Below are 54,251 nucleotides of genomic sequence, written 5' to 3' on the forward strand. Positions count from 1 at the left end.
CGTTCCGTGACTACGTCAACTACATGGCCACCTTCCGTCATTCACCGCACTACTCGCGTATGCGTAATTACTGGCAGGAGCGGCTTGAAACATTGCCGTCACCGCCTGCGCTGCCAATCAACCACGCCGCAGACGAATCGACAGCGGCGAGGTTTACCCGTTATACCCAAGTGATTGATCAGGAGCGGTGGACGCGTTTGAAAATGCGCTCGCTCGAATGCGGCGCCACGCCTTCATCGATGCTGCTGACAGTCTTTGGTCGGGTCCTGCGTCTGGCCAGTGCCAATGCATCCTTTGTCATCAACGTCACCCACTTCAACCGGCCGCCGATTCATCCTGACATCAACGATATCGTTGGCGACTTTGCATCGACCTTTCTGCTCGAATACCGATGCAACGACAGCGAGCCGTTGAACAAGGCGATTGGGGCATTGTGCCGGCAGATCTTGTCGGACCTGGACAATAGCCAGTACAGCGGCGTGCAAGTCCTGCAGGATTTGTCCAGGCATCGCGGCAGAGTCGCGCTCGCTCCCGTTGTGTTCACCAGTGCACTGGTGCTTCCCGTCAACAGCGGCGCCTCTTTGGCGCTCGATGATGTCCAGGGCGAGGTAGTGCATGCCCTCACACAGACGCCTCAGGTCTGGCTTGACCACCAGGTCTACCAGGAGCATGGAAACCTGCTCCTCGCCTGGGATATCCGCGACGATGTGTTTGATGCGCAACTGATACAAGCGCTTTTCGCACTCTACGTGGCTGCACTTGAGCGGTTGGGCGATGATCCGAATGCTTGGGGCGCGCCACAGTTGGAGGCGCCGGCGCAACTGTTGAGCGCTTGCAGTGATCATTTGGCGCGGGTACGGGCGGTACAGGACCCTGTTGATGCCGTTGTGGCGCATCTCGATGCGCACCCTCATGTCATCGAGGCGTGGAAGCAGACCGCCGACCGCGGCATTGCGCCTGCGGCGGCTGTGCGTCTGGCAGTGCCTGTGCTGGAGCGATGGGCTAGAAGTTCAGCAGATGCACTCGCAAGTTCGCTTTCCTGGTTTGATCGCCTTGAGCATATGCGCCAGCGGATGGTGGGTGCCAAGGATGTGAACGGTGACTGGTTGGTCCCTGATCCGGACGCGTCTTCACGATCGGCAATACTCGCCCGTCGTAGCTATCGAGCTTTTTGGGGCGCGGCATTAGAGCCGGTTTTCCTTGAGCATTGGTTCGAAGCGGCGCACATGCCGTGCGGCACGCCCCTGCATACGCGGCCAATCGATCTGGCTGATGTACTGGCATGGATCGGCAGTCTGGCGGCGCTGGACGTACCTTCGATGCCATTGCCCAAGTTTCCCTATCCCTCAGCCGGCAGTTGCTACGCCGTGCATGCCTACCTGGGTGTGCCTGACGGTTACGGACTGTCGGCAGGTTGGTACAGGCTCGACCCGGTGGCGCGTAGCTTGAAAGACTGCGGAAAGGATGTGATTGGCCGTTCAATACCCAATGACGGCGTCTATCTAGTGTTGGCAGCAGACATCGAGCGTATCGCGACGCACTACGCAGACAAGGCGATGGCGTTCGCCGAGCTCGAGGCGGGCACGATGAGCGCCGTTATCGATCAAGCCGCTCGTGAGCGTGGTTTGTGCATGCGCGAAGGCGCGCTTGATGTATTACCTGCTGTCCCGGGCATGACCCCATTGGCAGCGTTCGAACTGTGCGCTGGCCGTGATTCGCAGCCGCGCCCACAGCTGCCATCTCTTGCGGTTCGCGCTTGTGTGTACCGTCGTCAGGGAGCGGACTTGCAAGTCTTTGCCTATGAGGCCGGCAGCCGGTTTACCGAGCAGCAGTTGTGTGGTCCGCACCCTTTACTTGACGGGTTTGTGCACAGCGGCACAGAGCTGCTGATCGAATTGTATGTGGATTGCCCTTCGGACGACGCAGCAGTAAAACGCGCTGCTCGACTGGCGATCGGTGCGTTCAGCCAGCGTCTTATGACCCATGCGCCGCAGCGTAACCTGGGCATGTGCATGCTGGGCTTCAACCCGAACGGCCTGGCCGCTCTGCAGGGTTCCAGGGTTCGCTGCGCGGTGCTTGCCGGGCCGCTCGACGTGCGTCAGCAGAGCATCATGCAGGGCGATCTGCGTGGCGAGCGCGAGCTTGCGTCGATGTTGCTGAGTGAGTACGCGGCTGCCCGGGTCGGCTGCGCGCCTGTGTCTGTCGTCATCGACACGGCGGAGCCGCGCGCAGTCGAAGCCTTGAATGATGGTTTGAGCGTGCCGGAACCGGACGAGCCGGCGGATCTGGTCGAAGCCGCCGTTCGCGCGATCTGGTGTGATGTATTACGCGTTTCACAGGTCTCGGGCGAATCGAATTTCTTCCGCATTGGCGGCACGTCGATCGATGCCCTTGGCATTCTGGGGCGCCTGTATGACCTCTACTTCATCGAGCTACGATTGCACGATGTACTTGCCGAGCCAACCGTGAACGGGATGACTCGGCTGGTGCGCAGCAATAGCCGTTGGGTGGGAACGATTAAGGAAGTTCACGCAATGCTTATGGCTTCGACAGATTCCACTGTGCCGTTTGTATGAGGGGCAGGAGGGCAGGAGCGTCATCGACGCGTGCCTGCCATAGCAGTTAAACAACACCATGAATATCTACAGGAAGGAGATTTCGATGTTCGACAATGATGAGCAGGTTAACTTTTGTGTCGTACTGAACGACGAGGAGCAGTATTCAATCTGGCCACAGGAGCGCGATTTGCCGAACGGCTGGCGTGCAGAGGGAAAGACGGGCACGCGACAGGAGTGTCTCGATTACATCGGTGAGGTCTGGACCGACATGCGTCCGCAAAGCCTGCGTCGCTGGATGCAAGAGAATGCGAGCTGAGCATGGCCTTTGCGATACCAGGCACGTCGGATGACATCGCTGGTCGGGTCGATCTGGAAACCTGCCATCCGTTTTTTGGTTCAGTGCTCGATGCTGACCAGTTTGTGCAGGCGGCTGTGCTGCCGAACCTACCCGCAGAGCGTGAGCGGTTGCGCGTCATCGACTTCGGCGGTGGACAAGGGTTGCTGCTCGATCGGTGTATAAATGCGTTGGCAAGGCGTGGCATTGAATGCGATGCCTTGGTTGTCGATGCGAACCCTGGCTTTGTGGCCCGTGCGCTTGCTCGCGGGGTCGATGCGGTAGTGGGTGAAATTGCCGGCTACTCAGGTAAGCCTGCAGATATTGTCCTGATGCGGCTGGTGTTGCATTACAACAGTGCGCCCGTGCAGCAAGCGATGCTGGCTAATGCCCGCCGACATTTGGCTGCGGACGGCGTGTTCGCGTTGCAATATGAGACGGGCGACACAATGGCGTGCTCGCTTCGCAACCGGATTGCCGGACTGTGTGCCGATGCGACGGGCAGCGAGGCGCGCTTCTGGGTAGAACCTGACAGGTTGGTGAGCTGGTTGCATGAAGCCGGTTTCACCGGCGTGTCTGTGGTTAATGAGCCTGGCTATGAAAGCGACGTTGTCGCGTTGCTGCGCAATGCCTGGCAAAGACAAAGCGATACGCTCAGCGCAGCCGGCCTGTCTGAGGCTTCATTCTACCGGGCCTGTACGGATATCGTCTTCGACAGCCGTGAAGGGCCTGATTCAGGCGGGGTCCATAGCAAGGACGGACGTCTTGCGCTGGGTACGCGTTATCCGCTCTTGTGTGCCACGGCAGATTCGCCTCACACGTTGCCGCTGTCTGGAGGGTCACTGAATGTCGGCTGCTGACTGTATACGGTCTCTTGCGCGTGGTGGTGATGAGCGGGTGCGCCTGGTGTGCTTTCCTCACGCTGGGGCGGGCGCATCGATCTACCACGCCTGGAGCAATCACTTGCCCTCATGGGTGGGTATCTACGGGGTCCAATTGCCCGGGCGCGAGCAGCGCATAAACCAGGCGCCTGTCACCGCCTGGCAACCCTTGGTCGACGAGATCATAGCGGTGCTGGCCGGTTGGGATGATACGCCGTTCATTTTTTATGGGCATAGCTTGGGTGGGTTATTGGCCTACGAAGTTGCCAGCGGACTGCAGCGAGCGGGTTTGCCTGGGCCAAGAATCCTGTTCGCCGGCGGCGCCTACGCGCCATCGGCTGTATGCAAGGAGAAGACGCGCTTTAATGACGAGGCCGGCCTGATGGACGCGGTCCGCCGTTTGGGTGGAGTGAATGATGCTGTCATGCAGGACCAGGACTTCATTCAACACTTCATGCCGGTGATCGCCGCGGACTTCACGTTGTTCAATCGTTATACCCCTGCCGTGGTGCAAGTGCCGTTGGATTGTCCCGTCGTTGCACTGTTCGGCAGCTTCGATGAAGACCATGACCGGGAAGGAGCGATGCGTTGGCGAGAGCACACGCGTGGGCGTTTGTATGTGCATGAAGTGGCCGGAGGTCACTTCTTTCACCGTGAAAGTGCGGCCCAGACACTGGACGTCGTAAAAAGGTTCGCCACCGCTGGAGGCTGGTGAACACAGCAAACGGAAGTGGCCCGCAGGGTGCGCATCGAGAGGCAGCATTGGAGCAAGGGATGAATATAGACGGTACACAAGAACGCTTGCGTGCTCGCGCTAACGAACTGATCGGGCAGATGGCTGCCTGTGCCGATTGGACAGCGGCACGACGACTGGCCCAGGTAATGGCGGAGTTAGGCTACTTTCCCAGCGCGTTGCAACGCCCCAACCGTTATATCAAGAGCATTGCCGGCCCAGCACTCTATCGTGCCGAAGATTTCGAGCTGGCTCGCCACCTTGAAACCCATGGTCAGGTCATCGTCGACGAAGTGCTTGCGGCTGTGAAGATCGGCTACCAGGATTTTTCAGACGTTGAAGAACCACTGGTGGAAACCGGCGGACAGTGGCAGGAGTTGGTCTTCTTTGAGGCGGGTGTACGCTCGGAGCGTGCCGCACGTCATCTGCCCGCGACCTTTGCTGTCCTCAATGCACTGGCCCCAGAAATACTGGGCGCTGGCGTGGTCATGTTGTCCCGGATAGTCCCGGGCACTCACATTGTTGCGCACTGTGGTGAAACCAACGGTCGATTGCGCCTGCACATGGGCATCAAGACGCCATCCGATGCGGTCATGCGGGTGGGCTCGGAATCAGTGCGCTGGCAGGCAGGTAAATGCATTGTGTTCGACGATTCGTTCGAGCACGAAGTGTGGAACCTCAGTGATGAGGACAGGATTGTGCTGATTGTCGACTTTCTTCATCCGCAGGCCCCACCTTCATCGGTCACGGGCGCCGGCGCCGGGATTCAGGGGAGGGTGGCTGAATTGCTCCGCGAGGCTCACCTGTCGGGAATTCATCTTGAAGAACAAAGTGGTGAGCCGCGGCTGCTTCCAGACGCGTTCCTGGGCGCCAAGCTGCGTCGCTATATGAATGAGCTAGGGGCGCAGAAGGTCGAGCTAGACGCTTCGGAGCGCCTTCTTATCACCAAGGATGCGCGAGGTCGGCAAGATGTCGGTTGCTGATTCAAATGCCAGGTTGAGCGCTTGCCAATCCATGCTGCCGTTGGGTGTCTTGCTTGAGAGACTTGACGATACAGCCTCGACGCTGCTGGTGCGGGCCACTTTGCCGAACATGCTTCTACGCGATGTATTAGGTAACGGGAGTGCCGAGCTGAGTGAGTGGGCCAGGTATGAAGGGGCGGTGCTCTTTCGTGGCTTTGCGGTTGAGGGGGCCGAACAGTTCGCCGATGCGATGACCGCTTTCACCGGTGTGTCCCTGGAATATGAAGAGCGCAGCACGCCACGCACACAAGTGGGGGAACACGTGTATACCGCGACGGAGTATCCCGCCCGTGAACCGATTTTCCTGCACAACGAAAACGCCTACGCCTCTTGCTGGCCTCAATTCCTTGCATTTCACTGCGAGCGCCCCGCACCTCAAGGGGGAGCAATGATTCTCGCCGACACCCGCCGCGTGTACGCGGGCATACCGCAGGAACTGAGCGCAGACTGCGACCGCCGAGGCTTGCTGTACAAGCGTCGTTTCATCGACGGCATCGGTTATTCCTGGCAGCAGGCGTTTGGCGTTCGCGACGAAGAACAGTTGGCCAGCGTGCTCCAGGAGCGCGGTTATCAGTGGTACCACGAGGGCGACCAGCTTGTCGTGCAGCGTACATCGAGCTGGTCCACAACTCATCCGCAGACCAACCAGTCAGTGTGGTTCAACCATGGTGTGTTTTTCAACGCGATGTCGCTGCCGCAGGCGACGCGCAGCGCTTTCGCCCATCTGTTCGGCCAGGATATCTATCCGTTTCAGACCCTCTATGGCGATGGTTGCGCGATAGAACCCGCCACTTATTCACTGCTCAAAGGCGCTTATGAACAGGCGCTTTATCGAGTTCTGCTGCAGCCAGGCGATGTATTGCTCATCGACAACCTGGTGACTGCGCATGGCCGTGATGCCTACACGGGACTGCGCAAACACTATGTAAAAATGCTTGCTTAAACCCGGTCTCGCAGCGGCGAGGAGGCGAGCCGGCCCCGCCCAAACCAACTTACGAACGGAACGAAGAAAATGATTATGGATCATCACCAAGCACCTACTCTCTCGGCCCTCTCTATGTTCGATGAGCAAGTAAGGCGTGTACCCGATGCGGTCGCGTTGCGCGAGGATGCGCGCGTTATTTCCTACCGTGAGCTGGATGAGCGTGTGTGCATCGCCAGTGGCGGGCTGATAGCAAAAGGCGTAAGCCCCGGCAGTCATGTTGTGCTTTTTATGCCGCGCAGCATCGACTTTGTGGTGGCAACCCTGGCGGTCCTGAGGGTGGGAGCGGCCTATGTGCCAGTCGACCCTGCGTCGCCTCTTGTGCGTCTGCAGCGCATGCTTGCCCGCTGTGCGCCGGCGCTGGTCATCACCTCCGGGCGGACCACGTTACCGGGGATCGACTGGCCTGCTCTGTCACTGCAGGAGTTATGTGAAGACGGACAGGGGGCGCCGGCACCGGCCAATGGTTATGGCTCCGGCGATGAGATCGCCTACGTGCTGCATACCTCCGGTACCACTGGGGAGCCTAATGGTGTGCAGATCACTGGTCGCGGCCTGGCCAACTATCTGTCCTGGGCCGCCAAGACTTATGCAACCGACGGCACCTATCAGGCGTTCTGGCATACGGCGGCGACTTTCGATTTGTCGATCACCAGCTTCCTTGTGCCGCTCGCATCTGGCGGCTGTGTCGATATCCTGCCAAACGAGTCGGCGTTGGAGTCGCTGTTAAATCGCCTGGCGGATAGCCGTGAACCCTTTGTTGTAAAGGTAACGCCGACGCACGTACGTGCCATCGTTGACTGGTTCGATGCACAGGGCCGCTTGAGCACGGTCGCGCACGTGTTTGTGATCGGCGGAGAAGAGTTGTTCGTACGCGATTGCGTCGCCCTTGAGCGGTTGTTCCCTAATGGCCGTCTCTACAACGAATACGGCCCGACGGAGGCAACAGTCGGATGCTGTGTTCAACAATGGACCGGTGCAGCCTCGGCTAATGGCGAAACCATGGCGATCGGTACGCCGATCGATGGGATGACCCTCTATGTGGTTGACGAACAGGGCGAGTTGGCAGCTGTCGGGGCCCGCGGAGAGATTCTGATCGCCGGTACAGGTGTCATGGCCGGCTACCTGGGCAACCCGCAGCTATCCGCGCAAAAACTCAAGTCCGTCCATTGGGCCGACGGCCTGTGCTACAAGACGGGCGATCTTGGCGCACAGCGTGAGGACGGTACGTTCGTATACTTCGGGCGTACTGACATGCAGGTCAAACTCAACGGCTATCGGATTGAACTGGCCGAGATCGAGACCCTGGCTCTGGAGGTCGGCCAAGTCCGTCATGCAGCGGCAGTGGTAACGCACGCTGGCTCCAGTTCGACCCTGACGCTCTTTGTCGAGACCCAGGCCGCGGACGTCGAGGTGGCGGTTGCTCGGCACTTGGCCAACGTGCTGCCTGAGTACATGCGACCTTCGCGCATAGTTGCCTTGCCCGCTTTGCCCGTGACGGCCCACGACAAGATCGACCGTCGTGCGCTGGCCGAGCTTGAGGTGGTGCAGGCGCCGGCAGCAGCCGATGGCCATATCGATAGTGTCGAAGAAACGCTTATCGCCGTCTGGCAGCGTGTGCTGCAACACGAAGGCATCGCTCTGGATGACAATTATTTCGCGTTGGGTGGCGATTCGCTGCGCAGTATCGAAGTGACCTCGATGGCTTACCAGCGTGGTGTGCGCTTCTCTATCGCGACATTGCACCTGAACCCGACGGTCCGTGCACTGGCCAAGGCCGTGCGCGAGGCGGCGACGCCGATCGACGTGCCGATGTCCGAACCGTTCTACCTGGTGTCGGAAAAGGACAGGGCGGTGGTGCCGGACGATGTGGAGGATGCCTATCCGCTCAATCTCCTGCAGGAAGGCATGATCTACCACCGCGAGTTCGCCGCAAAGTCAGCGGTTTACCATGCTATCTGCTCGTATCACGTAGAAATGCCCGTGGATGTCGCGGCAATGCGCACCGCTGTCGAGGAATTGGTTGCGCGTCATCCGCTGCTGCGCACCTCGTTCGACCTGACTCACTTCAGCCGGCCCCTCCAACTGGTCCACAAAGCCAGCGAGCCGGAGTTTGGGTACCTGGATCTCAGGGACGTTGATCCGCAGACACACCAGGATTATGTGGATGCTTGGCTTGAAGATGAAAAAAAGCGCGGCTTCGAAATCGAACAGTACCCGCTAATCCGTTTCATGTTGCACCATTTCTCGGAGGGCAGTTGCCAGCTCAGCTACAGTTTCCACCACGAAATCATCGACGGCTGGAGTGATGCCTTGATGGTGACCGAGCTGGTCAATCGCTATATGGCTCGGGTCAACGGGGAGGCATTTGAACTGCCTGAGCTTCGTTCTACGTTCCGCGATTCGATCTTGCTCGAACAGCAAGCAGTCAGCGATGACAGCTACCGGGAATTCTGGAACGAGAGGATGCGTGACGTCTCGGTCATGCGTCTGCCAAGCTTCGTGGCGCCACGTGCGGACCTGGGCCAGCGCGAGATTATCAAGTTCGAGGTGCCCATCAGCGTCGAGTTGTCCAATGACCTCAAGCGCCTGGCCAATCAACTGGCCGTGCCGCTCAAGTCCGTACTGCTGGCCGCGCACATGAAAGTAATGAGCCTGCTCGGCGGGGTAGACGATGTAATGTCTTATACCGTATCCAATGGGCGGCCCGAGAACCGCGACAGTCATGCGGTGATCGGCCTTTTCGTCAACAGCCTGGCGTTCCGCATGAGCCTGCCCGGAGGCAGTTGGAGCGATTTGATCCTCGATACCCTGAACAGTGAGCATGAGGTATTGGCTCATCGGCGTTACCCTATGGCGGAGGTCAAGCGCCAGCACGGCAGCGAGCCGCTGTCGGAGACGCTGTTCTTCTTCAACCATTACCACGTTACCGATGCGTTGGAGCAGTGGCCGAACCTCAAGATGCTGGGCCTCAAGGTCTATGCGGAGTCAACATTCCCCTTCTGTGTCAATGCGTTTCTGACGCCTTTCGACAAGGACCTGCGCGTACGCCTCGAGTACGATAAGTTGCGTTATGACAAAGCGGTGATGGACGTCGCTGGCGACTTCTATCTGGCCGTGTTGTCGGCGATGGTGGCTGATCCAACGGCCAACTACCATGCGCAGTCCTTCCTGCCTCAGCAACAGCTGGATTGCGTACTGGCCTCGAACAACGCTGCACCGGCGCTCAAACAGCCGGCATTTGAATCCGTCGTGAAGCGGATCAGGGAGCATGCGCGACGTTCGCCCGAGCAAGTGGCAATCGTCAGTGGACAGTCGAACATCAGCTTTGCTGAGTTGGATGCCATGGCCACGCGCTTCGCCGCCCGGCTTGTACTTGAAGAGCAAGTGCGCCCAGGAGACATGGTTGGGTTGCTGATGTCCCGAGGCATTCCTGCAATCGTTGCCATGCTGGCGATCCTCAAGGCTGGCGCCGCCTATGTGCCGCTTAACACCGAGCAACCGGTAGCGCGCCTGTCGGCTGCTATTGCACAAACCGGTGGGACAGTGGTCTGTGACGACGCGGTCCATACGCAGATTGTGCCGGGCATTGAAGGCGATATTCGCTTTGTGCGCTATTCGGATGCGGCGGTCGCCGGCGGCGACGCAGTGGTGGACGTAGCTGTATCAGGCCATAGCGCCGCCTACGTGATCTTCACGTCCGGTTCCACCGGTACACCTAAAGCGACGGTGGTGTCTCACGCTAACCTCGACAGCTCTACACGCGAGCGAGTGGCCTATTACGGGCTGGGGCACGATGACCGTTGTGCGCTGCTGTCTTCCCCGGCGTTCGACAGTGCGGTTGGCGTCATCTTCGGCGCGCTGGTGGGCGGGTCGACACTGGTCATCCCGGATGAGGATACCCTGCTTGACCTGGTGGAGTTGGTCCGGTTCCTGCGCACGACAAACGTAACCATGACGCTGTGCACGCCTTCGTTGCTTGACACGCTGTTGGCCGCGGACGATTTCGTCACGCTGAAGCTGCGCCAGATCATCTCGGCCGGTGAAGCCCTGTCGTGCGACACCTATGCGCGTGCCGCAGCCATTGCGGGGGTTACCGTGTTCAATGAGTACGGACCTACCGAGGCGACTGTCTGGGCGAGCGTGTGGCGTGGCCAGTCCTATCGCGACATGTCGACGATGCCCATCGGTCGCGCTATTGCCGGAGCGCAGCTCTACGTGCTCGATGAGCGCATGCATCCGCTGGCGGTAGGGGTTCCGGGTGAGCTATACATCGGCGGCGCCGGTGTCGCCCAAGGCTATCTGGGCGCACCGGCACAGACAGCAGCGGTGTACCTGCCTGACCCGTTCAGCCAAGTGCCAGGGGCCAGGATGTACCGTACCGGCGACCTGGTTCGCATCGATCTTGAAGGCAACGTGGAATTTCTGACGCGGCGTGACCGGTTGGTGAAGGTCCAGGGTTTCCGGGTTGAGCCCGGGGAAATCGAGCACGTGCTAGCCACTCACCCTCAACTGCACCGGGCTGTCGTGGTGGTCAAACCGGTGAATGGCATCAAGCAGCTGGTCGCGTATGTGGTTCGCCGCAATAGCGCAGAGGAACTGTCGGTCGATCAACTCAAGGCGTTCTGCAAGCAGAACCTGCCCAAGTACATGCTGCCCGCACAGTTCGTATTCGTTGACGCGGTACCGGTCTCGAGCACTGGCAAGGTCGATCTGGCTTCGCTTGAACACTCGGCGATGGAGGCTGCAGCCGGTGCTGTATCTGCCGCGCCGCAATCGCCCCTGCAGGCGATGCTGGCGGATATCTGGCAAGCCGCGCTCAATGTCGAACGCGTCGGTATTTACGACGACTTCATGGCATTGGGGGGCGAGTCGCTGGCGGCCCTGCGTGTTGCCGCAAAGGTACGCAGCACGCTCGACGTCGACATTCCGGTTCGTACGCTGCTCGCTTCAATGGACACCATTGCAGGCCTCGCCCTGGCACTGGAGTCGCATGCAGCTTCGCGCGCCGACGACAAGCCTAAGGAAGAACTTGAAAGTGGCGTACTGTAACGCCACTGAGGTTGCCGGAGATCTGGTTGCTGCGGGGCTTGAGCTGTGGAGTGAGGGAGGGCGGTTGCGTTATGCCGGCCCTGTCGGGGCGTTGAGTGATGAACTCAAGGCCCGCGCAGCTCAGGTCCGCGGTGCCCTTGTCGAACGTCTTGCTCAGGGGGACCGGCTCGCGCCGCCCTCCCGTGCGCAGCAGCGCATCTATGCTGCGCACGCTATGGGTGGGGAGGGCGACAACTATCTGGTGCCGCTCGCCTGGCGCATGGACGGTGCGCTGGAGGCGGGCCGGGTGCTTGAATGCGTGAGCACTCTGGTCAAGCGCCACGAAGTTCTGAGGCAGGGCTTCGTGCGTTTCGGCAAGTATCTGGTGAGTGTGGTTTCGGCGCAGGCAGAGGTGGACTTTGCCGCGCTGTCCGTCATCTGCCTGCCGGGTCAAGACCTGTCCGTCGCGATCCGCAGCTGGATTGAGGAGGAGTCGGCCAGGCCGTTGGATGTGGCACGCTCTGCGATGTTCCGCGTCCGCTTGGTGACGGCACGCGATGGCAGCTGCTACCTGTTGTGGGTCCTTCATCACCTGATCTGTGATGAGTGGTCCAGCGCTCAACTGCTGCAGGAATTCGTTGTGCTTTATAGCGCAGGTGCCGAGGCGTTGCCGGCGCCGGTTGCTTATCGGGATTACGTCCAGTGGGAACACCTGCAAACGCGCGAGCGGTCACCGCTGCTGGATAAATGCGTAGAGCGGCTCGAGCTGGCCACAGGCGAGACGAGTACGCCGTCGCGTCCGCATTCGCAAGCCGGCGACAACCGTACGGCACTTGCGAGGCTGGACCTGACGCCTGCCGCGAGTACGGCTGTCGCCAATGCGGCGCGTGCAATGAAGGTTTCCGAGTTCGTTTTCCTGTTGTCCGCTTTCGTGATGCTACAAGCGCGTTACTCCCGTTCGCGCAACACCGGGCTTGTGACGCCAGTGACTGCACGCTTGGACGAGCGCTTCATGAATGTCGTGGGACCTGTCCAGCAGTTGGCGATCATATCCAGCACGGTCGGGCCTGATCGCACATTCTCCAGCCTGTGTGCAAGCATTACCCGCCAGGTTAATGACGCGTTCTCCCCTGAATACCCACCGATGGAGCATATCTTGGCCGAACACTCGGCGCGCAAGGGCGGCGTGCGTACTGAGTTGCCGGGGACATTGTTTGTAATGGCCGGCCCGGCCATGAATCTGTCGTTGGGAAACGTGCAAGGCGTCTCCATGAGCCTGCGCAATCGAGAGGCCAAGACTAATTTGCTGGTCTGTGCGGCGCGCAGTGAGGGCGTCTTGCAACTGGCTTTTGAATATCGGCCCGCTTCATTGGAAGCAGCAATTGCGCGGCAGATGCTGGATGAGTATGCCTCCTTGCTCCCGCTATGTGCGCAAGACACTTCGATTTGCGAGCGATTAGTCGAAGCGGCCACAGTTCGCCGCCAGGCGCAAATGCCTGTGGCCTTGGCAGCACGCGAGGGCAATGTGCTGCAGTGGTTTGACGAGACCGTGTTGCGCAACCCCGATGCTGCTGCCGTAACCGGTGCCCAGTACTTCAGTTACAGGCAGTTGGCGGGGTTGGTCAACCACATCAGCGTTGGCCTGCCTGCGAGTGTCGTAAACCGTGGAGCCTGTGTGGCGGTATGGGGCCGTCTTTCGGCGCGGATGATTGCCACCCTGCTTGGGGTGATGCGTGCGGGCGCGTGTGTGGTGCCGTTTGACGCGGACATGCCTGAGCAGCGTGTCGTGATGATCTGTCAGCGCGATGGCATCGATCTGCTCATCGTGTGTGATCCGGCACTCGCAAGGCCGGGAATTGAATGTGCCGTTGGCGTGCCGGTCATGCTGCCTGATGAGCTGGCGTGGGACGGCGTCGATCCTGCACCACTCGAGCACTGCCCGACGCTGCATGTCGATTCGCTCGCCTATGTCATGTATACGTCTGGCTCCAGCGGTGAGCCTAAGGGCGTGAGCGTGTCTCATCGCGCTTTTTCCCGGTTTGTCGAATGGGCGAGCGCAGCCTTCGCGTTCAATGAGCTCGCGGCGTTCAACGTCCTCACACATGCATCGTTCGATGTCTCGCTATTCGAAGTGTTTGCTCCACTGGTGACGGGTTGCCCGTTGCATATCGACGCGGGGCAGACCTACCTGGAGCGGTTGCGTGCATCGGCAACGGGCGCAATAGCCGCCGTGCCGTCGGTACTGAGATCGGCCCTTGCCGCGGGTATTTCCTTGAAGGCTGCGACGCATCTGTTTGTCGCCGGTGAGGCCTTCTCGCCGGCGTTGGCCACACTACTGGCAGCCCAAGTGCCGCATGCTCAAGTCTGGAACCTGTACGGGCCTACGGAGGCGGTGGTCTACACAAGTATCCACAAGATTGCGGCGGGCGGGCCTGTACCCATCGGCGTGCCTCGCGATGGCCTGGCCTGTTACGTGTTGCGTGATGACTGGACGCTGTTGCCCAATGGCGCACTGGGCGAGTTGGCCATCGGCGGGCACATCGCTCGGGAATACCTGGGCATGCCGGCCCTGACGGCGGCGCGTTTTGTACCTGATCCTTTCACTGCGCACGCAGCAGGCCGGATGTACCTGACCGGCGACCTGGTATTCGTCGATGGACACGGGATATTGCACTACGTCGGGCGTCGGGACCGTCAGCTCAAAAATATGGGCGTAAGGTTGGAACCGGAGGAAGTCGAACGGGTGCTGCTCGACCATCCTCTCGTTACCGCAGCATGCGTCTGCATGGGGCAAGACGATGCTCAACTGGTTGCTTTCGTCGAAGCGGACATCGCGTCAGTGCAGGAGCATGACCTGCGCCGGCACTGCTATGAGCGCTTGCCGCGTGCGATGACGCCGCAGCGTTTCGTGTTGAGCCCCGCCCTCCAAAGAACGCCTGCCGGAAAACTCGATGTGACGGCATTGCGTGCCAGGCTTGCGCATCTCGCCGCCCAACCATTGACCGGACTGCAGCCTGCAGGCGCGACTCAAACCCTGTTGATGGGGTTATGGGCAGAGGTCCTGGGACATACCCGTTTCGATATCCGCACCAACTTTTTTGAAGCCGGTGGTAATTCGTTGCTGCTGCTGGCGCTTTTTGATCGGCTGCCGGGTAACAGTGCCGAGCCGCTGAGTGTGGTCGACCTGTTCAACTACACGACCGTGGAGCAACTCGCGGGTCGACTCGATCAGTCTTCTCGTTCCATCCGGCACGATATGCCTTCCTCCAGCGTGAAAAATTACAAGACGGCCCTGCGTCGCCACAAGGTTAAGTATGGAAACGATAAATCAGTTTGAAGATGAGCAGTGGCTGGGCAAGGCCGCAATAGTTGGCCTGTCGTGCCGCTTTCCCGGTGCCGAGGATGTGCACCGCTACTGGTCGAACCTGCTGGATGGCGTTGAGTCGGTAGAGCGCTTCGAGGCAACTGAGCGTGCCCGCAGCCGTTTCGCTCCAGGTGACATGGACCGCGACGCGTTCGTTGGGGCCGAGGCCGTCATGCCGGGCGTGGATGAATTTGACCATGAGCTGTTCGGTTACACCCCGGGGGAAGCCCGCAGGCTCGATCCGCAGCTGCGCATTGCGCTGCAATGCGCTCACGAAGCACTCGAGGATGCGGGGTGTGGCGGCATGGCGCCCCATGAGGGCAAGGTAGGCGTGTTCTTTTCCGCGAGTATGAGCACCTACCTGCTGGAGCACGTGCTCGAAGAAAACATGGACGGCCTGGGGGCTTTGTTGGGTAATGACAAGGACCATATCGCCACAACCATCGCGTTTCGCCTGGGGCTGACCGGGGCAGCCGTCAGTGTCGGCAGCGGCTGCTCCAGCTCGGCCGCGGCGCTCCATTTCGCATGCCTTGCGCTGGCTACCTACCAGTGCGATGTAGCGCTTGTCGGCGGTTCATCCATTATCTTTCCACAACGCCAGGGACACGTTTACCGAGAGGGCGGTGTGTATTCCCAGGACGGTCACTGCCGGCCGTTTTCGGCTGATGCCACGGGAACCATCGGTGGAAGCGGGGTGGGTGTGGTTGTGCTCAGGCGCCTTGACGAAGCCGTGCGCGATAACCATTCCATCTATTGCGCTATCGCCGGCAGTGCATGTGGCAACGATGGCCGGCGGAAGGTTGGCTATGCAGCGCCTTCCGTTGAAGGCCAGGTCGAAACGATCCGTCTGGCGCTGGCCACGGCCCAGGCCGATCCGAAAGACTTTGCTTACATAGAGGCCCATGCCACCGGCACCGCGCTGGGAGATCCCATTGAGCTTGATGCGCTGCATCGGGCCTTCGGACCGTCAGGCGGTGATGGCGCATACTGTGCGCTGGGCTCCGTCAAGGCCAATATCGGTCACCTTGACAGTGCCAGCGGCGTCGCCAGTGTGATCAAGGCTGCCTTATGCGTGTCAGAGCGTAAGCGACCGCCGCAGATAGGCTTCACTCAGGGCCATCCACTGGTGCCTTGGCAGACCTCGCCCTTTCGCGTCGAGTCGCAAGGCGGATCATTGTTTGAGGGGGCCGGCACCGGCTATGTCGGCGTCAACTCGCTCGGCATGGGTGGCACGAATGTATTCGTCGTGCTTGAACCCGCGCCGCAGCGTATGCGGCTGCAGAGCCAGGGGAACCAGCCCGTACCTATCCTGCTCAGTGCGCATCGCACGGATGTGCTGGAGGATGTGATCAGTGCCCTGCATGCGTACGTCCTCGCCGAAAGTCCTGACCTGACGGACCTGGCCTACACGCTGTGTGTTGGCAGAAAACCTTATGCCTGCCGCGTGGCGTTCCTCTGTCGAGACCTCGACGAGCTGCTGGCACAACTCGAGCAAGGCCTTGCAGCGAGCCTTGCGATCGATGAGGCGGACTCCATGATCAGCGCCTGGCTCGCCAATGAACCGGTGGACCTGCGTGACCGGTTCCCAGTAACAGCACTTCGTTTGCATTTGCCGGCTTACCCTTATCGCCGCACGCTGTGTCGAATGGAGGCGCGGGCAGCGCTTAGCGTACCGGTGTGGCGCAGGGCATTGATGGCAGTCCCTGAGGCGCCTTCACGGGAGCAGGACCGGACCGTGCACGCGGCGTTGGAAGACTACTGTATTGCCCTGGTGCGAGATTTTCTCGCCGACCGCGCCATTGACTTGAGTGCTCGTCAACCGTTAGAGCGTGTCCAAGTGCTTGAGCAGTTCGGGCTGGCGCCCGCATACGCACGTTTTGGCGAATACCTCATCGACGTGCTGCTATCGCGCAGTTTGTTCACGCCCGAACAAACGGCTCTGAGGCCAACAGGCCTGACGGACTTGCCACATTCTTCGCAACTGGCTGCCAGCATCTGTGAGCGCTGGCCTGTCTACACGCCATTGGTGAAGTTGCTCGCCGAATTGGCGCGTCAGCGCGAATCGATTGTCTGCCAGGGACGCCCCGTTCTGGAAGTATTGGCCAACCAAGGCCATGACGCGATCGCAGCCGCTATTGCCTGTGATGCGCAGCGCAGTGCGGTGCTCGCTGATCAGTTCAACCAGATCGACAGTTTTCTGCGCCAGTTCGCAGCCCAGCTGGATCGGCCGTTGCGCGTACTTGAGATCGGTTGCGGACATATTGCCCTGACTGAGCACCTGCTCGTCGCCACAGGCAGCGAACACATCATGGAGTATTGGGTAACCGATGCCGATGAGCGGCTTGTCGCCAAGGCGCGCGAGCGGCTGGAAGGCACCGTTACGTCGACCTCCAGCCATCTGCATTTCGCGCGCTTCGATATTGATCGCCGCCCGGCCACCCAAGGATTGCCCATCGGCCATTTCGATGCGCTGATCGGGTTTAACGTTCTCCATGTAGCCGCAGATTTGCACGTTGCCTTGGATAACCTTGGCGACGTCATTAACGAACAGGGCGTAATGTGCCAGATCGACACGGTTGATCCGCGGCTGTCGACTCAGTTGATCTGGGGCATGCTTCCAGAATGGTGGCGCTACGAAGATCAGCGGGTGCACGGCCCGTTATTGTCGATCGAAGCTTACCGGCATCTGCTGGCGTCGGCATGCAGTGAACATGCCCTGGTCGGGCGACTCGACGAGAAGGCCGAATCGCTGCTCTGGTTTGCCACGCCGAAGTCGCGGAGCACGGAGCACACTTATGTGCCAGCTTGGCGCCGCGTCACAGGCCTGTGCCCTCAGCCTTGGCGCGCGGGTGAGGTGGTGCTTGCATTTGTCGATGATGCGATGCTTCGTGCGGGAATCGACAGCCTGGCCGGCGAGAATGCTGTAACGGTCATGGGCATCGTACGTGCAGGCCTTGACCCGGTGTATCCTGATGATCGGGCCGCTGTGCCGGGCGCCGAAGCGGATGTGCGGGCCGCGATCCAGGCGTGCCTGCACCGCCACGGCAAGATCGACCGGGTGGTATATGCCTGGGATGCGCCGGTGCTGGGTTGCGAGCAGGGCGATGCACTAGTCACTTCGCTGGGTACACTACACTGGGCAGCCAAGGCCCTTGATCAACTCCAAGGCGAGGCCGCTGTCGAGTGGTTGCTCATCTCCCGCGGCCTTTACAGAGTCGCCGGTGACGAGCGCGTGCAGGCACAGGCAAGCCTGGCCCAAGACATGATGCGAATGATTGAGCTGGAGTATCCGCAGTTTCATCTGCGCCATGTCGAGCTTCCGCTGCAGGGCAGATTGCCGCAGCAGTTTGTCGCCGCCTGTACGGCCGCGCATGATGGCGATACGCTAGCCATTCGTGGTCGTCATCTCTGGCAGCCCTACCATGAACGCGTTGACCTTCCTGGCACCGAGCCCGACCTGAATGGAGCCGTGGTCGTCCTTGTGGGCGGCCTGGGCGGCCTCGGCCTGTCAATCGCCCAGGCATTGGTCAGTCGCTTCGAGCTGCATCTGGTCATCGTCCATCGCGCCAACTGGCTCGACCTTCCCGCTACCGAGGACAACGAAAAGCAGGCGCTTATTCGCCAACAGCTCGCCACGATCCAAGGCCGGGCGATGTCCCTGCAACTCGAACACGCCGATGCCAATGAGCGCGACGCAGTGTTCGCTGCTGCCCGGAGCATTGGTGAACGCCATGGCAACGTTGACGGTGTGCTCTACCTGGCAGGGGAGGTCGATCGTCAGGGCGTATTGAGGAATCGTTCGTTCGCGGCGCTCGAGCAATCGGTACGCACCAAGACCCACGGTGTGTCTCACGTGACCGAGGCTTTTGCCGGCCTCGCCCCGCGCTTTCATGTCAACTTCTCGTCCATCGGTACAGTCCTGCACAAAGCAAAATTCGGCGAAGCCGGCTACGTAATCGGTAACGGTTACTTGAATGCTCATGCGCGTGAAGGCGGCGATGCTGCATGCCGGTTTATGTGTATCAACTGGACCGATTGGCAGGCTGACGGCATGTGGGCCTACGCACAACTCGAATTCCAGGCACGCTACGCGTTGAACACCGACAGGCGCGACAGCGAGTCCGATACCTGGGGCGATTCCCATTGGCTGCAAAGCCTGTCGGCACGCCAAGGTGTCGATCTGTTGCTCAGGGCCCTGGCATCGGAGCACGATGAAATTGTCGTGTGTGCCCAGGATCTGCAAACACTCATGGATTACCAGAAACGCGCGACGCATGCCGATTACGGGCGCTATCTGGACACATTGCAATTAAGCGCTGCCGTGCAGTCGCCGCGTCAAACGCAGGTGCCGTCTTTCGCGGTACAAGGCACCCCCCGTGTTCTGGCGCAGATCTGGGAAGAGCTGCTAGGCGTTTGTGTTCAAAGCATGGAGGACAACTTTTACACAGCGGGCGGGGATTCGCTCCTGGCACTGCGTCTGGCCGCGCTTGTGAAGCAGGCCTACGGGGTCGACCTATCACTTTCGACGCTGCTCGATACCCTGACTTTTGGTGGGTTCGTGGCGTACATCGATAGGAAACTTGCCGAGAAACCCTCGGCCTCGGAGGTCAGCATTGGGCTCTGAATCCCCGGCGTTCTCACTGCTCGTCGAGTTGTATCGGCAGGGCGGACGCATCCTGCCCCAGCAGGACGGGCTGCAGGTCAAGGGCCGCGGAGAGCGCCTGGGCAGTGATTTGCTCGAAGGACTGGTTCGACATAAAAGTGACCTGCGTCAGTTGCTCGGCGTACGGATGGACGGAGCCACCGGTTCTATCGCCGTCCCGCTTTCCAGCGCCCAGGAGGAAATCTGGGCCGTGGAGCGGGCTCGGCCCGATACCACGCGGTTCGGACTCACCAGCTGTGTGCTGATCAAGGGCCGCCTGGACCACGCCATCGTCACAGAAGTGCTCAATGCACTGGTCGAGCGCCATGTCGCCTTGCGCACGGGATTCATCGAGGAGGGCTACCCATCGGTCCGGCAGGTGGTTCATTCCGTGCGGCATTTCGAAGCAGTGGTAGAGCGGGGACCTGCGCACTTGGTGGATGACCCATCGGTCTTGCTGCGGCGTGTCGCGGCCAATCAGGCGAGGCGCACCTTCGACCTGGCTGCGGGGCCATTGCTTGACGTGGAGCTATTGATGCTGGGCAAAGAGCATGTGTTGTTGACGCTGCGAAGACACCACATCGCCAGTGACGGGACCTCTTTCGCAATCATTGTTGATGAGTTTTGCCGCGACTACCTTGCCCTGCATACTGGCAAGCGTCTGGTACAGGAAACCGGCACCCTGGGCTATCCGGCGTTCGCGGCTTATGAACAAGCGGCCATCGCCCGTGATGGGCGTGGGTCATTGCGCAAGTGGTGGCGAGATGAACTCAGTCGCGCGGCACGATTTGCGGCTGCGGCTGATCGTCCTGGCCAGGCGCTGGAACCTGTCACCTTGGCAGAACACCCCATGCGCTCGTTCGACTTTGTGCTGCAAGCGTCACTTCTGGTCGAGTTGCGGGCACTGTCACAGCGCTGTGGCGAATCGTTATATTCGACGATGTTTGCGCTATTTCGCTTGCTGTTGGAAGCCAATAATGCGCCAGGTGCCGAATGCATCGGCGTGGATGCTTCGATGCGCGATGAGGCAGAGTTCGAACGCACCGTCGGGCTGTTTGTCAACCGCGTACCCATCGTTCAGGGAGTCGAGCCCCAGTCATCGTTCGAGTCGATGGTTGCGCAAGTCGGAAGAACCCTGCGTGGTGCTTTGGCGCACAAATGGCTGGCGCATCATGAGATCGAGGCGCAGGGTACTGCGGCAGGGGTGTCGTGTTTCGGTTACCTGTTCGGCTTCCATAACAATGCCCATGCCACCTTTTCTCTGCCGGGGTGTTCGGTCGTGGCGAACCATGTTCACAATGAACAGGAGCACGATGTTCCTTTTGTCTGCTACCTGAGCGAAATACATTCGAGCCTGCGAATGAGTGTGGCCTATCGCGCCTTGCCTCATACCGAGGCGCTGGCCAGTGACTTCCAATCGTCATACTTGCAGCTTGCAGGGCTCGCTGTCGTCTCGTCCAATACCTCCTGCAGCCAGTTTATTGCCGCAGTCCAGGCTCGTCAGCAGCAGGACAATGACGGGCGTCGGAGTGCTTTTGCCAGGTTGAAACGGCATCGTCCATCGCATGTAAACGGGGAAAACGACAATGCATGAATGGAAGAAGCGTTTCTCGCGGACTGCCGGGGCCGCTACGGCCGCGACGGCGGACACCTGGAAGGATCTTGTGCTGCACGTTGGTGACGAGAGACCGTTCATGTCGACGTTCACTCCGGTTAAGTCAGGGACCCGGTTGGCAGAGGTTTTCCGACGTCATTGTGCACACATCAATGCCCTGCTCGATGAGCGTGGTGCCCTGTTGTTTCGCGGCTTCGAAGTGGGGGGCGCACGCGAACTCGAACTGCTGGGCCAGTGGGTCGGCCACGGCGCCTGTGAAAGTCGAGAGGAGACCTCTCCACGCAGTCACATCGCTGGCAACGTGTATACCGCGACCGAATACCCGGGGCGATACCCCATCGCCTTTCACAACGAATGCTCCTATCAGAAAACGATGCCGGCAAAGTTGCTGTTTTATTGCGGTCAACCTTCTCATACCGGGGGAGCGACCTTGCTTGCTGATGGCCGAGCGGTATGGCGGGCGCTACCCGAACCCGTCAAGGCCTCATTCGCCGGCCACGGCTATCGTCTGATGCGTACCTACCATCCGAACTTCGGCATGTCCTGGAGGCAAGCGTTTGGCGCGAATGACCGGGCGAGCGTCGAAGCGATGGCTTTGAGTGATGGAATCTCACTCGAATGGAAAAGCAATGACGTGCTGACGACCACACAGACGCGGCCATGTGTGGGTATCCATCCCCGCACCGGCAAGGCCAGTTGGATCAACCACCTGTATTTCTTTCACCATTCGAATCTGCCGGAACACGCTCGGCAAGCGCTGCTTACGGATGCCGGTGCGGACCTGCTGGTCAATGACACCTGTCATGCCGATGGAACGCCTATTGCGCTCGACACGCTCGCGGCGATCGGGCAGGCTTATGAGGCCAATACACTGTCAGTTGAATGGCAGGCTGGTGATGTGCTCTTGGTCGATAACCTTTGCGTAGCTCATGGCCGCACTCCATACGAAGGAGTGAGAACCCTTTATTTTGCTCAACTTGACCGCGTTGAATGGGCACAACTGCATAATTCGTTACTTGTTCAGGAAGAACATCCATGAGCCTTTCTTCTCTTTCGTTGCCGCAACTTCAGGCCTATGGCCGTGGTTCCTTCAGCGAAGGCCGTGCAGAAGTCATCTGCAGCACGTTCTCTCTATCAAATGAAATTCCCGTTGAGAAACTGCGTCAGTGGGCTGGCGATCTGCTACTTGAGGCCAATATTCCGTTACCGGGCATGGAGCAACGCTGCCCCGTCGACATGGCCCAGGCATCCAGCCTCGATCGCGCGTGTGAGCGCATAGTGCAAGTGCTGCGCCAGGGTGACTGTCCCTGTGCGTTGACGCAGGTATCGATCAACGGCGCGGCGTGGCTGATAGCGGTTGCGCGTCCTTGGGTATTTGATGCTGACGGCTTGTCCCGTTTTGTGCACCGGGTGCTTGAATGCGGCCAGGGTGTGGTGAAAGGGGCGGATGAGCAGTCCAGCTATCTGGATTATGTACAGTGGCAACGCGAACTGATGGCCAGCCCGGAGGCGCAGTTCGGCAAACAGTTTTGGACACGGATGGCATTATCTTTTCGTCCGCTGTGTGACCTGCGCATCGGCGAGCGCCTGGAGACAGTCGCACCCTGGAGAGCCTCTTTCAGCACGCTAAGCCTGGAACCGATCTTTGCACAGCGCCTGGAGTCGATTGCCGCACGACTGCGGGTATCCATTGATGCGTTGGTGCTGAGTAGTTGGCTGGTCGTGCTGGAGCGCCTTCTCCCAGAGGAAACCAAGGATCTGGTCGTGGTGGTTGCAGATAGTGCTGACGAGGGATTCGGCGACCTGCTCGGGCGGCTGGGTTTTGAATTGCCGATGACGTTCAACGTCGCAGATAGCAGCCCTTTTGCCAGCCTGGCCAAGCATGTCGATAAACAGCTGGAGGAGGGCGGGGAGTGGAAGGAGTGTTTCTTCGAGCAGCATCTCTCGATCGATGCCGACCGTCTCGGCGCGCGGTTTTCCACGCGCACCCTGCAACATTTCGATGGCCAGGACACAAGCTGCCGTGAGCATCTGCACCCTTCGTTCGCCCCGTCGAGTTGCCTCGAAGCAATTTTCGTGCGGGGGCCGCAGCCGGCGCTTGCGCTTTGTGCCGATGCGGCGTGCTATTCGCAAGCCACGCTGGATTTCTTACTCGGCCAATTGCACAGAACGTTGATGCGGGCGAGCGACGATGTGATGGCGTCGGTCGGGCAATTGAAAGCCCCTGATGCACTCGCGGAGCAATCCAGCGTTACGCAGGTTGGCGGTAGTGACGAGACCGCGCCGCAGTCGGTGCCTGAACGTATCAATGAGGTCATCGATCAGCATGCCCAAACCATTGCCATTGAGTATGGAGCACGCTCATGGACTTACCGTGAGCTGGGGTTGCTTGTCGAAGAACAGGTGCGCACGCTGGAGCAATGCGGTGTTGGCATTGAGCAATGTGTTGGGTTAACGGTGTCTGATCCGCTGCGCTATCTGGTCGCCGCACTGGCGGTATGGCGCCTGGGGGCACACTTTGTCGCGCTGGGTGAAAACCTGCCGCAAGCACGTATGCAGCAGATTATCGAGCGCACGGGGGTCCGGGTGATCGTCGACCCCGATGGAGGCCTGCGCACGCATGGCATGCCCATGACAGCGTGCGCACCGTCGCAGCTGCGCCCGCCACTGCATCCCGACCTGCTGGCCTACGTTATCTTTACCTCCGGCACCAGCGGGGAGCCGCGTGCCGTTGCTGTCTCGCACCGTGCGCTGGCCAACCAGTTGGCCGCATTGACTCGGCAGTTACCCCTCGAACCCGGTGCGATTGTGTTGGGACGTACCACCGCGACCTTCGATGCTTCGCTATGGGAGTGGATGTTCGCATTTTGTGCCGGTGCGCGGCTGCTCGTGATGGGCCCCCTGGAAGCTTCTTCGGAGCGGGCGATTATCGCTGCGCTCGAGCAACGCCCGATCAGCATCGTGCAGATGACGCCAAGCCTGCTCGCGCGCTGCCTGCGGGTGGGCGGCGCCGACGCGTTGGCTAAACCGGCGCATGTGCTTGTCGGGGGAGAACCGCTGGATGGGTCGCTGGTTGCGGCGGTGGTGGAGCGAGGCGGGACATTGGTCAATGCTTACGGCCCTGCCGAGACCTGTATCAATGCCAGCCTGTTTCGTGCCGCCCGAGACGCGTATCCCCGTACAGTGCCGATCGGCGAGCCCTTGGATGGGTACGTCTTCTACGTTGTTGATCGCGCACTTCGGCCGGTGCCTCTGGGTAGCTGCGGCATGTTGTGTATTGGCGGAGCGGGTCTGGCCAGGGGCCTGGTGGGGGCTCCAGGCGCTACCGCCCATGCGTTTGTGCCGGACCCGTTCAGCCATCGGCCGGGTGCGCGGATGTATGTGACAGGCGATCTGTCACGCCGCCTGCCGAATGGTAACATCGAGTTTGTCGCGCGTCGGGACGATCAGTTGAAGATCAATGGTGTGCGTATCGACAGCGCTGAAGTCCTCGCGGCTATCAAAGCCGAGCGATCTGTGAGGGACGCCACACTGATACAACTGCGCGAGCCTGCGGTGAGCCTGGTGGCCTGTGTCGTCCCGGTGTCGGCCAACCATTTCAGTGTCGACGCCTTGAACGCTGCATTGCGGCTGCGCTTGCCCATGAGCATGTGCCCGGCCAGGATCATTGTTCTCGACACCTTGGCGCTGGATGCGCATGGCAAGGTCGACCGCCGCGCGCTGGCGGCAATCGCACAGGCGCAACTGGAGTCCACATACGTGGCGCCCAGGACCCCGACAGAGGTTGGCGTGGCACAATGCTGGTGCTCGGTGCTGGACGTCGAGCAGGTAGGTGTACATGACAACTTCTTCATGAATGGTGGTCATTCACTTTCATTCAGTCGCCTGATTGTGGCCCTGCGCGAGAAATTTGGCATCAGCCTGTCTCTTGGCAGTGTGATCGATGCGCCGAGTATTGCCGCTCTGGCAGCTCATATCGATATGCAATTGAAGCCTGATAGCTGAATGGATATGTTCGAAAGCCTGGCTATCGTCGGAGGAGGCCAGTCAGCCAAGTATCTGCTGTTGGGCATAGCCCATGCGGTCGTGGCGGGACGACTCCCTTCCACGTTGACTATCGGGATCTATGAGCAGGGACACGGATGGGGCACCGGACTGGCCTGGTGCCCGGACAATGTCAGTGACGTTCACGTGTCGAGTCTTGCCACACCTTCGCGGAGGGCGGAGGTCGGTCGGGGCGAACTGAAGCGGTTCGAGCAGATCGTCGCCTTTCTCGTCAGCCTGGGGGTTAGCGTCACAAGCAGGAGCGCAACCCTTATCAGCTCGGTTGAGCGCGCCGGCCAGGGCTGGACCCTGCGCAGTGACAAAGGCGCCCTGTACCAGGCCCGGCATGTGGTTCTGGCAATCGGGCATAGCGCCTTTGCCGAACAACGTTTCGTCGGCCAGGCGCACCTGCGCCCGTGGCCGTTCCGTACGCTGTGCGAGCGTGTTCAGGCGCGTGTGGCGACGGGGAGGGCCGATGTCTTGGTGTTGGGCAGCTATCTGACGGCCGTTGACGTAGTGGCCGGTCTGGATGCGAATTTCGGTACGGACCCGGCCCGATTGCGCATGAGCGTGCTCTCTGGCAGCGGTGAGTTACCCAAGGTGTGGGGCGCGCCGCCGCCCGCGCTGGATGTTGATACGCTCAGCCGGCGTGTGCTGTCTGATACGGTTCTGCAACGATGCGCTGGCAACAGGTTTGGCCTGGATGAGATCGAGCGGATGATTCTGCAGGTCGCTTTTGAGGGCGGCACAGAGGCAGTGCCAGAGACCTCGCTGGAAGCAGAGTTACGCCGGCTCTGTGCCGGCGAATCCGCAGAACGCTTGAAGCGGGATCTTCAGGAAACAGCCGGAGGCGCTGTGATTGCATGGCAAACCGCGCTTTTCGGTGGGTTGCCGCTGTTGAGCGAAGCCTTCGCTGACTTCACTGATCGGGACAAACTCCGCTTCCTGTCGATACGTTCGCGTTACTACCGGGCCGCTATGCCGATGGCGCGTGAAAATGCGCTGCGCCTGGACGCTCTGTTTGACCGCGGAGTACTTTGCACCCTGGCTGCGCCTGCGGGCTATCAGCTCGATTACAGCAACGAACGCCGTGTGCATAGCCTCAGTCTGGCGGATGAAAGCGGGAGGAGCAGGCACGTCGGTGAGTTTGATTTTGTCGTAGCGGCCGCCGGGTCTGACACGCGGCTTGCCCATAGCGCCTCGCCTTTGCTACGGCAGTTGTACGATAGCGGCTTGGCGTGCGGGGTGTATGCCCATGACGCGGGCAGATCGGTCGAATTGGGTGGAGTGCGCGTGAATGCGCGCACCTGCGAGATGTTGCCGGCACGAGCGTCCTTGGAGGCGGGCGCCGGTCGCCTGTTTGCGATGGGGCCGCTGTTGATCGGCACTTTTCCGGATGCACAAAGCGTGGGTCATATCGCACGCGATGCCGAGCGTATCGTCGAACGACTAGTGGTGTTGAACATCAAGGATTGATTGCGTCGCTCTCGGAATCACGAGAGGGCGCAGCTCAATGGAACTGAACAGCCAAGCGAGAATGCAATGCAGTCGAACATCAAGTTCCTTCTCCCCGGGAAGCAGAACAGTGTCTTTTTTCCGGCGTCGTGGTTCGACGCAGGGCACGGGCTTTTATCCGATGACAGTGTCGGTCCTGGCCGCAAGTGCGCGTTGTCGCATGACTCTCTGGAAAGGGCTCGAGCATGACCACGCTGCTTGATCGAACCGCAACCGCTCGCAGGAACATGTTCCATTACCTGCGCGACGGCGAGACCATCGCCACATCGTGCAGCTACGACGAACTGGACGATGCGGTCCGCGACGCCGCGGCGTTTCTTTATCATGCCTGCGACCTGCGCGAGGGGCAGCACGTGCTGATCACGCTGCGCGATCCGCTGCGTTTCGCAATCTCTTTTCTGGCTTGCCAATACGTCGGTGCCGTGCCGGTCGGGCTTTCGTCGAACCTAAACCGTTACAGTGTGGGCGGTCAGTTGGCCACCATTGCACGTGACTCACGCGCCACGTTGCTGCTTACCGATGCGATGCGCCAGGAGCATACGGCAATCGAGACGTTGCGCGAGCAGACCGCCATCAAGGTGGTGGGCATCGGCGACCGTTTTGAGAGCGGGTATCCGGTAGTTACGCGGGTTGATTCACCTGTCGCGTTCGTTCAGTACACCTCTGGCTCCACCCAGGAGCCCAAGGGGTCGGTGGTGAGCCGTACGGCGCTGCACACGCAATTCGAATTGCTGGTCCGTACTTTCGGTTTCAGCGAACAATCAAGGTTCGTCAACTGGCTGCCGCTGCATCACGACATGGGGTTGGTCAGCAAGTTGCTGCTGCCCTATCACCTTGGTGCGACAAGCGTGCACATGTTGCCTGCAACCTTTATGCAGCGACCTTCGCGCTGGTTGCGTGCAATCGATCAGTTTGGTGGCACAGTCAGCAGCGCGCCTAACTTTGCTTATGAGTTATGCCTGCATATTGCGCCAGAGGAGCTGCAAGGCATCGACCTTTCGAGCTGGTCCAGCGCGGTGTGCGGGGCAGAGGCTGTACGCCATGCCACGTTGGCGGCCTTCGCCGAGCGGTTCTCCCGTCACGGTTTCCATCCCCAGGCTCTGTGCCCCGCCTATGGCATGGCGGAAGCGACTTTGCTGGTCACTGCGCGGCGCGGGTTGGCGCATGACGCCCCAGGACTGGTGCACAAGCCTGTCGAGCGCGAGTCAATTGAGAGCCTGGGTGCACTTGCCAGTTGTGGGCTACCCGAGGAGGGTGGCCCGGTGATTAAAATCGTCAATGCGGCGAATCGCAGCGAATGTGCGGCGGGTCAGGTTGGCGAGATCTGGGTGTCAGCGTCGAGCCTGGCCGACGGTTATGTGCACAACGGACACATCGAGCGGCAAGCGTTCGCGCACGTCCTGCCTCAGGATCCTTCCCGCAGTTACCTTGCCACCGGTGACCTGGGCTACATGGGACGCTCCGGTTTGCATGTGCTGGGTCGGGTCGGCAGCGCGATTGCAGTGGCAGGACGCAAGTATTTCTTTACCGACATCGAGTTCGCCATGACGCAGCTCGACGCCCGTTTCGCGCCCAACTGTGCGGGCGCATTCAGCCGGGACGGCGGTCAGAGCCTTACCCTCGTCTACCAGGTACGTGCGTCGGCCATCAATGTCGATGAGTTCGCTGCACTCGGTGAGGCGTGCGCGGCAAAGGTCGAAGCCCTATTCCCGATTACCGTGTCCGCCGTGCTGTTCACCACGCGTCCACTACCACGTACCAGCAGCGGCAAGCTGCAGCGTGAGCGCGTACGCGAGTTGTTTGAAGCCGGGCGGTTGCTCGGGACGTTGTGTGTCCGTGATGCGCGGCTGGCAGCCGATGTCGGTGCTGTCGTGGAGGGTCAAGAGACGTCTGGGCCTGCACTGGAAATCATCGCTCGATTGCTCGGCCTATCGGTGCAACAGGTTGAAGTTGAGCGAACGCTGGTTGAGTTGGGCGCAGACTCGCTGACCATCGTGCGGATCCAGTTCGAACTGGAGCGCCGCTTTGGCTGTGCGCTTAACCGCGCCAGAATGTATGCATCTGCCCGTGTGGGCGATCTGCTTGAAGACATTCGCGTACCTGCAACTCGGGCCGACGCCCTGCCTGCTCCCTATGGCAGAAACAGTTTTCCGGCGACTCATTACCAACGTGCGTTGGTGTTCGCCCAGACATTGGCCGGGGCACCGATTTATACGCTGCAACGCGCCGTGCGGATTACGGGTGGGATCGAGCTTGAAGTATTACAGCGCGCATTGGTCATGCTGGAGCTCAAGCACGCAGCATTATGCAGCCAGCTGCTTTCTGGCGCGGCCGGGCTGGATTATGTGGTCGACTGCGAAGCTACCCAACCAGTGGTACTGGAAGAACTGGACGGTGATGACGGCGCCCGCGCCAGGCTGCACGCTTGGGCGGCACGTGGCCTTGAGGCCGATGCGGCGCGCCTTTACCGGGTCGTTCTGCTGCGCAGCAGCGACAACGTGTCGTATCTGTTGCTCCAAGTGCATCATGCGGTAGCTGATTTCTGGTCGTTCCTGCTGGTATGGCGTGATCTCCTGGCGTGTTACCAGGCCGCCGCGCGCAACGAACCGCTGGCGCAGTTACCCGGCGCGGTGGCCTACGGGCAATACTGCCTCGATCACCAGTCATACCTGGCCTCAGAACAGGTACGCAAGGATGTGGCGTTCTGGCAAGGTACATTGGACCCAGCCGGTGACCCTCGTTTGCCGCTGCTGTCCCACGGCCTTGAGCGGTACGAGTCCCGCCGGGAGCGCAGCGAATTGCCTGCCGACCTGGTGAAAGCCATTCAGGCCAGGGCGGCCAGCGCCGGGACCACGGTGGGCTGCGTGCTGCAGCTGGCACTGGAGGCCAGTCTGGCGGTGCTCACGCGTCGCCGGCGAGTGCGCTACGGCGTCGCGTTGCTCAACCGCGCCGGGCGATATCAGGAAACGGTAGGCATGTTCGCCAATCTTGTGCCGGTGGATGCACAGGTCGATTTAGCCGCTCCGATCAACGATGCGCTGGTTGCTGTTCGAGACAGGCTCTCCAGTGCCTTGGCCCACGAAGCCATGCCCTTGACGCAACTCGGTACGGACCTTGCCGCTAGCGCAAGCACGCCCGGCACCTGTTTCGATGTCGTGTTCGCCTACTTCGAAATGGCCGGCCTCGATGCGGGGCCTGGTGGCGTCGATGTTGCGTTTGAACGGGAGCACGCGCACATCCGCCTCGGCGATCTTGAACTCTCGCCTTACCCATTGACGCCTGCTTACACGCATTACCCGGTGCAGATGCAATTGTTGGGTGACAAAGATCAATTGCAGCTGTGCGTCGACTATCGCTGTGATGCACTGGAACCTCTGCTTGCGTCGTCCTGGCTCGAGCAGTTTCGTTTCGCATTGGAGGTCATTGCCAAAGACACCACCGTATCGCTGTCAGAGGCGACAAGGCTGCCGCCAGCGGTCAGTCAGCGTTTGCATCAGTGGGGTGTTGAACCAGGCACCATTGCGCCCTCCACCCTGGTGCGAATTGTCGACAATGCCTTGGCTCATCCGCAGGCGACTGCCCTGATTTCGGCGGGTGACGATGAGACCTGGAGTTACGCTCGCCTGCTCGAGACTGCGTCGCAGTATGCCAGGCAAGTGCTGGCCCTGGCCCATGGGCTTGACGGTCATCAGCCGGTGGTAGCAGTCATGTTGCCGCGCAGCCCGTCGGGAGTAGCGGCCTGTCTGGGGGTAATGCTTGCTGGCGGCGTTTATCTACCCATCGATCCGACAATGCCCGCGTCCAGGCGTGATTACATGCTGCGCGACAGCGGTGCCGTGGCAGTCATTGCCCAAGCGGGGAGCCTGTCGTTGGAGATTGCCCTGCCGATGATCGACGCCGAGCAGGGCATGGACGCTATGCAGGCGCTGGACGCTTTGCCCTACCAGGCCCTGCCTGGCGATGCGGCCGCCTATTTGCTCTATACCTCGGGCAGTACGGGGCAGCCAAAGGGTGTACTGATCAGTCATCGAGCCCTTGATAATCGACTCGACTGGATGATCGACCGGCTCGCGCTTTCGCGCGCAGACGTTTTTGTGCAGAAGACTATCTGGACCTTTGATGTGTCGCTCTGGGAAATTCTGGCGCCGTTGGCCCTGGGGGCCAAGGCCGTGTGTATCCAGCCGGCACACGAGCGCTTTCCTGAATCCGTGGCAGCAGCTATTGCGCAGCATGGCGTGACCGTGGCGCATTTTGTTCCCAGCGTGTTGGGGCATTGGCTGGGTATTGAGGGTGTATGTCAGGCACTTGCGGGATTGCGTCAGGTCGTGTGCAGTGGTGAAAGATTGCTGGAAGCCCAGGCCCGGGCTTTCTTTGACGCCGCGCCGCAGGTACGGCTGTACAATTTTTACGGGCCCACCGAGGCGGGTATTGATGTGACCTATGCCCAAGTGCATGCACACCAGGCGAGTATCTCCATTGGCCGGCCGGCGCCCAATTGTGAGGTCTCGATTGTCGATGGGCACGGGCTGGCGGTGCTCCCGGGGGCGGAGGGCGAGCTCGTCGTCGGTGGTCCGCAAGTGGCAATCGGCTATGTCGGCAAAGCCATGCTGAGCGCTACGCAATTCACGCCATCACCTCTGGGCAGTCTGTCACGTTGCTACCGTACCGGCGACCGGGTGCGTTTTGATGCCAGCGGCAATATTCACTATCTTGGCCGCCAGGATGGGCAGGTGAAGGTCGCGGGATACCGCATCGAACTGGCCGAAATTGAGCAAGCGATTTCCTCCCTTGCCGGGGTGCGCAATGCGGTGGTTTTGCTCGATGAAGTGGCTGGAGCCGAACGTCTTTGCGCTTTCCTGCAGGTTGAAGAGCACACCGACTTGACCCCGCGTGACGTGGAAGCTCACGTGCGGGCCTGGCTTCCAGAGTTCATGGTTCCCCGTGAATGGCGATTGCTGACGCACTGGCCGCTGTTGGCGAGCGGCAAGGCGGATAGTGCGCAATTGCGCAGCTTGCTGGTGCGTGAGAACGGCCTATTGCCGGTCGATGAAGCGCACGACCTGCGCAGTCAGCTTGCCGGCCAATGGCAGAGAGTTCTTGGGGGGGCACCACCCCTCGATGAAGATGATTTCTTCGCCTGCGGTGGTGATTCGATTCTGGCACTGCATTTTATTGGTCGGTTACGTGCCGCGGGTATCGCGCTGTCGGTACAGACCCTGTTCCGGCACAGTAGCTTTGGTGCGATGCTCGCGCAGATCGAGAATACGTCCTGGTGTGTGTCGCCAAGCGAACCCATCGCGCCGTTTTCCCTGCTCAGTGAGCGTGACCGTGCCATTTTGGCAACGGATGATGTGGAAGATGCTTACCCGCTCAGTTACTTGCAGCGCGGCATTCTGTTCAAGTATTTCAATGATGATCACTACGAGGTCTTTGTCACGACGCTGGAGCTTGTTACGCCATGGGATGAGCGCGCGATGCACAGTGCGCTCAAGAATGTGACCGCCGAACATGGCTTTTTGCGTACCTGTATTGATATCGAACGCTTCGACGAACCGATTCAGATCGTTCGCCGCTGCGTCGAGTTGCCTCTGGTGGTTGAGGATCTGACGACGCTGCCCGCTGAGCAACGGCAGGCGCGGCTGGATGCCTGGATCAGCGCAGAGAAGAAGCGCGCCTTTGCCTGGGAGGCGGCGCCCCATTTCCGTTGCTCGGTGCATTTGCTGGATAGCGAGCGCTTCCAGCTGACCTTTGCTGACGCTGCCCTCGACGGCTGGTGTGTTGCGACGGTGCTCACCGAGCTCTTGCAAGCTTATTCTGCTTATCGTGCACTACAGCAACCACTGGTTGATCAACAGCGCAGGCTGTCCTACGCCGAATTTGTCGCGTTGGAGCAACAAGCCTTGACCAGCAGCACCCAGCGTCATTTCTGGAGCCAGTTGCTGGCCAACAGCAAGTTCAATCAAGCGGACTTGCCACCGACCGCTCCCAGTGCGGTGCACAGCCGGTTGACCTGGCAGGTGGAGCCGCAGTGGGTGGAGCGTCTGGAAACCATCGGGCAAGCCGCCGGCGTGCCATTGAAGAACCTGTTGATGGCAGTGCATTTTTCTGCGCTCTCTAGCGTCACGGGCGTGCCCGAGCAGTGCAGTGGCATGGAGTTCAATGGAAGGCCGGAACTGAGTGGCGGCGAACGTTGCGTGGGCGTGTTCAATAATCTGCTTCCCATCGCGATCAACCTTCAGGGCAGCACTTGGCGGCAGCTGATGGAAACCTGTTTCGAAACAGAGCGCAGCTACCTGCCTTACCGGCGCTTTCCCTATGCCCAACTGGTCGCGATGAACGGCGGTCGGACGTTGTTCGATACGTTATTTGTGTACACCCACTTCCATGTCTATCGTGGCCTGCTGCACATGCCTTTGCATGTCGCCAGCCACTACGCATCCGACCAGACTTACGTGCCGCTGACGATTCACTTCAATCGTGATCACGGCGGTGAAGGCTTGCGTATCCTGTTTGACTATGACGCCCGCCGTGTCGATGTCACTCATGTCGAGCGCTTGCGAGCGGTTATCGTGAGAACCCTGCATTCGCTGGCAAGGTGTGACTCGATTGACGAGGCATTGGCCGAGATCGTCTTTCCCGGTCCGCCTTTGCCTGTCAGCTCCTCTCTGAACGTTACACTGGACGATCAATATGCCTAGCAATTGCGACAAGGAACAATTTCTCAGCGAACTGCTCGGGGAACTGCGAGGTGAGGCGACAGCATCGTCCACCGATGTGTTGTCCGGGCTGGAGGCCATGCTGCTGGATATCTGGTGTGAATCGTTTGCCCGTCCAGTACAGTCCGATGACAACTATTTTGCGCTGGGTGGCGACTCCCTCAAGAGTATTCGTATCTCGGCGCGGGCAAAGCGGGCAGGGCTGTCTATCGCCATGCAGGACATCATCAACTATCCAACGGTCCGAGCCTTGGCCAAGCACCTGGCCACGGGAACCGAGGGCGAACGCCCGCCGGCAGGGCCATTGACCTCGACCCGAAACATCCAGGATGACATCTATCCTTCTACGGCTGCCCAGGAAGGTATGTTGTATCACTGCCTCGCGGCACCGCACGCCTCACTCTATGTGTCGCAGTTCAGTTGCGTGCTTGTGGGGGCGCTTGATCCTGCGCGCTTTGAGTCGGCACTGCGTTTACTGATACGCCGTCACCCAGCCTTGCGGACGGCATTTGCAGAGGATCTTCGCGCACGGCATTGTCAACGGCTCCACGACGAGGTTGCGCTTGACTACCAGTACGACTCGCCTGTTGTTGCCGCACAGGCGGAGCAATTGCAAACACTGGTGCGAAACGAGCGCGAGCGGCCATTTGATCTGGCCACTCCACCTTTACTGCGCATTCGGTTGGTCAGACTGTCTGCCGACCGGCACCTGTGGGTTTGGACGCAACACCACCTTGTGGCCGACGGGCGTTCCCAGGAACTGATGATGGCGGAGCTGGCCGACCTGTATTGCCGCCTTGGCCCTCAACCGGACCTGCAGGTTGATGAGGACCACTCTTATCGTGATTTGCTGCTTGCCACCGAGTCAGTGCGCCGTTATGAACCACGCTTTTGGTCTGAGTATCTTGCGCATGCCGAGCCCGTGGCGCTGCTCGAGACTAGGGGGGACGACGCCGTGCCCGTCGAGGTTTCGTTCGAGCTGTCTCAGGCGCAACTGCAACGCCTGACTGCGGCCTTGGCTGATGCACAGGTCACGATGGCAAGCGCTTTTTCGGCATGGTTTGCCTTGGCCCTTGCCGTAACGTTTGAACGACGTGACTTATTGGTTGGCCTTGTCACCTCGGGGCGCCATGGCGAGCGCGCATGCTATGCCAATACGGTCGGCAATCTGATCAGTACCTTGCCGTTGAGAGCAACCCTCAATCGGGGCCGTACATTGAAGCAATGGATGCGAGCCACGCAGCGCTGCATCGCGGACCTGCAATCCCATGAACACGCATCGCTTCCCGATATCAAGCGCGGTATCGGTTGGCCAGCCGAGCTGGCGCTGTTCGATGCTATCTATGTACATGAGAACCATGCCACGACCGATCAACTGTTCAGCGCACGTACAGGACTGCGTGTCGAGGACACGCGGTTCCACATCAACGAAGGCTACCCGCTGATACTGGTCTGTGAGCAGGGTGCGCGGGCGCGTCTGACGTTGCGCTTTCAGTCCCAGGCCTGTCCACAACCGTTGGCGCAGGCGTTGCTGAGCCGAGTGGCGCGCCTGTGTGACATTTGGCCAGGCGCTGCGTCCCTGGATCTGCTGGAGGTTGCGCAACAGATCAAGTGATTCGAGCGAACGAGCCGCGACGGCTGTGCTTCAGCCGATCGCGGCGACAGCTTCGTCTAGATACGGCAGGTTCGCTCTCTGCGCCGCCCGCTTGACCCGTTCAAGGTTGGCGCGGTTGATGAAGTTCTCGGTAACGGAGATCCCGGCGCGCTCATTGATTACTTGGTGCCACCAGCCGCTAGGAGTGAAGACCAGGTCGCCTGGCTGCTGCACACACTCGATCGCATGCGCGTCAGCGAACAGTGGGTAGGCTTCGAGGTCGGGAGAAAAGCAATCCACCTTTCCCTGATACAGCAGCGGCTGTTGCTCGGGGGCGTAGAAGCGCCAGCGCTTGCGACCGGTGATCACCGCATTCCAGGCGCTGGTGTCGAGCACGTCGACATGCAGGTGTGTGCCGGAACCGGCGGGCCCGATGAACATCCAGCGCCATTGCGGGCGCAGGTGTTCGGGCAGTCTGGATTCGAGACGTTCGAAGAGTGAGGGGTTGGTGTAGTCGTCGAGCAATTGCGGGCAAGTGCGTTCGAAAACCCAGTTCGACAGGTAGAGGGGGTCGCGGTCGAGGGAGGCATCCAGATACTGCAGGTAGTCGTCCAGGCGCATTTGCTGTGGGTCGCGGCCGTTGCTGCGGCACACACTCACCAGTACTTCACCGAAGTGTCTCGCGAAAAAATCGTGGGTCCATTTTCGACGCGCAGGCCAGCCATCGGTGAGGCCGCGTATCAGTACGGGCCTGGCAAGTTTGACGTAAAGGCTGTCGAAGGTTTGAAGGTCGGGGCGGGTAATCACGTCAATCGGTCGTGGCGGCTGCAAGCACTTGGTGACAGGCATAGTTAACATGGCCGGAATAGGTGGATAGGGGCCCGGCGGGACAGCTGAGGGCGCCGTTTAGGAAGACATCTTAGTGGAGTTTATGCCACTCTACCAATTGGTCGCGATGCATCGATCGTGCTGTGGGCTACGTCTTTCAGCGCTTCACAGGCAGCGTGACAATCAACAAAATATTCAAGGAAGAATCGATGCGCGATGACCTTTTCGCCAATTATAAGTCTCTGACTGCGCAACAGCGCGAGGCGTTGCGCCGCCGATTGGTTGAGCGAGATTTGATTGAGCCCGCGCAAGCGTGCGCAGAAGACACCTTCATCTGCGACGCCCGTGATCGCGAGCTGATTGTCTCGCGAGTGCCGGGTGGTGAGGATAATCTTGAAGGCATCTACCCGCTGACGCCCTTGCAGGAAGGTTTGCTCTACCATCATATGCTGTCCGGCGATGCCGACCCTTATGTCCTTCACCAGACCATTCACTTTGCATCGCGTGATGAGCTTGACTGTTTTGTCTCGGCCTTGCGCAAGGTTATTTCGCGTCACGCGATACTAAGGTCGGCGATGCAGTGGGATGGTCTCGCCATGCCGGTGCAAGTGGTGCTGCGCCACGTCGAGTTCCCTTTGCAGGAAATCGAGGCTCCGGATGCAGGTGCCGATGATCAGTGGCTGGCGGCGCAGGCGGGCTTGCCTTGCCACCGGATTGACATAGGCCGCGCGCCCCTGATGAACGGGTTGGTCGCTCGCTCATCTACAGCAGGCTGGTCATTGTTGGTCATGTCGCATCATTTGATTGGTGACCGCACGTCGTTACGCGTGATGCAGGACGAGCTAAGCGTGATCCTGCGCACTGGGGGGCATGGGCTACCGACACCTCCCCAGTTCCCTGACTATGCGCTCAGAGTGTGGAAGCTGGGGACGCAACGTGACGAGTCATTCTTCCGTGAATTGCTGGGGGACTTGCGCACCCCCACCACCCCGTTTGGCTTGCTCGAAGCCCTTGATCTGCGAGCATCGTTGGGTGAAGCGCGGTTAACGCTTGACGCTTCGCTCGTCCAGCGGCTGCGTGAGCAGGCGAGCCGACGAGGCTTGGGCATGCCAGCGCTGCTTCACTGTGCATGGGCGTTAGTGCTTGCGCGCTTGAGTGGGCGCGATGACGTGGTGTTCGGTACCGTACTGTCGGGGCGCATGACCGAAGCGCCCCGGACTTCGCAAATGTTAGGCATGCTCATCAATACACTGCCATTTCGCCTGAAGTTGCAAGGACGAAGCATCACCGAATGCTTGAACGTTTCGCAGTCTTTACTCGGCAAAATGATTGATCATGAACACGCATCGTTATCGCTCGCGCGCCGTTGCAGCGCGATTGAAGGGGGGGGCGCGCTGACCGGTGCACTGCTGGACTATCGCTATCTGCCTGGGCAGCAAGAACCGCTATCGGTACAGAATTCACAGCCTGCTCCCGGCAGCGAACGTACCAGCTTCCCGCTGGTACTTTCGGTAGATGATTCGGGGCACGCGCTGGCGTTGACCGTGCAGACCCTGGCCCATCTTGATCCGAGCATGATCACTCGCTGCTGCGAGCGGGCTCTGGAGCGCCTGGCAGACGCGCTTGAGCAGACACCTGGGTGCCGCGCCGGTGATCTTGATGTGATGCCGACGCAAGAGTTGATCCGTCTGTGTATGAAACCGGCGCCAGACCGCGCCGACAGGCCGGCTATGCCCGAGGCCTGCGTGCACTGGCTGTTCGAGGCTCAAGCCGCTCGCACGCCGCGTGCTCCGTGTCTTATCAGCGCTGCTGGCAGTCTTGATTACGCGCAACTGGATCGCCGCGCGAACCGGCTGGCCAGGCATTTACATAATTCAGGCATGAAGCGGGAGGATAGAATTGCGCTGTGCATGTCGCGCAGCGTGGAAATGGTCATCGCGATGCTGGCTGTGATGAAAGCCGGTGGTGCTTATGTGCCGCTTGACCCGGGCTACCCGCAGGCACGCCTCAGGCTGTTGCTTGGGCTGGCCAGGCCGGCGCTGGTCATCGGTGGGGCGCAGGCCGGTGCTCTGGCTTTGGAGCAAGGGCTTTCTTACTTTGATGTGCGCGAACTCGAGCAGTGCCAGTGCTGTGCGCACGAAGAGGCATGGTCGCCTGCGCGTTTCCATTCACCGACACAGACTGCGTATGTGATGTTCACTTCAGGTTCGACCGGTGAGCCCAAAGGCGTGGCTGTCGAGCACCGCAGTGTCGTTGCATTCATGCGTGCTCAGGTACAGTGGTGCGGGCTGGATGAGACGGATCGAGTCCTGCATTTTGCCTCGCCATCCTTTGACAATTCGATCGCTGAGATCTTTCCCGCCCTGAGCATTGGCGCTGGGATCGTGGTGCGACCTGACGGGCCGATCGCACCGGATGCCGCCTTCGTTGGGTACCTGGCTCGCCATCGCGTCACCGTAGCCGACCTGCCGACAGCCTTCTGGCATCTATGGGCGCAGCAACTGGATGCCGGTGATCTCGACTGTCTGCCAAAGCCGCCGTTGCGAATGGTCCTGGCCGGAGGCGAAAAGCTCCAGCATGAGGCATTGCGCAGTTGGTTCAGAAACCCCGCAACAAATGGCATTCGGCTTTGCGATACGTATGGTTTGACCGAAGCAACGGTGAACTCCATTGTCGGCGAATTGACCGGTGAGCAGGCGCGGGCGCAAGGGCCGCTGCCGCTTGGCAAGGCACTGGGCGACAGCCGTGTGTGCATTGTAGATAACCAGGCAAGGTTAGCGCCTGTCGGGGTAGTGGCAGAGATTTGCGTCGGTGGCTTGGGTGTGGCTCGAGGCTATTTTGATCGACCTGCGTTGACCGCGGCACGTTTCGTACCTGATCCATTTGGCCCGCCAGGTTCGCGCCTCTACCGTACGGGTGATCTTGGACGGCAAACGCGTACCGGCGCGATCGAGTACATCGGCAGGAGCGATACGCAAATTAAATTGCGCGGCTACCGTATTGAGCCCGCGGAGGTTGAGTCGGCGTTGCGGTCGGTCAACGGCGTACTCGATGCCAAGGTTGTCTGTGACAAGGAACGGTTGATCGCTTACGTTATTTGCGATGATGGCGTCTCGCCTGGCAGCGACGTCTTGCGAGCCAGGCTGAGTGGTTTGATTCCCCTCTACATGGTGCCGTCCATATTTGTTCCCTTGGTGCAATGGCCGGTCAATACCCATGGCAAGGTCGACCTGTCGGCATTGCCTTCGCCTTCGACGCTCAAGCGCGCTGAGCGTGAGACCCACACTCCCTTGACGCCGATGCAGGCACTGGTGGCCGGCGTATGGTCTGAGCTCCTCGCGCGCGATGTCATAGATATCCACGACGATTTTTTTGCGCTGGGCGGGCATTCGCTTCTGGCTATTCGCGTGATATCCAGGATCCGTGCCGCGACCCAGGCTTTGGTGAGCGTGCGCGATGTATTTGCCTATCCGGAGCTGAAGGCGTTCGCGCAGGTACTGGAACGGACGACACGCAGGCCGTTCGCAGCAATTGGCCGGCGTACAGGCCCGGCACGCATGTCGTTCGCTCAGGAGCGTATGTGGTTCCTGTCCCGCATCGACCCTATGCAAAGCCTGGCCTATCACTTGTCGGGCGGGCTGCGGATCACGGGTGCGTTGGACAAGGACGCACTGAAAGCTGCGTTCGAGGGCGTGATCGAGCGTCATGAAGTGCTTCGCACTGTGTTCCCGGAAAGCCATGGCATGCCACATGCTGTTGTCGTTCCTGTCGATTCAAACCTTGAGTGGCATACCCAGGTTCTGTGTGCAGGCGAAGAGGCGGAGTGCTGCCTGGCCGGGCTATTCGCGCGTGCCGCCCAGCGGCCTTTCGATCTTGCGCAAGGTCCCTTGATACGCGCTACTTTGCTGCAAGTAACTGACGACGAACATGTGCTGGTCGTGTCAATGCATCACATTATCTGCGACGGTTGGTCAATGAGCCTGATTGCCAATGAACTGTCTGGCTTGTACGGGCACTTCGCCCAGGGCGCTGCCTACCCGCTGGCGCCGATGCATTTGCAATATGCCGACTACGCCGTATGGCAGCGCGAGACCGTCGTCGCACTCGATGACGATCTGCGTTATTGGCGAAAGCAGCTGGCCGGTGCTCCCGCCTGCTTGACGCTGCCCACCCGTCGCCCGCGTCCTGCCGTGCAGGATCCGGCAGGTGCGGGCCTGGCCTTCACGCTCGACCAGGACCTGACCAGTGCGCTGCGCGACCTGGCTGCCCGTCATGGTGCAACCCTATATATGATCTTGCTGGGCGCCTATGCGGTGCTGCTTGCCAGGTTGGCGAGCCAGTCATCTGTCGTTATCGGATCGCCTGTCGCGAACCGGCCAACCCTTGAATTGGAAAGCCTGATTGGTTGTTTCGTCAACACCTTGGCACTGCATGTCGATCTCGGCGACAAGCCGAGCGTGGCTGTATTGCTGGCGAGGATAAAGGGCCTGGTCATCGAGTCGCAGGACCGCCAGCATGTGCCGTTTGAGCAAGTTGTCGAAACCATGAGCCCCGTTCGTAGCCGAGCCTACAACCCACTGTTCCAAGCAATGCTCGTCTGGCAGAACACCCCGTCAGGCAGTGTGCTGCTTGATGGCCTGCAGATTATTGAGGTCCACCCGCAGATCCTGACCACCCACTGCGATTTGGCATTGATGATGGAGGAACGTACCGATGTGATAGCAGGCACGCTCGTGTATGCGACAGCCTTGTTCGATCAGTCCTACATCGCGGGGGTTTTGCAGGGGCTCAAGAGTGTGTTGATCGACATGAGCGAAGAACAGGATATCTGTGGTGCTACGCCTGCTTCGCCCCTGCGCGATAGCGCACTCGCTGTTGCATCGACTGCGCCAAAGCACATGTCGGGCTACTTGCATGATGCGGTTGCCCACTGGGCACTGGAAACGCCGGATGCTATCGCGATCACCGATCAGTGGCGTAGTCTTTGTTATCGTGAGCTGGATGACAGCGCAAATCGGCTCGCGCGTCACTTGCTCTCGCTGGGCGTAGGGCCAGGCGCGCATGTTGCGGTTGCGATGGGCCGCAGCATCGAACTGGTGGTTGCCATTATCGCGATACTCAAGGCCGGTGGTGGTTATGTGCCGCTGGAGCCCGCATCGGCTCGGGGGCGTTTGCAGGAGATCATTGACGATAGCCAACCGGTCCTGGTGCTGTGTGATCAGGTCGGCAAGGAAGCGCTGGGCCCGCTCACAGACGTGACGATTGTGGACTTCCATCAGGATCATGCCCTTTGGAGCAGCCTGTCGTCCCAAGGACTGTGCAATTCGGAGGTCGAGCTGACGCCACAGTGCACGGCCTATGTCATTTACACATCGGGCTCCACAGGGCGTCCCAAAGGCGTGACCGTAGAGCATGCGCAAGTCAGCACCTTGCTTGAGTCGTTGGCCAAAACCCTGGGAACGGATGGGTCGGATGTCTGGAGCCTTTTCCATTCGATCGCATTCGATTTCTCCGTTTGGGAATTGTTTGGTGCGCTACATGCCGGTGCCAGGCTGTTGATGGTGCCGGCTGCCGTTACCCGCGCGCCCGATGAGTTCTATCGCTTGCTTTGCCGGGAAGGTGTGACCGTACTCAGTCAGACGCCGGGAGCCTTCAGCCAGGTGCTCGACGAACACCTGCGGGCTCCTGGTGCCCACCGACTGCGCCAGGTGATATTTGGGGGTGAGCAACTGGACCCGACAATGCTGGCTGGTTGGTTCGATTCGAATCCCGGCGGTGAAACACGGTTTACCGACATGTATGGCATAACAGAGGGAACTATCCATACGACCTGGCGCCGTTTAACCGTGGATGACACCCGGCCGGGGGCGGAGCGCTCGGTTGGCCGTGGGATTGCTGGGCGCGAAGTGTATGTTCTTGACGATCAGCTACAAGCGGTCGGGGAGTGGACTCTGGGTGAAATCTGGATTGCTGGCCAAGGAGTTGCCCGTGGCTATCATCGCCTGCCCTCCTTAACAGCACAACGCTTTGTCCCTGATCCGTTTTCCCCACTACCGGGTGCTCGAATGTATCGCAGCGGCGACCTGGGACGCTTGCGTGCCGATGGCGAGCTGGAGTTTGCAGGGCGTGCCGACGAGCAGGTGAAAATACGGGGTTTCCGTATCGAACTAGGGGACATAGCGTCGCGGTTGGCCATGCATCCTGCTATTGCGCAGTCCCACGTCATAGCGCGCACGGAAGAAAAGGGCGGCGTACGACTCGTCGCTTATTGTCGTGCCCGGCACAGTGATCAGCTGCCAGTATCACCGGTCGCACTTCGTGAGTACCTTACGGCGTATCTGCCAGGCTATATGGTGCCCGTCGCCTACGTTCAGATCGAGAATTTTTCGCTCACAGTGAACGGCAAGGTGGATGTTGCAAAGTTGCCACCTGTGCATTCGGATGATTATGCGCGGCGCCTTTACGAGCCTGCGCAAGGCACGACTGAGGTCTGGTTGGCCCATACGTGGTCAGACTTGCTCGGTGTGGCAGAGGTGAGTCGACACGATGACTTTTTCGAGCTTGGAGGGCACTCGCTGCTGGTCGGTCAACTGACAGCGCGAATACGCGAAGAATTTGAACTGGAGCTACCGATGGCTGATGTTTTTGAGGTGTCGGTGCTGCATGCGTTTGCGGCTCGCATCGACAGCGCACGGCTTGTTGAGTTCGAGAGTTTTGAGATTTGACTGATCAGTGAGTGGAGCAGCGAGGCGGCTTGATCTTGTCACCGCCTACGGTATTGAATACGCAAGCAGGGCAGTCATGAAAAGCTGCCGTTTTATTCGGATAAGAGGTTAAAATGAGCGATTTGCCAAGCAGCTTGAAGCTTGTCCTGGTGTGCAAGACGTTACCGGAAATTGGAGAGTCTGCGCTCGTCGGCCTGCAAGACAAGGAGCAGGCGGTTCATGCTGGCGTGCAGGCTAAAAATGGGAGCCATGAATTCTCCTGTGAAATTCAACTACGCGACAAGGGCAGTGGGGTCGTCGACTATGCCGGGGCTTTTGTCCATGGGAAACCGCAGGAGCGCTTCGTGTATTTGAGCTGGAAGCGCATGGGCACTTGCGCCGCCCCCTGGGTTCAGCGTGTCAAGGTGCCTCTGCGATTTTCGGCCGCCGAGTTGGCGAAAGCGAGTGTATTGCGTGCGGATATAACCGGACGAAAGCCCCACTCGATTGATACGGTGGCGTGGCAGATCACCTGAGCTGCCCTTGTTCACAGGCGCTCAGTGAAGCGGTGAGCGCAGCGGTGATTTGCGCGCTTCGAGTGGCAAGTACTGACAATAGCGTGTCGCTCAGGCCGTGCGAGCTCTCGCAGGCGCCTTGAAGAAAGATTGAGGGGCGGAAATCGGGCGTGGTGTGCAAGCGGTACTGCCTGTCCACGCGGAAGTCGCCCAGATAGCTGGCCAGTGGTTTGAGCAAGGCCAGATGATGGTCTCGCCGATAGCCGGTGGCCAATATCACCGCGTCATAAGTGTGGGTGGTGCATGCATCTCTACACCGGTCCTTCAGGGTGATACTGACGCCCTCGGCGCACGATTGGACCGCCGTGATTTCTTGATTGTTCAGGATGCGATGGCCGTTCAGGCCTCTGACTTTCTGCTGATAGATCACTTGATAGATGTTCTCCACCAGGGCCAAATCGGCCGCTGCGTAATTGGTATGCCAGAAGTCCTTGATGTAAGCAGCATTCTGCTCAGGGCTGTCGTAGAGTTGATCGATCAGGTCGGCGTTGAAGATCTCGTTCACGAAAGGGCTATCGTCAGCGACTCTCAGGGCGCTGTTGCGCATGATCAGGTCGACCTGCACATTTGCCGATTGATTTGGCAGGTCCATGAATATCTCGGCTGCACTTTGCCCGGCGCCTATGACTGCGACACGCTGGGCGTGCATGTGCTCGGGTATGCTTTTGAGATAGCCACTTGAGTGGAATATCCGCTTGTCGTGTCTGAGCTGCACGAATTGATCAGGGATGCGCGAGCTGCCGCCAATGCCTATGACGAGATGGCGCGTCAGGTGATAGTGGTCCTGGCCCTGCCTGTCGCGGGTATGGACCTTCAACAGGTGGACACCTTCTTGTCCCAGGTGAGGCGTAACTTCGAGTACCTCATTCCCGTACTCGACGCAGTCACTGAAATGGCCCGCAGCCCAGGCAAGGTAATCGCCAAACTCGTGACGGCTGGGGTAGAAGGTCTTCAGGTTGATGAAGTCCTGAAGACGATTCTGTTCATGCAGATAGTTAACGAAGCTGAAATGGCTCCTGGGGTTGCGCAACGAGACCAGGTCTTTGAGAAAGGCAACTTGCATCCGTGTATCGGCCAACATCATGTGCTCATGCCAGGCAAATCTCGGTTCCCGCTCCAGGAATAGCATGCGCACAGGCTCGCCTCGCGAGCCGTGCTCCTGCAGTGCAATGGCCAGGGCCAGGTTTGAAGGACCGAAGCCGACACCGATCAGATCATGTACTTCCATATTCAACAAAATTCCTCTGGATGGCGTCTCAGTGGCCGTGGCGAAAAATGTTCATCTCCCGATTACGCGTTATCGGGTAGGGGCTCGCTCACCAATGCGTCGCACCGATGCAGGCTGAGCAATGAACCGTATTCCATGGTAACAACTTGGTCAGCGACATCGAAATAGCGGTCATCGTGACTGATGACCACAACCGCCTTGCCTCGTTCGCGCAGTTTCGGCAGCACCCTGCGATAGAAAACCTGCTTGAATCCTGGGTCCTGATCGGCAGCCCATTCATCGAAAATGTACAACCCACGATCTTGAAGCAAGGCTACTAGAAGAGCCAGGCGCTTGCGTTGGCCGTCTGACAACGCCAATGTCGAGAAGACGCCGTTTTCAATCGTGACCTTTCCCTCCAGTCCTAAATCAACAAGGAGCTCTTGCGCCTGGTCTTGAACCTGGTCTGTCAGTGGGCACAATAATTGGTCGAACAGGTGATAGTCAGAATAGATCGCTGCGATTTCCTGGCGAAACCCTTCACGCGATGCATCATTCACCGCGCGTCCATCGAAACTGATGGTTCCCTGCAAAGGCATGTAATGCAGAGAGATCATTTTGCACAACGTCGTCTTGCCCGAACCGTTCCCGCCGACGATGAACGTCAACTCTCCACGGCGGATGTCCAGGGAAATCGGACCGACCTTATAGGCGTCTGCGTGGGTGTTGGTTGCGTGCTGAAAGACGAGGTCGGACAGGTGCATGCACTCCCAGTGACCCGCAGGCGCAAATGTCTTCGCCGAGCTGTCCTCGGACAGCTCGATGAATAATTTTTCTATATTTCGCAAGGCGGTTTTACCCATGGTGATCGGAAAAATCACATCGATGATCATTGAGACCGGCCCTGCCACATAGAGCAAGGCCATAACAATCCCGACCAGTTGCGTAGTACTGACAGTGTGATAATTGACGAATACGAATGACACCACCCCAATCAGGAAGAAGCTCAACAGGTCCCCGTATGAGTTCGCTGCAACCAGAATGGTGTACGTGGTCTTGTCTGCCTTGAGTAACGCTCGTTCGTGAGCAAGAACAACGTTTTCCATATAATGCTTACGGCCCTGCGCATCCAACTTTAGTTCTTTCGCGCCGAAAATCAGGCCTGTCATTGCCGTTTGCAGCTTGCCGAATATTTGTCGTGACGCGGTGAAGCTGCGATTGCCAAAGAATACCGGCAATTGATGGGTCAGGACGCCAATGCAGATTGCCTGAACAACGAACACGAACGCCGCCGTGTTCAGAAAGGCCAGGAATGACAGCATGCCCAGGAGTGTCACGCTGCTCATTAGCAAGTCGGGTAACAGTTGCCCGCCCACGACCACACGTCGAATGTCCTCGGTCATTGCCGCCAACAGCCTGGATGAGCCGACGGATTCCAAGTTACTTAAGTTTGCGCCTGTTATGCGCTCATACAAGTGGGTGCGTAGGTCCAGGGTCATTTCCGAAGAGATTCGCGTCAATATGGCACGCGATGTCGTCCGCGCAAATACTATGAATACGCAGAGCGCCAGGAATACGGCTGCGATTCTGTGGTCGGCAATTTCTATCGACAGGACCGTGTAACGCGCAGCCTCTGCCAGGTCGATGCCATCACTCTCGCCGCTCAGGCTGCTCAATACGATTGGGATCAGGCACGCATAACACACGCCCGCCAGGCAGCCCAGGATCAGGGCAATAAATAGACGGTTAGGCGCTTTGCGCCCAAATTCACTGATGAGCATCATGGTGTGGAGTGCTTCCTGAAGAGTCCTTTTCAATACCCGTCGACTTCAGCGTCATGCGATAGTACTGGCCTTGCTCAAAAGGTATAAGCATGTCTGCGTAGTGAGCGCTCATGACGTTGCCGGATTGCCCAGTGGAATTCATATATGAATAAACGTTTGTACCTTGCCCCATCTGTATGATCTGGCGAAAACCCGCTCCGGTGTGCTTCAAGTAACCCTCTGAATGGCTGAACCTCGAATAAGCGACATTGACGGTATCGGTCGAGCCGGGCGTACCGACTTTACGCTCAAAAAACGTATTGAACGGCTTGATAAAACTGAACGGGTTATGTTCGTAGAAAGCCGACTGAACGTCGCCCCAGCGCCATGCCTGCATGTCGGTGCCCTTGAGCTTTTCCAGTTCATCCAGAGTTTTATCCAGCGCTGCGTAAAGGGCTGTGGCGCAAGGCATTGGTTTTTCTCCTGGCCTGCACCAGGGACTGTCAGCTTCAGTCAGGGCGGCGTACAGCTGATCGGTTGTGGTGTTGGCGAACATGGCTTCAATATTGGCGATATGCCCTCGCTGATTAAATGGCACTGCTGCTTTGGCGGCGAAGACCTGGTCGACCAGATGGCGCATCCACACATTGAAAATCGTTGCGGGAACACTGTCCATTGACATGCTGCCATCCCAATGTTGCAAGCGCTCCAGGGCTTGTTCCTGACGTGGTGTGCGCCCCGCGAGCAAGCCGAGGGCGCCCATCATTCGCGTAGCGGGAAGGCTGAGCACGTCATGCTGTATCTGCTGATGAGCGTTGAAGTCAACCTCGCCCGTTCGCTCGATACTTTGCGCCAGCAGTTGGCGAATGCGTTGGGCGCGGCCAGGAGGTGCCCAGCTATCGGAAATGAAGTATGGGTAATCGGGTCCGGTGATGTCGTCATTGGCCGACACCAGGTAACCTTCCGGCGGATTGTATCGCTGGGGCATTTTGTCGAAAGGAATGTAGCCCTGCCATGCGTACTGGTCATTCATGCCTGGAACAGGGAGGGCACCTTGCCTTTGCTTGCGTATTGGGATCCGACCGGCGCCCATGTATCCGATATTGCCCTGAACATCCGCGTATAGAAAGTTGAGGGCCGGGGACACGAACAATGCTAATGCCGATTTGAACTCCTGCCAGTTCCTGGCGTAATTCAAATTCAGCAGGGCTTCGTATGTGGTATCTGTGACTTCCAGTGCGACCCAGCGCAATGCACCGGTGGCATCCAGCGCAGGCTCGGTATCGGTGACGATTGGTCCGTGAAGCGTACTTCTGATTTGCAACTGCACCGGCTTGAGTTCGGTGCGCAGGAACGACGGGAAATCTGCCTTTACTTTTATCTCTTCCGACCTCACCTCCAACGGTTCCCATTTACCGTTGTATAGATAATGTCCCGGCCTGCCGGCATCGAGCGTTTCAAAATACAGATCCTGGACATCAGCCGTCATGCTGGTGGCGCCCCAGGCAATGTCGTCATTCAGGCCCAGCACAACGGCCGGAAGACCGACCAGGCTCATGCCGGTGCTTCTCAGGTGCTTGCCTTCGAGCGTGGCCGGGTACCACCACGACGGGATGCTAAGACCCAAGTGGGGATCATTTGCCAGCGTTGCGCGGCCTTCTCTTGATAGTCGCCCTGAAGCAACCCAAGCGTTGCTTCCAAGCCATTTCCCACCGAGGTTGAGGTCTGCCTTTACGAGCCGCTGCCCCTCCAGGACTGCGGCCAATGCCTGCATCCTGGCACTTTTCTGCGCTTCTGAAATGTCAGCTCTTTCAGCGTCATGGCCTTTGTACAAAAAGGCGATCTGTTCTTTAGTGAAATAAGCGCTGGCTATATAACGTTGCATTTCGTCATCCAGGTTGCCTGACAGGTTCAACGCAAATACTTTGATCCAGGCAAGTGAATCTACCGGCGTCCAGGGCAGCGGCTGTATCCCGAGCGCAATAAACTCGGGGGGCAGCGTGGGATGTCCGGCGACCCAGGCATTTACACCATCTGAATAGGCTTGCAGCGATGCACGCGCGGAATCACTCAGGGCCAGCAGATCCTTGGTTGCAGTGCGGTATAAACCCAGTGTTCGAAACCACGCGTCCTGCTTGATCAGGCCTCGCCCGAAAACTTCACTCAGGCGCCCCTGGGCGATTCGCTGCTGCAGCGTCAATTGCCAGAGACGATCCTGTGCCTGGGCGTACCCCATTGCGTAAAAGACCGCCAGGTCGGAATCACCCTGGATATGGGGGACGCCGTGCTCGTCGCGTAAAATGGTGACGTTGCCAGGGTCATTGCCGGGCCATGCCAGCGTGGTCCGCGGCGAGGGCAACGAAGAAAGCATGGAGTGGTATATCAGCGCGAGTGCTGTTACTGCCGGGATAATAATTAGTAAGCAAAGGCGGGACAGTAACGGAAACCTTTTAATCACGCAGAGAGTCCTTTCAAACGTTCGATCATTCCATGAGCACCAACGGCCTGGGCAGACTTACCGCTGGCGGTACGACGAAGACTGCGCAAGAAGGTGCTGTAACGATTAAAGCCATTGCACAAGCACCGCTTTTGAACTCATGGTTTTTTGCGGGGTGTTGCAAACCTGCCGATTCAAAACATCCTGTCGGGACCCACATAAACAGCCAGTGGACTTGGCAAGCACATCGCAAGGTGTGATGTCTGGCGTATGAAATACAGTGCTCAGATCCGGAGGATCTTAGGGCAATGCGTAACCGAACGCTACTGTGTTCAAGTTTTCAATTCCCCTCTGCCCACGCCTGTTTCGTGCGACGCAAGTCCAATTGCGGGCTGGGGACGCAGAATTCAAATCCCAACGCAGGATAACGGGCCAAGCCCTAGAGAGCGTACCGCTCCCGAGATTCATTGTGTTACGATTTCGATGATTAAGCCTGCCTGGGCTCGGCGTTTTGGATTGCTTATCCGCGACCAGCCCCAAGGTTATCCCCAAAGGAATGGACGCGCGATTCGCCCGCTGGGCTATCTGCGTATTACTCATGGATTGGAGTTTTTCACTGTGCAAGCTGACGTTTCGTCTATTCCGCAAGATCCCTTGATCGAAATTCTGCAGACATTGGATCGCTCCGGTATTCGACTTAGCGTGGGTGCCCAGGGTCAACTCAGTGTCAAGGCGCCGAAAGGGGTCTTGACCGCCGCCTTCAAGCAGCTGATTGCCGATAACAAACCCGCGATTGTCGAACGCCTGCGCAACACCGGCGCACTGCTACCGCTGCCTGCTGAACAGCGCGCGCTGCCGTCGCTGCTGTCCTTTGGCCAACAGCGGTTATGGTTTCTCGATCGCTACGAACCGGGAAGCGCACGCTACACGATTTCGACAGCCGTTCGCCTGCGCGGGGGGGCGATTGATATTGATCTGCTGCAGGCTGCAATCGACGCGTTACTCGCGCGTCACGATGTGTTGCGCACTGTTTTTATTGAAGTGGACGGAGAGCCCAGGCAGTGCGTGCAGCCGACTTCAGTGTGCCCGATCGCTTTTCTGGACCTGGGGCCATCAAGCCCTGCAGAACAGCGGGACCGTATCGATGCGCTCATGCAGGAAGAGGCAGTCAAGCCCTTCGACCTGACTCAAGGCTCATTGCTGCGCATAAGCTTGGTGCGTTTGACGTCGACCGAGCATGTTTTATTAATAAATTTGCATCACATCGTCGCCGACGATTGGTCGATGACGGTATTGATTCAGGAAGTAGTGGACTTTTACACCAAGGGGTTGACCGGAGTGGAGTCCGAGCCTCCCGCGTTGGCTCTGCAGTATCTCGACTATGCGGTCTGGCAGCGTCAACGGGCCCAGGGTGGATTACGAGGGGAGCAGTTGGCGTACTGGCGGGGGCAGCTTGCGGGGGCTCCTGAGGTGTTGGACTTGCCTGCGGATCGACCTCGGCCTGCGGTCCAGACCTACCGTGGGGCGAGTTTAGGCTTGCGCTTGGACAGGCGCACAGTCACACGGCTCAAAGCGCTTGGCCAGGCACAGGGTGCAACGCTTTTCATGGTGTTGCAGGCAGCATTCTGCGTGCTGTTGCACCGCTACAGCGGGCAAAGGGACCTGTGCATAGGGGTCCCCACCGCAGGTCGTAGCCGGCTTGAGCTGGAACCATTGATCGGCTTTTTTGTGAACACTCTGGTATTGCGCGCGCAGGTCCAGCCCTTATCCGGTTTCAACCAGTTACTTGAGCAGGTGAAGGCTTCGGCCTTGCAAGCCTACGCCAATCAGGATGTGCCCTTCGAGCAAGTGGTCAGCGAGCTCAAACTGACGAGAAGTTTGAGCCACACACCTTTGTTTCAAGTCATGATGGTGATGCAGAATGCCCCGCGCGGCGGGATTGAAATACCAGGGTTGCGCGTTGAACCCCTGGATGTTCCTGTCCATGTCAGTAAATTTGACCTCACCTGCACCTTCATGGAGGACGGTCACGAGGGCCACCTGTTGGGTGGCATGGAATATAACTCTGATCTGTTCGACGAAGTGACTATTGCCCGTTACATACGGCACTTTCAGGCACTGCTGCAGGACATTTGTGAGCGTCCGCTCGCGCCGATCCATACGTTGCGGATGCTCTCGCCCGATGATATGCAGCAGATGCTGTGTCAATGGAATGACACGCAAAGCCAGGAGGTTGAGCCTGCACTTTTGCACCGTCAGTTCGAACGACAAGCGCAAATCACGCCTGACGCCTGCGCGGCAATCTATGAAGATCATTCGCTGACCTATCAAGAACTTGAAACACGCTCCCGCCAGTTGGCGGGAGCGCTCATTGAGCAAGGCGTAGGCGCTGGCCATTGCGTGGCGGTGTTGCTCGATCGCGGCCTGGATATCTTCGTTGCGTTGTTCGGAATACTTCGTGCAGGGGCGGCCTATGTACCGCTGGACCCTAGCCATCCTGCCGAACGGCTGACATTCATGCTCGCGGACTGCTGCGCGGGCATTGTGCTAAGCGACAGGCGGAATGTAGAGGGGCTTGACCTGCCGCTCCATTGCCGAGTGCTTGAGTCGCGCTCATTGTTCGGGCCCGATGTGCCGCTGCCGTCGTCCCGGGAGTTGCCAACGGTCGCAGGCAATGACCTCGCCTACGTCATCTATACGTCCGGTTCCACCGGCGTGCCGAAAGGTGTGATGGTGGAGCATCGCAATGTGGTCAACCTTCTTCAGGCGATGCAGCGGCGTATCCCAATAGATGGTACTGACGCGTTTTTATCGGTGACCACGCTGTCCTTTGATATCGCCGCGCTCGAGCTTTTCTTGCCATTGGTTCACGGTGCCTGTGTCGTGCTCGCATCGAGACGGGTTGCGTCTGACCCTCAACTGTTGGCGAGCGCTATAGATGCCCATGCAGTTACCTTGATGCAAGCGACGCCTTCGACTTGGCGAATGTTGGCAGAGCAAGGCTGGCCTTCACGCAAGATACGCGTGCTGTCGGGGGGCGAGCCTTTGCCTGCGGGGCTTCGGCACAAACTGCATGCTTACGCAGGATCATTCTGGAATTTGTATGGCCCGACCGAGACCACCATATGGTCGACGAGTCACTGTTTTGAGGGCATTGGCGCAAGCGATGTCACGATTGGCAAGCCTGTCGATAATACTCAGGTCTACGTGCTCGGCGCTGCTGGCGAGTTGTTGCCTGTCGGGGGCGTAGGGGAAATCTACATCGGCGGAGCCGGCGTCAGTCGTGGTTACCTGAACCGTCCTTCTCTGACGGCCCAGCGATTTGTGCCTGATCCATTTGGCACCGAGCCAGGGGCGCGATTGTATCGAACAGGTGATCTGGGGCGTTGGCGAGCCGACGGCAGCCTTGAGTACTCGGGGCGCAGCGATTTTCAAGTGAAGGTGCGCGGCACGCGTATTGAACTTGGCGAAATCGAGTCGAAACTGGTGCTGCATGAGCAGGTCAGCCAGTCCGTTGTGGACGCACGCCCTGATGCGGCCGGGAACCAACAGCTTGTCGCTTATGTGGTGCCCCAAGGCGAGGCGCAGGACGAATTGGTCCCCGTGCTGCGTGCGTATCTGCGGGCAGTGTTGCCCGAGCATATGTTGCCCAGTGTGTTGGTGTTCCTGAAGACCTTACCCTTGACCGTAAACGGGAAAGTCGACCGCAAGGCGTTGCCTGTTCCCGAACGTGTTGTACACGCCACGGCACAAGAGCAGGCCCCGCGCTCGGAGCAGGAACATGTGCTGGTGGAGGTCTGGCAGAGTGTGTTGGGCCTTGAGAAGGTCGGTCGCAATGATCATTTCTTTGAGCTTGGCGGCCATTCCCTACTGGCGGTATCGATGGTTGCCAGGCTGCGAAAGTATGGCTTCGCGCTGGACGTCCATTCGATCTTCGCCCTTCCGCGATTGGCGGACATGGCCGTCGCTTTGCGGGAGGCATGCCAGACGGTCGTACCCCCGAATACGATCACGCCTGACACCACCTCGATCACGGCACAGATGCTGCCTTTGGCTTCTCTGACCCAGGCCGACATCGACCTGCTGGTGCAGCGTGTTCCAGGCGGCGTCGCAAATATTCAAGATATTTACGCGCTGTCGCCCATGCAGGACGGCATCCTGTTCCATCATTTGTTGGCGCAGCAGGGTGATCCGTACCTGATGGCCTACGAGATTGCATTTACAGACCGCTCATTGCTTGATCGCTACCTTGAGGGTGTCGAGCAGGTTATCGCCCGTCACGATATCTTGCGCACCTCTTTTTTTTGGCGTGACCTCTCCACGCCGGTTCAGGTCGTTTGGCGCCAAGCACCTCTGCGAATCGTTTATCCGCAGCTCGATGAGCGGCACGGGCCTGTGCTTGACCAGCTTCGTAAACGTTACGATCCGCACCTGCATAGCATTGATATCGGCGAAGCGGGTCTGTTGCGTGCGAGCGTTGCAGCAGATCCTCAGGCGAATAGATGGTTGCTCCATCTGCGCCTGCATCATCTGGTTGGAGACCATTTGACGCTGCACATGCTCAATGATGAGGTCGTTTCCCTACTGGCGGACAAAGATTCCACGTTACCGCCAGTCCGACGGTTCCGTGATTTTGTGGCGCAAACCTTCCTGGAGCCTAACCCCGGAAGATATGAACGATTTTTCCGTGAGCATCTGTCCCAAGTACGTGAACCGAGTTTGCCGTTCGGGGTCGCGCACGTGGACCCTGCTCATACTCAGGAGCACCGTCAGCTAGTGCCTTCGGCGCTTCTACAGCAATTGGACGCTCATGCCCGGCGTCTCGGCGTTAACCTGGGCAGCCTGTGCCACCTTGCCTGGGGGCTGGTAGTCGCTCGTACCAGCGCTTGCCGGCACGTGGTGTTTGGCACCGTGCTGCTAGGTCGTGCGTCTTCCCTGGAGTTTGCCGAGCAGGCCATGGGGCTATTGATCAACACGTTGCCTCTTTACTTGGGGTTAAAGGACCTGTCGGTCGACAATGCTGTGCTCAATACCCATGCCGGTCTGACGGCGCTGCTGCGTCACGAACACGCACCGTTGGCGCTGGCTCAGCGCTGTAGCCGCATCTGCGCACCTGCGCCGTTGTTCAGTGCATTGCTCAACTACCGGCGTAGCACTCAGTCGAGCGCGCTCAGTGATTCGCTCCCTATGGGTATGCAGTGGTTGGGCGGGCAGGTGGGGGCGACTTATCCCTTCTGCTTGACTGTCGAAGACCAGAGTGACGCGATGGAGTTGATTGCACATGTTGCGGCGCCAATTCCAGCGAAGCGGATATGTGAGTACATGCTCCAGGCAATGCATGGCTTGGCCAGTGCGATGGAACAGGGCCGGCCAGTGATGATCGACAGCCTCGACATCCTGCGCTCTGAGGAGCGTCGGCAAGTCTTGCAGGGTTGGAACGATACCGCACACCCTGCACCTGCCGGGGATCTGGTGCAGTTGTTCGAGGCCCAGGTGGCACGCACGCCGACGGCTCAGGCGCTCTGTCATGGCGAGCTTCAACTCAGCTATGCCGAGCTTAATGCCCGCGCCAATGCCGTGGCCCATGCCTTGCTGGCCGAAGGCATCGGTGCACAGGACGTGGTGGCCTTGGCCATGCCCCGCTCGGTGGAACTGGTGGTGGGGATTTGGGCCGTGCTCAAGACCGGTGCGGCTTATCTGCCCCTG

At 59.3% G+C, this 54,251-nt stretch carries 22 protein-coding genes (1 of these 22 running past the window's edge); 18 read left to right on the forward strand and 4 right to left on the reverse strand.

Translation table 11 applies throughout. The annotated features are described in order from the left end of the window. The 15 genes from BMX59_RS25830 to BMX59_RS25900 all read left to right on the forward strand — a co-directional run. Window positions 1-2,576: the 3' end of a non-ribosomal peptide synthetase gene (locus BMX59_RS25830; RefSeq protein WP_093127313.1), read on the forward strand. The gene continues 6,850 nt to the left of window position 1, outside the view; the window shows 2,576 of its 9,426 coding nt (coding positions 6,851-9,426); the start codon falls outside the window, past its left edge; its stop codon occupies window positions 2,574-2,576. 85 nt (window positions 2,577-2,661) lie between these two features. Continuing rightward, window positions 2,662-2,874, forward strand: a complete 213-nt coding sequence (locus BMX59_RS25835) for an MbtH family protein (RefSeq protein WP_054097936.1) — start codon at window positions 2,662-2,664, stop codon at window positions 2,872-2,874. Between the two features lie 2 nt (window positions 2,875-2,876). After that, window positions 2,877-3,752 carry a class I SAM-dependent methyltransferase gene (locus BMX59_RS25840; RefSeq protein ID WP_093127318.1) on the forward strand — a complete coding sequence of 292 codons (876 nt, stop codon included), beginning with the start codon at window positions 2,877-2,879 and terminating at the stop codon, window positions 3,750-3,752. Then, on the forward strand, window positions 3,739-4,488 hold the full coding sequence (locus BMX59_RS25845; protein ID WP_093127323.1) for a thioesterase II family protein: 750 nt from the start codon (window positions 3,739-3,741) through the stop codon (window positions 4,486-4,488). Before BMX59_RS25840 ends, BMX59_RS25845 begins: the two co-directional genes overlap by 14 nt. A gap of 59 nt (window positions 4,489-4,547) precedes the next feature. Continuing rightward, complete coding sequence (locus BMX59_RS25850; protein WP_054097933.1) at window positions 4,548-5,489, forward strand: aspartyl/asparaginyl beta-hydroxylase domain-containing protein; 942 nt, start codon at window positions 4,548-4,550, stop codon at window positions 5,487-5,489. Beyond that, window positions 5,476-6,471: a TauD/TfdA family dioxygenase gene (locus BMX59_RS25855; protein WP_175486711.1), complete on the forward strand. Its 996-nt coding sequence runs from the start codon at window positions 5,476-5,478 to the stop codon at window positions 6,469-6,471. The genes BMX59_RS25850 and BMX59_RS25855 overlap by 14 nt, the downstream gene beginning before the upstream one ends. A 114-nt stretch (window positions 6,472-6,585) precedes the next feature. Continuing rightward, window positions 6,586-11,562, forward strand: coding sequence for a non-ribosomal peptide synthetase (locus tag BMX59_RS25860; RefSeq protein ID WP_175486712.1), 4,977 nt, complete (start codon window positions 6,586-6,588; stop codon window positions 11,560-11,562). After that, on the forward strand, window positions 11,549-14,878 hold the full coding sequence (locus BMX59_RS25865; protein WP_256573000.1) for an AMP-binding protein: 3,330 nt from the start codon (window positions 11,549-11,551) through the stop codon (window positions 14,876-14,878). The genes BMX59_RS25860 and BMX59_RS25865 overlap by 14 nt, the downstream gene beginning before the upstream one ends. Further along, a complete protein-coding gene (locus BMX59_RS25870; protein ID WP_093127341.1) occupies window positions 14,856-19,529 on the forward strand; it encodes a beta-ketoacyl synthase N-terminal-like domain-containing protein in 4,674 nt (1,557 codons plus the stop codon). Before BMX59_RS25865 ends, BMX59_RS25870 begins: the two co-directional genes overlap by 23 nt. Further along, window positions 19,519-21,141, forward strand: coding sequence for a condensation domain-containing protein (locus BMX59_RS25875; RefSeq protein ID WP_093127345.1), 1,623 nt, complete (start codon window positions 19,519-19,521; stop codon window positions 21,139-21,141). The genes BMX59_RS25870 and BMX59_RS25875 overlap by 11 nt, the downstream gene beginning before the upstream one ends. Continuing rightward, on the forward strand, window positions 21,134-22,201 hold the full coding sequence (locus BMX59_RS25880) for a TauD/TfdA family dioxygenase (protein ID WP_093127348.1): 1,068 nt from the start codon (window positions 21,134-21,136) through the stop codon (window positions 22,199-22,201). The genes BMX59_RS25875 and BMX59_RS25880 overlap by 8 nt, the downstream gene beginning before the upstream one ends. Beyond that, on the forward strand, window positions 22,198-25,167 hold the full coding sequence (locus tag BMX59_RS25885) for an AMP-binding protein (protein WP_093127351.1): 2,970 nt from the start codon (window positions 22,198-22,200) through the stop codon (window positions 25,165-25,167). The genes BMX59_RS25880 and BMX59_RS25885 overlap by 4 nt, the downstream gene beginning before the upstream one ends. Then, window positions 25,168-26,682, forward strand: a complete 1,515-nt coding sequence (locus BMX59_RS25890) for an FAD/NAD(P)-binding protein (protein ID WP_093127354.1) — start codon at window positions 25,168-25,170, stop codon at window positions 26,680-26,682. 224 nt (window positions 26,683-26,906) lie between these two features. Beyond that, on the forward strand, window positions 26,907-33,419 hold the full coding sequence (locus BMX59_RS25895) for a non-ribosomal peptide synthetase (RefSeq protein WP_093127359.1): 6,513 nt from the start codon (window positions 26,907-26,909) through the stop codon (window positions 33,417-33,419). Then, entirely contained in the window at window positions 33,412-35,052 is a 1,641-nt protein-coding gene (locus BMX59_RS25900; RefSeq protein WP_093127364.1) for a condensation domain-containing protein, read from the forward strand. Before BMX59_RS25895 ends, BMX59_RS25900 begins: the two co-directional genes overlap by 8 nt. 30 nt (window positions 35,053-35,082) lie before the next feature. On the opposite strand, the gene BMX59_RS25905 is transcribed toward BMX59_RS25900, so the two are convergent. Continuing rightward, a complete protein-coding gene (locus tag BMX59_RS25905; protein WP_159420418.1) occupies window positions 35,083-35,838 on the reverse strand; it encodes a cupin-like domain-containing protein in 756 nt (251 codons plus the stop codon). A gap of 230 nt (window positions 35,839-36,068) precedes the next feature. On the opposite strand from BMX59_RS25905, the gene BMX59_RS25910 reads away from it, so the two are divergent. After that, on the forward strand, window positions 36,069-42,584 hold the full coding sequence (locus tag BMX59_RS25910; protein ID WP_093127369.1) for a non-ribosomal peptide synthetase: 6,516 nt from the start codon (window positions 36,069-36,071) through the stop codon (window positions 42,582-42,584). Between the two features lie 113 nt (window positions 42,585-42,697). Further along, on the forward strand, window positions 42,698-43,099 hold the full coding sequence (locus BMX59_RS25915) for a DUF5990 family protein (RefSeq protein ID WP_093127373.1): 402 nt from the start codon (window positions 42,698-42,700) through the stop codon (window positions 43,097-43,099). Here the strand turns inward: BMX59_RS25915 and BMX59_RS25920 are convergent. The 3 genes from BMX59_RS25920 to BMX59_RS25930 all read right to left on the reverse strand — a co-directional run bounded on the left by BMX59_RS25920 (window position 43,092) and on the right by BMX59_RS25930 (window position 48,566). After that, window positions 43,092-44,366 carry a lysine N(6)-hydroxylase/L-ornithine N(5)-oxygenase family protein gene (locus BMX59_RS25920; protein WP_093127377.1) on the reverse strand — a complete coding sequence of 425 codons (1,275 nt, stop codon included), beginning with the start codon at window positions 44,364-44,366 and terminating at the stop codon, window positions 43,092-43,094. The genes BMX59_RS25915 and BMX59_RS25920 overlap by 8 nt on opposite strands. Window positions 44,367-44,428: 62 nt before the next feature. Beyond that, on the reverse strand, window positions 44,429-46,129 hold the full coding sequence (locus BMX59_RS25925; protein WP_093127380.1) for a cyclic peptide export ABC transporter: 1,701 nt from the start codon (window positions 46,127-46,129) through the stop codon (window positions 44,429-44,431). Then, window positions 46,113-48,566, reverse strand: coding sequence for a penicillin acylase family protein (locus BMX59_RS25930; RefSeq protein WP_093127383.1), 2,454 nt, complete (start codon window positions 48,564-48,566; stop codon window positions 46,113-46,115). Before BMX59_RS25930 ends, BMX59_RS25925 begins: the two co-directional genes overlap by 17 nt. A 462-nt stretch (window positions 48,567-49,028) precedes the next feature. Here BMX59_RS25930 and BMX59_RS25935 point away from each other — a divergent pair. Next, window positions 49,029-54,251 (forward strand): non-ribosomal peptide synthetase (locus tag BMX59_RS25935; protein WP_175486714.1); only part of this gene is annotated, 5,223 nt, incomplete at its 3' end.

The organism is Pseudomonas sp. NFR09, assembly GCF_900111535.1.
Taxonomy (GTDB): Bacteria; Pseudomonadota; Gammaproteobacteria; order Pseudomonadales; family Pseudomonadaceae; genus Aquipseudomonas; species Aquipseudomonas extremorientalis.

Excerpts from the sequence above, each read along its gene's own strand:
- BMX59_RS25920 (WP_093127377.1), bottom strand. The coding sequence starts at position 44,366 with ATGGAAGTACATGATCTGATCGGTGTCGGCTTCGGTCCTTCAAACCTG.
- BMX59_RS25900 (WP_093127364.1), top strand. The coding sequence starts at position 33,412 with ATGCCTAGCAATTGCGACAAGGAACAATTTCTCAGCGAACTGCTCGGG.
- BMX59_RS25925 (WP_093127380.1), bottom strand. The coding sequence starts at position 46,129 with ATGATGCTCATCAGTGAATTTGGGCGCAAAGCGCCTAACCGTCTATTT.
- BMX59_RS25850 (WP_054097933.1), top strand. The coding sequence starts at position 4,548 with ATGAATATAGACGGTACACAAGAACGCTTGCGTGCTCGCGCTAACGAA.
- BMX59_RS25860 (WP_175486712.1), top strand. The coding sequence starts at position 6,586 with ATGTTCGATGAGCAAGTAAGGCGTGTACCCGATGCGGTCGCGTTGCGC.
- BMX59_RS25855 (WP_175486711.1), top strand. The coding sequence starts at position 5,476 with ATGTCGGTTGCTGATTCAAATGCCAGGTTGAGCGCTTGCCAATCCATG.
- BMX59_RS25895 (WP_093127359.1), top strand. The coding sequence starts at position 26,907 with ATGACCACGCTGCTTGATCGAACCGCAACCGCTCGCAGGAACATGTTC.
- BMX59_RS25885 (WP_093127351.1), top strand. The coding sequence starts at position 22,198 with ATGAGCCTTTCTTCTCTTTCGTTGCCGCAACTTCAGGCCTATGGCCGT.
- BMX59_RS25880 (WP_093127348.1), top strand. The coding sequence starts at position 21,134 with ATGCATGAATGGAAGAAGCGTTTCTCGCGGACTGCCGGGGCCGCTACG.
- BMX59_RS25890 (WP_093127354.1), top strand. The coding sequence starts at position 25,168 with ATGGATATGTTCGAAAGCCTGGCTATCGTCGGAGGAGGCCAGTCAGCC.
- BMX59_RS25840 (WP_093127318.1), top strand. The coding sequence starts at position 2,877 with ATGGCCTTTGCGATACCAGGCACGTCGGATGACATCGCTGGTCGGGTC.
- BMX59_RS25915 (WP_093127373.1), top strand. The coding sequence starts at position 42,698 with ATGAGCGATTTGCCAAGCAGCTTGAAGCTTGTCCTGGTGTGCAAGACG.
- BMX59_RS25910 (WP_093127369.1), top strand. The coding sequence starts at position 36,069 with ATGCGCGATGACCTTTTCGCCAATTATAAGTCTCTGACTGCGCAACAG.
- BMX59_RS25835 (WP_054097936.1), top strand. The coding sequence starts at position 2,662 with ATGTTCGACAATGATGAGCAGGTTAACTTTTGTGTCGTACTGAACGAC.
- BMX59_RS25845 (WP_093127323.1), top strand. The coding sequence starts at position 3,739 with ATGTCGGCTGCTGACTGTATACGGTCTCTTGCGCGTGGTGGTGATGAG.
- BMX59_RS25870 (WP_093127341.1), top strand. The coding sequence starts at position 14,856 with ATGGAAACGATAAATCAGTTTGAAGATGAGCAGTGGCTGGGCAAGGCC.